This window comes from Stenotrophomonas maltophilia (assembly GCF_001676385.1).
In the GTDB taxonomy this organism is placed as follows: domain Bacteria; phylum Pseudomonadota; class Gammaproteobacteria; order Xanthomonadales; family Xanthomonadaceae; genus Stenotrophomonas; species Stenotrophomonas maltophilia_J.
The window spans coordinates 57,672-114,745 of the sequence record NZ_LYVJ01000006.1; the positions used below are offsets into that span (position 1 = coordinate 57,672).

Genomic DNA, 57,074 nt, shown 5'->3' on the forward strand with positions numbered 1-57,074 from the left:
TGCTGCCGGCGCTGTTCGTCTGGGTCTGGCCGACCGGCATGGCCTGGCTGTGGCTGCTGGCCACCGGCGTACTGGGCACAGTCGGCCAGTTGCTGTGGACGCGCGCGCTGCGCCTGGGAGAAGTCTCGGCACTCACTCCGATCAGCTTCCTGCAGTTGCCGCTGGTGACGCTGTTCGGCTGGCTGCTGTTCAACGAAAGCGTGGACCGCTGGACGGTCATCGGTGCCGGCATCATCCTTGCCGCCAACGCCTACATCGCCCATCGCGAAGCCGTGCTGTCGCGGCGCGCTGCGAGCGCGGCGGCGTCCGCAGCGGCCAAGCCCGCCGAGTAGATCCGCGCCATGCGCAGGCACCGGGGAACCCTGTAGAGTCGAGCCGTGCTCGACTCATCGCGCAGCGTGAGGGTTCATCGCAGGAAATGCCATCCACGCGTGGCGTGGGTCTACAGCGCGCGGTACGCACGCTCTGCGGCATCGAGCACATTGCCCGGTGCGAACTGCTCGGCCAGATAGTGCAGTTCCTGCCGGCGCAGCTGCGGTGAGCGCTCCCCGGCGTCGCTCCCCAGCAGGACCTGCTGGAACTCGGTCAGGTCCTGCAGGATGCGCCAGTGCCGGTACCAGGCGATCCAGCGCGGGTCGCCCAGGTCCCTGCCATAGCCGCCGCCAAAATCGAGCGGATTCTCGCGGCCCCAGCGCCCGCCTACGGCACCACCGATGAACATCAGGTCGCGCTCGCGCGGGGCGAGCGAGAGGCCATCCCAGTCGATCAGGTGCAGGCCACCGTCGCTGCCCATCAGCAGGTTGCCGGCATGCAGGTCGGTGTGGCACAGGTGCACGTCGGCCGCCGCATCCTTCAATGCGGCGCACAGCTCCAACGCGCGCGCATGCAGCGCGCCGATGCGCGCCTGTTGCTGGTCCCATACGGAAACGAAGGCACGGCCCAGCCCATCCCTTGCCGCCGCCAGGCCCTCGCCGGCCAGCCATTGCCCGACCGTTTCCAGCGCGGCAGTCTCCAGCCGCACGCTGGGCAGGGCCAGTCGCAACCGGGGCGGCAGCTGCGCCTCATGCAGGCGTCGCAGCACCTCGCCCAATCGCCGCCATTGCGCGTGGCTCAACGCCGCTTCGAATCCGGACTGCCCTTCAATGTAGGGGAACAGGGTGAACTGCAGGCCCCAGCGCTGGACCGAAGCGCCCCCGGTCAGCGCCGGCCACGGTGCAACGATCTCTTCGATGCCCAGCGTGTCGCGCAGCCAGTGCAGGCTGTCCCACACCGCCGGATCCACCTGGTAGGTGCGGCATTTCAACCACCACTGCCCGCGCCGCGCGTCAATGCGGTACACGCTGGCCCTGGCGTCGGCACCCACCGGGCGCGGCACCACTGCGGTGGCCGTGATGCCATAGGACTGTTGCAGGACTTCGCCGAGATGCTGCGCCGAAGCGAATGGCATGGATGCAAGCGGTAAGTGTTGCCTGCCGCCACTATCGCAGATGCGCTCGGCACGACACAGACATGTCCGTCACAACATCGCATCGACGTAACCTCGGACGCGGCCGCGATACGCCGCCTCAGCCATTGCCCTCGACCACGCGCGGGCGGCCACCACCACGACCGCGCCGCGCAGGCCCGTCGACATCCGCCCGCAACGGCATCGCCGGCCCACCGCAGCGGGCAGCGGCCTGCATCAGTGGCCGCGCAGGCGGCCGTGGTTTACCCTGCACATACTGGCCGTCGGTCACAGGCGGGAACCTGCTATGGATGCGCTTTCACGGGTCGCGGCCCAGGTCCTGGACAGCGCCCAGCCCAGCCTGCCGCTGTACCTGCTGCAGGCCACGGCGGTGATCGGCATGATCGGCGTGCTGCTGATCGCCACCCGTCGCGCCGGCCATGCCGTCGAAGGACGCCGTTTGTATGTCGGCGCGGCAATGGGCCTGATCTACCTGTTCAACGCCTGGTTCGTGGCCCGCCATACCCAGGGCGTAGTCAAGCTCAATCTGGGCATCGACATCCTGCTGGTCGGCGGCCTGCTCGGCGGCTGGCGCGGCGGCATGGCCTGCCTCGCAGCGAGCCTGCTGGCCCGCTACCAGTTCAGCGGCACCCACTTCTTCCTGCCCGCGGCCCTCGAATCGATGCTGCAGGTGCTGGCCGGAATCTGGCTGCGCAGGCGCCTGCACCCGAACATGCTCAACGAGCTTTCGCCGCGCATGATCCTGCAGGCGTGGTCGGTGCGCATCGCGGTAACCGTACTGGGCCTGGCACTGGCCGTGGCGATCATTGGCGCAGACCGGCTGCCGCTGGGTGAACTGGTGATCCTGCGCGCGCTGGCATTGCCGGTCTCCCTGCTGGTGCTCGGCGCGGTGTTCGCACTGGTCTACAACGATGCACAGATCGACGTGCAGCGCCAGCGCGAGCAGGCCTGGCTGCGTGTCGACCCGATCAGTGGGCTGCCCAACACGCGCGCGCTTGGCGAACGCCTTCAGCGCTACTGGCACGACAACGACGGCACCGGCAAGGCGTGCCTGATCGTGGCCGAGATGGGCAACCTGCGCGACCTGCGCCTGCGCTATGGACCGCTTCAGGACAATGGCCTGTGGCAGCACGACAGCATCGCTGAAGTGCATCGCCTGCTGCCCTCGCTGCCACCCGCACAACTGGAGATCTACCAGTTCGGCGACGCGGCGCTGGCGATCCTGGTGCGCGGCATGACGCTGGCCCAGCTACGCACCCAGGAGCAGATCACCGAGCTGGCCGGCAACCTGGCCGATCGGGTCGGGCGTGACTGGCCCGGCTTCCGCGCGCGGTTCCGCTGCGCAGTGGTTGAGCTGGCTCCTCCCGGTGCTGGCGACGACAGCCATCTGCCATTCCGCGCGATCACCCTGGCACTGAGTGCCGTGGAATCGGGCGTGGTGTTCTTCGATGACCCGGTCCAGCGTGACAGTGAAATCGACGCATTGATCGAGAGCGCAGTCGAACGCTGGCTGCGGAACGGGGATGCCCCCCTGTGCTACCAGCCCAAGCACCGCCTGCGGGACCGCCAGTTGGTCGGCGCCGAGGCACTGCTGCGCATGCGTGATGGCCAGGGCCGGCCCATCGCGCCGATGCGGGTCATCTCGCTGCTGCGCCGGCAGGGCCGCCTGGCCGACCTGGAATGGGCCACGCTGCAGTCGGCCGTCCGCTTCCTGCAGCAGTGCCTGCACGAGCATCCGCAGCTCAAGGTCGCGGTCAACATCTCGGCCGAATCATTGCGACTGCCGGGCTTCGGCCTGCGCCTGCAGGAACTGCTGCAGCTGCACGCTGTGCCTGGCGCCATGCTGCGGCTGGAGATCGTCGAGTGGACCGAGATCGTCGAGCGCGACGTGGTCGACGCCAACATCGCAGAGCTGCTGGCTGCCGATGTATCACTGTCGCTGGACGATTTCGGTGCGGGCTACTCAACCCTGATCCTGCTCTCGCAGCTGGCCATCGCCGAGGTCAAGATCGAGCAGGCGCTGATCGCCACCCTGTCCGACGCCAAGTCGCAGTCCATTGTCCGTTTCATCGTTGAAGTCGCTCACCGCTGCGGCGCAATCGTGGTGGCCGAGGGTACCGAGACCCTGGCGCAGGAGCAGCAGCTGCGGGCGCTCGGCGTGGATGTCGGCCAGGGCTATCTGTATTCGGCGGCGCTGCCGGCCGAAGACTTCCTCCGTTTCGCGGCCAGCTAGCGTCAGGCCGCGTAGTAACCCAGGAACATCGCCACCGCCGATTCAGCCACGCGCGCGCGCTCCTGTGCGTTCAATGGCGCCTGTCCCATCGTCACCTGCGGCCAGAACGCAAAGCTCTTCACCAGCCCGTGCAGCTGGTGGCCGGCAAATTCCGGATCGACCTCGCGCAGGCGGCCGTCAGCCACCGCCGCGCGGATCCAGGCGCTCTCGCCACTTTCCTTCTCGCCCATGCGGCAGACGATGGCCTGCGCACGTTCCGGCGAATGGATGATCTCAGCCATCGCCACCCGTGCCAGGTCGATGAAGTTGGCATCGCTGAGCAGTTCCAGCTTCTGCTGCAGCAGCTGCAGCAGTTGGGCCTGCAGCGGCTGGTCGGCGCGGTATGGCACCGCATCGCTGGCCACGCTGCGCTCCCACAGCTCCTCCAGGATCATCGAAAACAGCGCTTCCTTGCTCGGGAAGTGGTTGTAGACGGTGCGCTTGGAGACCCCGGCCACCTCGGCGATGCGGTCCATGCTGGTCGCCTCGTAACCAGACGCACGGAACTCCTCCACCGCGGCGCGCACGATGGCGTCGCGTTTGCGGTCGGTGAGGCGTTGCGGGGCACGGGACATACGGGGGCCGGAAAACTGAACGGACGACTCCATTTTACACCCGACAGTGTACTTTTGAAAAACAGGAAACTACACTGTGCAGTGTACTCAGCCGACGTCACCCATGAAGCGCCTGCTCCTCGTCCTCCTGCTTGGAATCCTCGCCGTGACCGCCTACACCTTCTGCAAGTCCTGGTCCCTCCCCGACTTCCCCGATTCGCCGCAGTACCGTGACGGCAAGTTCCGCAACGCCCTGCCAAGGCCGGCGATGGGCCTGCGCGACGGCCTGGAGATCTGGTGGACGTTCCTGTTCAACAAGCCCAGGGACACCGTACCCACCCACCCCATCCCGGTGCAGCCACTGGACCGCGCCATGCTCGATGCCGCGCCCGACCGCAGCCTGTTCCGGCTCGGTCATTCCGCGGTCCTGTTGAAGCTGCGGGGCCGGTACTGGCTGACCGACCCGGTGTTCTCCGAGCGCGCCTCGCCAGTGCAGTGGATGGGGCCCGCGCGCTTCCACGCGCCGCCGATCAGCATCGATGAGCTGCCGCCGATTGCCGGCGTGATCCTCTCGCACAACCACTATGACCACCTCGACCACGCGGCGGTAATGCAACTGGCCGGCAAGACCGCGCGCTTCATCGCTCCCCTCGGTGTAGGCGACCAGCTGATCGCGTGGGGGGTGGACGCGCGCAAGGTCGAACAGCTGGACTGGTGGCAATCCACCGAAGCGCACGGGCTGCGCCTCACCGCCACCCCCGGCCAGCATTTCTCCGGCCGCGGCCTGGGCGACAGCGACCGCAGCCTGTGGGCCTCATGGGTGATCCAGGACGGCGACTTCCGCGTCTTCTTCAGCGGCGACAGCGGCTACTTCGACGGGTTCAAGGCCATCGGCGAGAAATTCGGCCCATTCGACCTGACCATGATCGAAACCGGTGCCTACGACCCACGCTGGGCGTTCGTGCACATGCAGCCCGAACAGACCTTGCAGGCGCACCTGGACCTTCGCGGCAAATGGCTGCTGCCGATCCACAACGGCACCTTCGACCTGGCCCTGCACGCCTGGCAGCAGCCATTCGAGCGCATCACCGCACTGGCCGCCGCAAAGGGCATTCCGGTGGCCACGCCGGTGATGGGCGAAGCGCTGGACATGCAGGCACCACAGCCGGGCACGCGCTGGTGGGAGACGGTGGAGCGGTAACAGGGGGGCGCTTGACCTGCCGGAAACCATGTAGAGCCGAGCCATGCTCGGCTGCGTCGACCACGGAAACGGTCTACGGCGCTGCAGTGCGTCATGTAACCGATTACATCCTTTGCTAGCGTAGCGCTCGCCCGATTCCGGCCGAACCTGTGAGGCAGTCCGTAATGACGTTGTGCGCCGAACGCTCCAAGGTCTCCCGCCCAGCTGCCCCATGGCGATCTGCCGCCGCCCTGCTGCTCGCCGCGCTGGCCGCCTCTGCACAGGCACAGACTCTCCCCCCGCGCAGCCAATGGCGGGCCAGCGCTTCCTCGCAGCAGGTGCCGGCGATGGCGATCGGGCACCTGATCGACGGCGACCCCAGGACCGTCACCGGCGGCGCGTTCAGCCCCGGCCACTGGTTCCAGATCGACCTGGGCGCGCCCGCCCTGCTGGCCGGCGCGCGCCTGACCTGGGATGTCTCCAACCCGGAAGGCTATTCGCTGCAGACCTCGCTGGATGGCACGCAGTGGCAGACCGCGTACACCATGGCCGATTCGCTAGGCGATGTGGAAACGCTGTACTTCGCACCACGCCACGCGCGCTACCTGCGGCTGGCCAGTCCCCAACGCACTTCCGACTGGGGCGTGTCGATCTTCGAAATGGAGCCGCTGGACAGCGCGCTGAGCGCACGCATCGACGGCCTGGATGCGGTGCAGTCGGCAGCGCTCTGGCAAGGAGGGAGCGCCGTTGCCATTCCGGCCACCAAGGACGGCACGCACACCCTTCAGATCACCCTGCCGCATGCACAGGCCAGTGCCGGCCTGGCCATCGACTGGGCCGATGGCGCGCGCGGACCCGCCCGACTGCTGGGGCAGAATGCCCAGGGCCACTGGCAGGAGGTCGCGCACGATGCGCAGGCGGCCGAGCACCGGCAGAGCTGGCTCGCCGCTGGCACCGCGCAATCACTGCGCGCCTTTCGGCTGAGCGTGGACGGCAGCGCACCGCAGGTGGCGCGCCTGCGCCTGCTTGGCCCGAAGGCGGTGATGACGCCGATGAGGCAGTACCAGATCGCCGCCAGCGGCGCGCAGCGCGCGTTGTTCCCGGCCTCGCTGCAGATGCAGCAGACCTACTGGACCGCTGTCGGCGTGCACGCGGGGCGGCAGAAATCGATCTTCGATGAGTACGGCAACCTTGAAGCGTTCAAGGGTGCGCCGCTGGTACAACCGATCTGGCGCAATGCCGACGGACACGCCGCGGGTGCCGCCGGGAAGCCGGTGCAGCATGCGCTGCGCGATGGCTGGAAACCCATGCCATCGGCCACCTGGGCACCACAGCCCGGCCTGGAACTGCGCAGCGAAGTATTCACCATCGAACGCGATGGCCAGCCGGTGAGCTTCCTGCGCCACCGGCTGCGCAATACCGGCAACGCCAGGATCGACGGCACGCTCAGCTTGGTCGTACGCCCCATGCAGATGAATCCGCCCTGGCAGAACGGTGGCCTGTCGCCGATCCGCGAGGTGGCCATCGAGGGCCAGGCGGTGCGCGTCAATCACCGCACGCTGCTGCATTCGCTCACCTCGGTGGCCGCATCCGGCGCGGCGCCCTTCGGCACGGACGGTGCAACGGAAATCAGCGCGGCCGTTGCCGCTGGGCAGCTCCCGTCCACGCAGCAGGCGCGGGATGACCAGGGCCTTGCGGCCGCCGCGCTCAACTACCGCGTGTCGCTGGCACCGGGTGCCACCGATGCTGTCGTGGTCGCATTCCCGCTGGGCACCGCCGCCGCAGACGCCAATGGCGCGTTACCGGAGCCACCCACGCTTGACCTGGCCGGCCTGCCGCGCGATGCCAATGCAGCGTTCGATGCCCTGGCCGCGCAGGTGTCTGCGGACTGGCAGGCACGCCTGGGCCAGGTCGGCCTGCGCCTGCCCGATCCCTCGCTGGTCGACATGCTGCGCGCGCAGGCCGCCTACATGCTGATCAACCAGACCGGTCCGGCCATGCAGCCGGGTCCGCGCAACTACAACCGGTCCTTCATCCGCGATGGCATGGCCACCTCGGCGGTGCTGCTGCGCATGGGTGAAGCCCAGGTCGCGCGTGACTACCTGGCCTGGTACAGCGCGCACGGCGTGCATGCCAATGGCCTGGTTTCGCCGATTCTCAACGACGACGGCAGCGTCAATACCGGCTTCGGTTCGGACATCGAGTACGACAGCCAGGGGCAGTACGTCGCGCTGGTCGCCGATGTCGCACGCCTCGATGGCGGGCCGGAGTCCGTGCGCGCCTACCTGCCCAAGGTGAAGGCCGCGCTGCGCTTCCTGCAGCAACTTCGCGAACGCACGCTGGTACCCGGCTACAAGGCCGACCAACCGGCGCCGGAGCGGTTCGCCGGCATCCTTGCGCCATCGATCAGCCACGAGGGCTATCCGTCGCCCACCCATAGCTACTGGGACGACTACTGGGGGCTGAAAGGCTGGCACGACGGCGCCTGGCTGGCCGAGTCCCTGGGGGACCACGAAACTGCGGCGTGGGCACGCGCGCAGTACAGGGCGCTGTACGACGCGCTGCATGCTTCGATCCGGGCGACGATGGCGTGGAAGGGCATCGACTTCATCCCGTCGTCGGCCGATCTTGGCGATGGTGATCCGACCGGCGTGTCCATCGCATTGGACCCCACCGGCGCGCAGAGCGTGCTGCCCGAACAGGCGCTGCGCACCACGTTCGCCCGTTACCTGGAAGACGTGCGCAAGCGCAGCCAGCCCGGTGCGCTGTACGCCTACACGCCCTATGAGATCCGCAACGTGCTGAGCTATGTGCATCTGGGCCAGCCGGCAGTGGCCGATGAGCTGCTGCAGGGCCTGCTGCGCGATCGCCGGCCGCTGCAATGGCAGGTACTGGCCGAGGTCGTGCATTCGCGCCTGCGCTTCCCACGCTACCTGGGCGACATGCCGCACACCTGGATCGGCGCCGAGTACGGCCGCACGCTGTTCGGCATGCTGATGCGCGAGGACGATGACGCATTGTCGCTGCTGCCGGGCACGCCCCCTGCATGGGTTGCGGGTGACGGCCTGGCCGTGGAGCGGCTGCCGACGGCCTTTGGCACGTTGCAGATGCAGGCTCGGCAGCATGATGGGGTGCTGACGGTTGCGCTGGGCGAAGGCCTGCGCAGCAGCACGGCGCTGAAGGTCTGGTGGCCGGATCGCACCAAGCCGAAGGCGGTGCGCGTCGACGGGCGCCCGATCACCACGTTCGATGCCGAGGGAGTGCGGCTGGCGAAGCCGTTCCGCACGCTTGAGGCCCGTTGGTGAACGGCGCCGCGCCCGGCTCGGCTCTGCGGCCGCAGGTCCCGCGTCAGCATGCCGGCAAGCCCGGCAGGTGGGTCTGCGGCGTCCTCGGCCGCGTTCCAGTGCGCCTCTCCGCATGACCCACCCCTGAACCGGCACCCCGCACACGCGGGCAATGCAGGCCGTGCGTGACGTGCAACCGGCATCATTGAAGGCACCCATGCCATGGCCTGAAACCGTACCTCCCTGCATGCCCGTATCTGCTTGTCCCCCATCGGACGCACGCCCGTCACCGGCGAGCCTGTTCGAGATCATCATCGTGCGCGCGGGCACTGAACTGTTCGCCGTCGACGTCCAGGCGGCCGTGGAAATCCGCGGCCCGGAGACGTTCGGCCACCCGGATCATCGCGGCGGGCCGACCGTGGAGATACGCGGGCAGCCCCTGCGGGTGGCCGACCTGCGCAGGATGAGCGGCCAACCGGCATTCGATGGCGGCAGCCCGGCCATGCTCTTGATCAACGCCGGTACCACTCCCCTGGCGCTGGCTGTGGATGAGGTGCTGGAGATCGAGACCCCCGGCCCGGACCCGGACACGCCCGAGCCTGCAACGGGTCGCCCGTTCGACTTCTGCAACGGGCGCGTATGGCTCGGTCCGGCTCGATCCGCCGCGCTGATCAAACCGGACGCACTGCTGGCTGCACTCGCACTGCAGTCCTGACAGGCGTCGCCTCAGGCGCGCCGGGTCCGCACGCTGGACCGGATCCGCCAGCACTGCGCGGCGAACCCGATCACGAAGATCACCAGGCCGCCCAGCAGCGTCTGCAGCACCACCGGTGCCATCGGCGCCGCAGCGATCGGGTGCGCCACCGGCAAGCGGGTCAGCGTTTCGTTGACGGCCGGTACCAGCGACAGCAGGAAGCTGAAGGACAACGCGAAGGTCGACAGATAGCGCGATGCACGGCCCAGCCAGCGCAGCCGAGCGACCAGCACGCCGCCGAACGCCACCAGCAGCACGATGACCCCGAACGCGTGGCCCGGATTGAGCCCGCCCGTACTGGATACCGTGAACGAGGTCGCCACCGACATCACCAGGCCCCATAGATAAAGCTTGCCCGAGCCGGTGGCAGGATCGATCGCGCGGTGGCGGATGAAACCGTACAGGCCGGCAAGAACCGGGACCAGACTTACCGCCGTATGGATTACGCCGAGGGCTGAGAGAGGATGCGCCATGGGGAAACTCCGTTTGAGGTATAAACCTACTAGTAGGTAGGCGATGAGGACAAAAACAAGGCCCGCGTTGCCGCAGGCCACCACGCAACACATCAGGCCGTAGCACTTACCCGCGCGATCGCCAGCCGCGCCAGCGCCGCGAACATCGCCCCATCACCGAACCCGCGCGCCGCCAGCATCGCGCCGTGTACGGATGACATGAACGCCCTGGCCTCGTCCGTCGCTGGGCCCTGCAGCTTCAACTGGCCCTGGGCAGCCCCTTTCTCAAGCGTGACGGTCAACCAGCCGCTCAGGTCCTCGAAATGCCCGCGCACTTCCCGCGCGATGTCGGCTGGGATCATCGGTGCCTCCGCTGCCAGCATGGCGCAGATGCAGAACGACGATGTACCGCCCGTGATGCAGGCCGACCAGTAGTCAACATAGGCGTTGAGTGCCTTCAGCGGATCGCCCAGCTGGCGATCCAGCAACGCCAGGCCCTCGCGCGCCTCGGCCCGATACAGCTCCACCACCGTGCGCACCAGGTCCGTCTTGCTGGGGAAATGGTGATGGATACTGGCCTTGCTGATGTTCACCCGCGCCGAGATATCGGCATAGCTGAAACCGTTGTAGCCGCCGGCTTCCAGCAGCGAACGGGCGTGGACCAGGATTTCCTGGGCCTTGGGCGAGAGTGACTCTTTCATGTCGTCAACCTACTAGTAGGTTGACGCTCTGTCAACTGCCTGCTGCTGGGTCAGTAGCACGTGGTAGCGCCGGCCATTGGCCGGCATGCTGGCATGTCAGTGTGAAGACACGTACAGCGCATCCGCTGGCGGGGGTGGCAGCGCGAAACTGCGCCGCATCCGCGCGACCTCGGCCGCCGGTGGCAACGCGAACAGGCGCTTGAACTCACGGTTGAACTGGGACGGGCTGGCGTACCCCACCGCCAGCGATGCCGCTTCGGCGGTCATCCCCTGCCGCAACATCAGCAGCCGTGCCTGGTGCAGGCGGGTCGACTTGACGTACTGCATCGGCGACGTGCCGGTAATCGCGCGAAAGTGGTCGTGGAAGGTCGCCACACTCATGCCCGCTTCGCTGGCCAGTTGCCCCACGTCCAGGGCAGTGGCATATCCCGCATGGATTGTCCGCAGCACACGGCCGATGCTGCCGAAGCGCCCACGCATGGCCAGTGCCTCGCGCATTGCGCCGCCCTGTGCACCGGTCAGCACGCGGAAGTACAACTCGCGCACCAGCGCCGGACCCAGCACGGCAGCGTCCAGCGGTTCAGCCAGTGCCTCCAGCAGGCGCAGCACCGTGGCCTGCATCGGCGCCTGCATCGGGCTGGACATCATGCTCTGCGCCGGTGCCTGCGAGGGACCCACCGTTTCGCCCAGCTCGATCAGCAGATCCGCTGCCAGCTGCAGATCCAGGTGCAGGTAGATCGCCAGCAGCGGCGCCTCCGCCGATGCATCGGTTTCCATCGTGAACGGCACCGGCACCGACACTGCCAGATAGTGCTGCGCGTCGTACTGATAGACCTGCCCGCCCAGATAGCCCCGCTTCACGCCCTGGCAGACGATCACGATACCGGGGTCGTACAACACCGGCGTACGCGCCAGTGGCCGGTCGGATCGCAGCAACCGTACCCCCGGCAAGGCCGTGAGCGTGTAGCCCTCCTCCGCCGCCAATGCCTGCAGCAGGCAGACCATGCGTGCCTGCACCTGCCGTTGCAGGGAATCGACTACCGGCACAAGCGCTCCAGAGGAATAGGCAAGAATGGCCGAATCCTAGGCCTGTGGAGCGGGTGGTTCAACACCTATCGTGCAAGCCCCACCCATCACGAACGCCCCGTCATGACCCCTTCCCGCCTTCTCCTCATCACCGGCGTCAGCAGCGGCTTCGGCCGCGCCCTTGCCCAGCAGGCACTACTGGCCGGCCATCGCGTGGTCGGCACGGTACGCAACGAAACCGACCGCCAGGCGTTCGAAACGCTGGCTCCCGGACAGGCGTCCGGCCGCCTGCTGGACGTAACCGATACCGCCGCCATCAATGCGCTCGTCGCCGATATCGAAGCGAACATCGGCAGCATCGACGTGCTGGTCAACAACGCTGGCTACGGCCACGAAGGCATCCTCGAGGAATCCACGCTCGCCGAGCTGCGGCAGCAATTCGAAGTGAACGTGTTCGGTCCGGCCGCGCTGATCAAAGCGGTACTGCCGCACATGCGCGCGCGGTGCCGCGGCCACATCCTCAACATCACGTCCATGGGTGGCTTCATCACGATGCCGGGCATTGCCTGGTACTGCGGCAGCAAGTTCGCGCTGGAGGGCATCAGTGAAGTGCTTGGCAAGGAAGTGACGCCGTTTGGTATCCACGTCACGGCCGTCGCACCGGGATCATTCCGCACCGACTGGGCAGGCCGCTCGATGGCGCGGGCGCCGCGCAGCATTGAAGACTACGACGCGCTGTTCGATCCCATCCGCAGCGCGCGCGAGGCGAAGAGTGGCCACCAGCCCGGTGATCCGGTAAAGGCAGCGCAGGCCATGCTGAAGGTCATCGACAGCGACGCACCGCCCAGCCATCTGCTGCTGGGCAGCGATGCACTGCAGCTGGTGCGGGCGAAACTGGCGTCGATGACCGGCAGCATCGACGCCTGGGAACACCTCAGCCGCTCGACCGACGGTGCCGCCTGAGGTCAATGGGCCGGAGGTGCGGTAGCGCCGGGCATGGCCCGGCACTGCACACGCCTCCGCTCAGTCCTCCTGCACCAACCCGAACTCGCGCAGCAGCCCACCGATCTGGGTCTTGTCCAGCCTGCTCATCAGCAGGTTGCGCAGGAACGCAGGCCCGGGAATGTCCAGTTCCTTGCCATCGCGCAAGCGACCGGTGGCGGCCAGCAGCGCGCGCACGTCGTAGGTCGAGTTGAACACCTCCGGCACGCCGCGTTCGATATCCAGCAGCGTGTACACCGCCTCCATCGGCGTGCGTACCGAGTACTCGGTGGTGAAGATGCAGTCGCGCTGCTTCGATTCGGCGAACTGGCCGATGAAGGCGAAGTTCACCGCACCCTCCGGCACCACGTCCGGGCGGTCACCGGCCTGGCGCGGCATGAAGAACGCGGTGATGTACGGCATCATCACCGGCACCGTCTTCGCGCCAGTCGCGGCCAGCTCATCGATCTCGTCTAACGGCACACCCAGGTGGTACAGCCACTCGCGGGTGATCTCCTCGCCGGTGCACTCCTGCATCGGCTTTTTCACGTAGTCGCCCGGCGTATCCACAAACAGCGAATACACCCAGACCACGATCTGGTCCTTCGGCTGGTTCTTGAAATGCGGCTGGCGGTTTACCGTCCAGCTCATCAGCCAGCGCGAGTCGCGCACACTGACGATGCCGCCGGTCACCACCTTGCCGCTGAACGGATCACGCTTGGCGATCTTCTGGATGTAGGCCGGAATACGTGCGTCCAGCGTGGTCACCGTGGCCGATTCCCACTTGGTTTCCGGTATGTGCGCGCCGAACACGTCCGGGCGCCCGAATGCCGCATCCTTCGCGGCGATGCGGCGCCACAGGTCCCAGGCCGGCGCCGGGCCCTCATTCAAGCGTGCCGCCGTGTGGTGATCGCCATTGTCCGAGTTCTCGGTGAGCGAACCGATGGTCATGAACAGCAGATCATCCGCGCCCAGATCCACGCCACCGGCCACACCGTCGCGTGTCCAGTGGATGCGCGTGGCCTGCTTGCGGCCCGGCTGCAGATCAAAGTCGACATCGGTCACTTCGGTGCCGTACTGGAACACCACGCCATGGTCCTGCAGCCACTTCACCAGTGGCAGCACCAGCGACTCGTACTGGTTGTAGCGGGTGAACTTCAGCGCCGAGAAGTCCGGCAGCCCACCGATGTGGTGGATGAAACGGTGCAGGTACAGCTTCATCTCCAGCGCCGAGTGCCATTCCTCGAACGCGAACATCGTGCGCCAGTACAGCCAGAAGTTGCTGTCCAGGAAATCACGGCCCAGCACCTCGTCGATGCGCTTGTTCTCCATCTCCTGCCGGGTGGCCAGGAACAGCGCGATGATGTCCTTCTGCGCCTGTTCGCTCAGGGTAAAGAGGCCATCGGTGTGCGCATCCTCGCCGCGATTGATCGTGGCGCGCTGCAAGGAATAGTTCGGGTCGTCCTTGTTCAACCAGTAGAACTCGTCCAGCACGCTGGCGTCGGCGATCTCCAGTGACGGGATCGAGCGGAACAGATCCCACAGGCACTCGAAGTGGTCCTCCATCTCGCGGCCCCCGCGGATTACAAAGCCCTTCTCCGGCACCTTCAGGCCATCCAGCGCGCCGCCAGGAATCTGCTGCTGCTCAAGAATGGTGATGCGCTTTCCGGCCATGCGCCCGTCACGTATCAGGAACGCGGCGCCGGCCAGCGAGGCCAGGCCCGAACCGACGAACCATGCGCGCTTGTCATCGACACCGGCGGGCTTGCGCGGACGCGCGAAGGCTTCGTAGTTGCCACTGCTGTAATACATGTGCTGCTCCTTCCTGGAGGGGTCGTCTCCACTCTAGCGCCGTACCGGTGTACCGCATGCTTCAGCCCGCCTGCGACCCAGTGACGCAGGCGGACTCCCCCTGCCCGGCAAACCGCCTGCATAGCCACCATTGACATGCAGGTATTTACCTGCATATAGTCCATCCCGAGGGCGGCACCTGCCTGCCTATCGCGAGGAACCCGCAATGGTGGATATCGCACATCGGGTCGGCATCAGAGCCCCCGCACCCCAGGTGTACCGAGCCCTGGTCACCCCCGAAGGCGTGGCCGCCTGGTGGGCCGAAGACAGCCATGGCGACCGCGAGACCGGCGGCACGGTCAAGGTCCGTTTCACCCACGACGGCCAGGAGATCGGCGCTATGGAAATGCAGCTGGAACAGCTCATTCCCGGCGAGTTGGTGCTCTGGCAGTTCCTGGCCGGCCCCGCCGAATGGATCGGCACCCACGCGCGTTTCGCACTGAAACAGGAAGGCGACTACTGCATCGTCCTGTTCACCCATGAAGGCTGGAAAGAGCGCGTCGAGTTCACCTCCCACTGCAGCACCAAGTGGGCAGTGTTCCTGATGAGCCTGAAAGCCCTGCTGGAAACCGGCAAGGGCCAGCCCAACCCCCGCGACGTCAGGATCGACAACTGGAACTGAAGACGCCCCGCATGAATGCAGACAAGGTGTTCAAGGCCCTGGCCGACCCCACGCGCCGGACGCTGCTGGACCTGCTCTGCGAAGACAACGGCCAGACGCTGGGCCAGCTGTGCGAGCACCTGGACATGGCCCGGCAATCGGTCACCCAGCACCTGGGCCTGCTGGAAGACGCCAATTTGATCAGCACCGTGCGCCGTGGCCGCGAGAAGCTGCACTTCATCAACCCGGTACCGCTGCACGAAGTCTACGAACGCTGGGTACGCAAGTTCGAGCAGCAGCGCCTGAGCCTGCTGCATGACCTGAAACGAGAACTGGAAGGAGAATGACGATGTCCGCAGAGTCCACTCGCTTCATCCACGTGATCTACATCGCCTCCACGCCACAGAAGGTGTTCGAGGCCATCACGCGCCCCGAGATCGCCCGCCGTTACTGGGGCCACGAGAACGTCTCGGACTGGAAGCCCGGCTCGCGCTGGCAGCATGTGCGCGCCAACGAAACGCGCTCGGTCGAGCTGGTCGGCGAGGTGGTGGAAAGTAGCCCGCCCTCGCGGCTGGTCATCACCTGGGCCGCCGCCTCGCAGGCCGACAACCCCGATGCCTACAGCCGGGTCACCTTCGACATCGTGCCCTACCAGGACATGGTGCGGCTGACGGTTACCCATGACGAGCTGGAACCCGGCAGCGGCATGGATACCGGCATCCGCCAGGGCTGGCCGATCGTGCTGTCGAGCCTGAAGTCGCTGCTGGAAACGGGCAAGGGGCTGGATGTGTTTGCGAAGCCGATGTGAGTCGCGCCGCAATCGGCGGCGGAGCGCCATCCGCCGCCAGCGCTCCCTATCCGCTCAATCGCTCACTCTGCGCGCGCGCCCGTATTGCCCATGCACGTCCTGCTTGATCCAATCGGCCAGCAGGCGCAGATAACCGTCGGTGATCCGCGTCGACACCCGGTTGCCTTCGGCATCGGTGCGGAACTCGACCATGCCATGGTCGGTGTCGGGGAACAGGTAGGTCTCGATCGGCTGTCCTGACGTGCGCAGGCGCGACAGGATCGAACGCGTGGCGGCAATCGGCGCGGCGCGGTCCTGCTCGGCCAGCACCCACAGCAACGGCACCTTCAAACGGCGCAGCGCAGCCTCGGCATCGTGGTCCCAGATCAGCTCCAGGTTGTCGAAGCGCGCGCGACCGATCCGGCGCAGGTCAGCATCACTCATGCGCAGCATGTCGCCGCTGTATTCACCACCGATCGTCCTGGCCCACGGCGCGTCACCGATCTGCGCACGCACCCTGGCCAGCGCCTCGAAACCATCACTGAAATGCGTGCGCATCAGCTGCGCCGTGGCGTCCGACAGCTGGCCGACCTGCTTCATGGCCGCCGCATCCAGTTGCAGGCGGTGCGCCTCGTCGAACAACTGCTCGCGGTCCTCCTCGATGGGCGAGACCACCAGCCCGAAACCGATCGCCACAAAATCCGCCTGCGAGCGTGTCGCCGCCAATGGCGCGATCCAACCGCCCTGGCTGCCGCCGAAGTAGCCGGCACGGCCGAAGCGGCCTTTGGCCAGTTCACGCGCCTTCGCCAGCGCCGCCGCCGCGTCGTCAGCCAGCAGCTCGAAGTTCTGCGTGTACTCGCCTTCCGAATCGCCGGTACCGCGCTTGTGGTAGGCGAACACCGAAATGCCCTGCGCCACCAGCATGCGCTGGTAGATCGCCGCCACTGCCATGGTGCGTTCCGAGCCATGCACCAGCACCACCAGCGGCCGCTTCGGGTCGGCCGGACCGGCCGGCTCGATCAGCTGCCCGACCAGTTTCGTTCCGGCACTGGTGAAGGTCGTCCCGGTATCGCGGGTCGGCAGCCGCTGCCAGCGCTGCGTCGCCCCGGCGGATGTCCTGAAGCGGACCACATCGTCGACACAGCTCACCGGTGCACCGGCATCGCCGGTGGCACCGCGTCGCCCATCCAGCATCAGATAGCGTTGGCCCGTGGCCGGCGCCACGGCCGGCGCACCCAGCACCACGATGTTGCCTTGCCCATCACCGTAGGCGCTGGCCGTGCACACCTCGGCAGCTGCAACCGGCAAGCTCGAACACACCAGCACCGCCATCAACAACGAACGTCCTTTCCACCCTGCCATGCCCTTCCCCGGTATCGTGAACCCGCCTCGTGCGGGCGCCCGGCGCAGCCTAGCGCGTTCATCCACCAGATTCATGCTGCACCCGCTCGCTGTGGCGCCGCGCGCGACCATACTGCGCGAGCGAGACGTACATCAGGACCGCCCCATGCACCCCCACCTCGAACGGATCGGCTGTTTCGTGGCCGAGTGGGAGACCCTGCAGGCACGCCTGCCGGTGTCGGCCAGCTAACGGGCGGTCCAGCCCCCATCCACCGGCATCGCCGTGCCGGTGATCTGCGCCGCAGCGTCCGATGCCAGGAACACCACCATCCCGCCCAGCTGCTCGGGAGTGACGAACTGCAACGAAGGCTGCTTCTCGGCCAGCAGCGCGCGGGCGGCGGACTCCTGATCCGTGCCTTCCTTCTCCGCCAACGCGGTGATCTGCTGCTCGACCAGCGCCGTCCGCACCCAGCCTGGGCAGATCGCGTTGGCGGTGATGCCGGTGCCCGCATTCTCCAGCGCGGTCACCTTGGTGAAGCCCACCACACCGTGCTTGGCCGCCACATAGGCCGATTTGTTCACCGAGCCGACCAGCCCGTGCACCGACGCGATGTTGATGATGCGGCCAGCGCCCTGCTGCTTCATATGGGGCAAGACCGCTGCCGTGGCATGGAACACCGCTGACAGGTTCAGCGCCAGGATTGCATCCCACTTCTCAACCGGAAATTCCTCGATCGATGCGGTGTGCTGGATACCCGCGTTGTTCACCAGGATATCGATGCGCCCCATCGTCGCGACGGCGCGGTCGATCATCTCGCGCACTGCCTCGCCCCGCGACAGATCGGCGCCATCGTGCGCTACCCGTACGCCGAACTCAGCTTCCAGGCCGGTACGGATGCGTTCGATCTCTGCCGCATCGCCAAAGCCATTCAACACGATGTCCGCGCCCTGCCGCGCCAGTGCCGTGGCAATGCCAAGACCGATACCACTGGTGGAGCCGGTGACTACCGCAACCTTTCCAGAGAACATGGGCGAGCTTCCATTGGGCGTAGGCCGCCAGTGTAGCTCCACGCGCCAACCCCCTTTTGAATTGGAACGACCGATGTCGGCCCACGGTTAGAAGATAACGCTCGCCCGATCAACGTTCGCCAGCGGATTGGCCTTCCGCACCGCCTCCAGAAAGAGCAGGAAGTCGCGGTTGAACAGCGTCAGGTTGTTGGTGAACGTCACGCACTTTCTACCCGATGCTTTGCTGAAGCATACCTGCCAGACGTAGCGCGCATAGATGACGTCGGACGTTCGTGTGACTGAGGTGATCTGCGAGAGCGGAACCGCCGTGGGCACCGGGCCCCGCCGCAGGTAGAAGGATTCTGTATCAAAGAAGTAGTGCTCGCGATCCTCTTTGCCATCCACCATCGCCAAGGTCATGGACGTGCGGGAAATCCGGCGAGGCGGACTCAAACGCAGCCCTGATCCCAACGCAGAACGGGCTCTCAGTGTCCTTCGCCGCTGGATGAACCACATGGTCAACAACGGAAGCGCTGCAAGGACAATGAAACCTACGGTCTTCAAAACAGTTTCCAGCGTGCTTGGCACACAGATCTCCTGGATGATCGTTCAGGATGGGCGACGCCCTGCTTGCAGGGCCCGGTAGATCCACGCCACGCGTTGGTGCTCTCGCCTTATCACCCCCCACTTCCAATGATGATGAGCTTCCATCGGGTGCAGGAAGCCATTGTAGCTACTGTCTTCAGCCCTACTGACGGTGTTGCGGCGCCCGCCCTTCACCGACCGGGGCTGTTTCATATCCCAGTCGATTCTCCGGACATCAACGCGTGTGTGTCGCTTACGCCCTGCCGGGATGGGTAGAATTGGCCATATCGTGTCGCATAAGGCCATGCCATGGATCACCCTCTTGTTGAGGTTCGGGGCGCTGCCCAAGCGCTCAGGGAGTTCGCCGAAGCCCGTGACTGGGCTCAGTTCCACTCCCCCAAGAACCTTGTCATGGCGCTCTCTGGTGAAGTTGGAGAGCTGAACGAAATCTTCCAGTGGATGACGGAGGCTGACTCCTTCAAGGCAGCGTCCTCTGAAGCCACCGCCAAGGCCGTGCGCGACGAGATCGCCGACGTAGCCTTGTACCTCATCCGACTGTCTGACGTGCTCGGCATCGACTTGAATGAAGCCGTCAGCAGCAAGCTGGCCACGAACGCCGCCAAGTACCCGGTGGACCTCTCCCGTGGCGTCAGCACCAAGTACAACAAGCTGGCGCAGCCATGATCGTCTATCAGGCGGACAAGGACGCGTTCCTTCGTGACTGCAACAATGAGGAGATCGAGGAGGTCATCCTCGCCAGCTACAAGGCAGCCACGAACACCAGGGTCAGCAGCTCCGAAGTCGTTTCCTGGCGTGATTCGCTGAGATATGTCGCTCGCGCGCTGAATCACCCCTCCATTCCCGGGGACATCGGCGTGGCAGTGGAGTTCATTCTTCCGCAATCGCGAAAGCGCATCGATGTTGTCCTGACCGGCCACGCCGCGGACGGGTCGCCCCACGTCATCATTGTCGAACTCAAGCAGTGGTCGGTGATCAAGCCTTCCGCTCGTGACGCGATGATCGAGCTACGCCCGGGAGACCTACGCGTCCACCCCAGTTATCAGGCATGGTCCTATTCCACCTTCCTGGAGGGCTTCAATGAAGCCGTCTACGAAGGCAAGCTCCAGCTTCACCCCTGTGCCTACCTGCACAACTATGTGCGGGACGGCGTGATCGACTCGCCGCACTACCAGCCTTACATCCAGCGTGCCCCGCTCTTTCTGAAGGGCTCGTCCGACCTTCAGGATCTGCGCACCTTCATTGGTCAGTATACCAGTAGGGGTAACGGCCTCCCGGTGTTGGCCGAACTGGACAGCGGGCGTATCCGCCCCTCCAAGGTACTCGCCGACGAAGTGTATCGGCTCCTGTCAGGGAATGGTGCGTTCACCTTGCTGGACGAGCAGAAGCATGTATTCGAAGCAGCCAAGGCGGCATGTGCTCAGGCCCACGCAGACAGGAAACCCCGTGTCGTCATCGTTGAAGGCGGCCCAGGTACGGGCAAATCAGTCGTCGCTGTGAATCTTCTGGCCACGCTACGCGATGGCCTGAACGTAAAGTACATCTCGAAGAATGCCGCACCGCGTGCGGTCTACAGCAATGCGCTTGGAAAATCGAAGGACAATGCGCGCCTGCACCATTTCTTTGGCGGTTCCGGAGCCTTTATTGATTCCCCTGAGAACGAATTCGACGCGCTGATTGTCGACGAAGCACACCGGCTTACCGAGCAAGGCGGATTCTACGGAAACGAGGGCAAGAACCAGATCATGGAGCTGATCAACGCTGCCCTGTGCAGCGTGTTCTTCATTGATGAGGATCAACGAGTCACGCTCAAGGATATCGGCACCAAGGAAGCCATCCGGGAATTTGCGATTGCCCGCGGCGCTACCGTGGAAGAGTACGCCCTGTCATCGCAGTTCCGCTGCGCGGGCTCGGACGGCTACCTGGCATGGCTGGATGACGTGCTGCAGATCCGCCCAACCGCGAACCCCACACTGGACGGGATCAATTACGACTTCCAGATATTCGACGACCCGACCGCGCTGCATGCTGCCATTGAATCAAAGAACACCGGCAACCGCGCACGCGTAGTAGCAGGTTACTGCTGGCCCTGGAACAGCAAGAAGAACAGCAAGGAGATGGACATTGTCATCGGCAATTACCGGCGGCAATGGAACCTGGACAAGGACGGAAGCCTCTGGATCGTCTCCGCAGACTCGATTGACCAGGTGGGCTGCATCCATACCTGCCAAGGGCTGGAAGTCGACTACATTGGGGTGATCATCGGGCCGGACCTGGTCGTGGAAGACGGCGAGCTCAAGACCGTACCTCGCGCGCGGGACCGGCACGACAAGACCATGAAGGGGTTCGTAAAGCTGTCAAAGTCCCATCCCGCCCATGCCGCCGAGCTTGCAGACACCATCATCAGGAACACCTACCGCACCTTGATGACCCGAGGGATGAAGGGCTGCTACGTCTACGCAACCGACCCGCAGGTTGCCGCCTACTTCAGGGCCCGGCTGCAGCGACAGGCAGCCGCAGAACAGTCGGTTGAGGTGGAGGCCTAAGCGCTCCACCTGACGGCCATCCCCGATAGGTCCACGCCACACGGCTGGCTCTCGCCTCAACGCCTCATCACTTCCAATGATCCGGCCCCAGGAACGGCAGGCTCAACACAAACACCGGAACGGCCACTGGAATCAACGCCGCGCCCAGCACCTTACCGGCCGCCGAACCCACACCCGGCTTGTCCTCCCTCTCCGGCAGGATCCGCTGCGCCCGCGCATTGATCGGCTGTGCCAGCTTCCCCTTCTCCGCCAGTGCCGCAGCATCCGGCAACTGCACCTGCTCGCCGTCGCCCTCGAACAGCGCGCTGTAATAGCTGCCGCCCTTCCTTGAAAGATTGCAGGCGTGATCAAACGCCAGCGCGTAGCGGGTCCGGTCCATCGGCAGGTAGTAGCGCGCCCGCTCCTCCACGGCCTTGGCCTCACGCGGGGCGACCTCAATCCGCTCCAGCTTGAACTGCGCGGCCTGCTCCGCCGTCACCTGCTCCGGCCGCAGCAGCAGCGCATAGCTGCCGTGCACCTTGGCCTTGTTCGCCGGGTCGCGCCAGTCTTCATGGAAGTACATCTGCGCGCAGGCCACCGCCTCGCGCAGCGGGCTGTCCATCAGCGCCCGGTACTCGCGGAACGGCGCGGCATTGAAACGCATCGGCTCGTCATAGCGCGGCAACAGGTACAGCTGGCCGTCGTCGGCCACGAACGCACTGGTGATCTCGCGGCTTGAGGCGTGCTCCTCCGGGCCACTGGCACAGCCGGACAGCAGGCCAAGGCACAGGGCGGAGAGAATGAAGAAGGACGTTCGCATGTTGTGTTCGAGGGCTTGCTTGGGGAAACGGCCCCGCCCAAGGAGCGAGGCCAGTTCGTCATGGTGCCACGCGCTACAGCACGCGCCAAACCGGCCCAACCGCAGCGTCACAGGATGGATCGGTAGGTCCCGCCCTCTACGCGCACTGCTGCACCATTGGAGGCCGCGCCCAACGGGCTTGCCAGCAGCGCCACCATCGCCGCGATCTCGTCGGCCTCGATCATCCGCGCGATCAGCGAACTGGGCCGGTAGGTCTGGAAGAAGTGCGCTTCAATCTCTGCATCGGTCATGCCCGGTCGCGGCGCGGTCTGGCGCAGGTATTCCACAATGCCCTCCGAGCGTGTAGCCGACGGCAGCACGCTGTTGACCGTCACCCCGGTGCCGCGGGTCAGCTCAGCCAGGCCACGCGACACCGCCAGCTGCGCCGACTTGCTCACCCCGTAATGCACCATGTCCGGCGGCGTGAACGCACCTACCTCGCTGGACATGAAGATCACCCTGCCCCAATTACGTTCCAGCATGCGCGGGAAGTAGTGCCGCGATAGGCGCACGCCGGACAGTACGTTGACCTCCAGCATGCGCATCCAGTCATCGTCGCTGATGTCGGCAAAGGCCTTCGCTTCGTAGTAGCCCAGGTTGTTGATCAGGATATCGGTATCGGGCTGTGCCGCGATCACGGCGGCCGCGCCGTCGGCGCTGGCCAGATCAGCCACCACCGTAGCCAGTTGCGCGCCCGGCGCCCCAGCGCTGACCTCGGCCATGGCTGCCTGCAGCTTTCCCGGGTCACGCCCGGTGAGGGTCACGCTTACGCCTTCGCGTGCCAACGTGCGCGCGATAGCCAGGCCAATACCGGCGGTCGCGCCGGTGACGAGTGCGGTCTTGCCCGCCAGTTGAAGATCCACGAGGTTTATCCTTCGAGTAGGAAGTGGGCGTCCCGCGCGCCGAGCGCAGGACTCACCGAAAAAACAGATGTGCTGTCTGGCTTACTTCAACCGCTCCACCAACCGCTGCCCCACCTCCAGCGCCGACGCCGGGTTCTGCCCGGTAATCAGCTCGCGGTCCACCACCACATGCCCGGTCCACGGCGTGGTGTTGCTGCTGAACTTCGCACCTGCCCGCTGCAGCGCGGTCTGCGGGTAGAACTTCATCTCACCACCGCCCAGCAGCGGCTTGGCCTGCTCTTCTTCCTGGTTGCTGATCACCGTCATCTGGTAGCCGCTGTAGATCCATTTCGGCGTAGCCGGCATCGCACCGGCTTCCAGCTTTGCCACGAAACCCGCCGCATTCGGCAGCGTGGACAGCAGCGCGATCGGCCCGTGGCAGACCAGCGCGGTGGTCTTGTTGCGCTGGTGGAAGTCGGCCAGCAGCCGGCCCAGCGCCGGGCTCTTCAGCAGGTCCTGCATCGGCGCGTGGCCACCGGGGATATAGACCGCATCGAAACGCGCGTAGCCTTGCTGCTCAATGCGCGCCAGGCTGACCACCGGCGATGCCGTCGGCGAGGTCAGCGCCAGCTTCTCCAGCAATTCCTTGTGCAGTTTCAGCTGCGCGGCATCGTTGCCGAAGTACGCCGGCGTCACCGAGGACGCATCCACCGTCGGCGCCCGCCCCTGCGGCGTGGCGAAGGTCACCTCGTGGCCCGCGTCCAGCAGCAGCTTGACCGGCTGCATCAGCTCGTTGAGATAGAAGCCGGTGGACAGCGCCTTGCCGTCCTTCAGGTCCAGGTGGTTTTCGTCGGACAGCACCACCAGCACGTTGGCGGCCTGCGCGCCGCTCGCGGCCAGGGTCAGGGCCAGCGCTGCCGCCAGCCGGGTCATCAGGTTCATGGGGAACTCCTATCGGGGAATGGGAGCCACTTTATTCATCGCCGCAGCGGCGATAAATTGGCCCCATCGCAAAACATCTGTTCCCCGGAGAGCCAAATGAGCCGCAAGTTCGACTATCTGGGCGATGTGGAGGTGTTCCTGGCGGTGGTCGAGCATGGCTCGTTCACTGCCGGCGCGGTGGCGCTGTCCACCACGCCCTCGGTGCTGAGCCGCGCGGTCACCCGCCTGGAAGCGCGGCTGGGCCGGCAGCTGCTGCAGCGGACCACCCGCCGCGTGGGCCTGACCGACGCCGGGCGGCTCTATCTGGAACAGGTGCGCACCGCCTTCGGCCTGCTGGACGACGCCGAGCGCGACGTACTGGCCCAGGACGGTGCGCTGGCTGGCCGCGTACGCCTGAGCGTGCCCACCACCTATGGCCACTACCGGCTGCCGCCCGTGCTGGCGCGCTTTGCGCAGCAGTACCCGCAGGTGCAGGTGGAACTGAACATCACCAACCGCAACGTGGACCTGGTGGCCGAAGGCTTCGACCTGGCCATCCGCCTGGGCCAGCTGCCGGACAGCGGGCTGGTGGGGCGAAAGCTGGAAGACGCGCCGCTGCTGCTGGTGGCCGCGCCGGACTATCTGCAGCGCCACGGCACGCCGCAGACGCTGGACGACCTGCAGCAGCACCTGTGCCTGCCGTTTGTGATGCCGCGCACCGGGCGGCTGGCCCCGTGGATCTTCCGAGACGACGGGCGCGATGTGGACTGGCTGCCGCGTTCGTCCATCGAGACCTCCGACGATGTGCTGGGCGTGGTGTCGCTGGCCGAACAGGGCATCGGCATCTGCCAGAGTTACGAATTCATCGTGCGCGCGCGGTTGCAGCGTGGGGAGTTGGTGGAAGTGCTGCCGCAGCTGCGTGGGCGGTCGCGGCCGTTCTCGGTGATCTATGCGCCGCATCGGCGACAGTCTGCGGCGGCGCGGGCGATGATTGAGTTGCTGGTGGGGAATGCGGGTGAGAATCGCGCTGGTTGAAGCTGCGAGCTTGTTAACGGTGTCGGGTTTGAACCGATTTTCGAGGTGTGCAGCTGATCGCGCGCCGTTGCTTGGCGAGGCGGACTAAGAACTATTGCAAAGAAGGCTGTCGCGCTATTTGCTTGTGGCATAGGCGATTGCGCCACATTGGTTCGCCATCAACAGAGCGGCTGCGCTAATGCGTCTGCTGGCGTCGCGTGCTGCACGAATGGCGCATGCAACAATAGTTCTTCGCTCTCGGATTCGACGATTCCTTCGCGAATTTCTATTGGCATTCGGAGAGGCGGCGTAAACACCATGGCGCGCCACCGACAACGGGTGGCTCGGGTCTGCAAACCCGAAGAAAGCGATGTCTGTAGTTTGCGCTTGCCCGTCGGCACCGTGCTTAACCGGTGCCGGCGGGCAATCCGTCGGCCTTTCTGGCGGGCGGTGCGTGGGGGCTTTCGGGCCCACCGGTTTATGACATCGCTTCTTCCGGTTTGCAGCCACGCATCGTCCGCCACCTCTTCACGGTGGCGCTGTTAAGCACAGCCACGGAAGCCGACGCCATGAACGAATCCGACACCTTCTCCTCGTACACCGTTGTTGAACCCATCAACGACGACACTCCCCTGCCCGACCTGAACTCCCTGCTCGGCATTCTCAAGCGCATGCGCGGCTGCGAGGGTGCAGATGGGCATCCTTGGCCAGAAACCGATGTCTCACCCGGCCGCCGCATGAGCCTGGCTAGAAGTGAGCGCGCGATGGTTGGCGCACTGACGGTGCTGGAGCTGCTACACGCGGCAGACCGCTGCCGGGTGGCAGCGGAGCCGGAGCGGCATCTGGATGAGGGGGTGGTGGATGGGTTGTTTCTGGCTTGCCGCGGGCTGGTTGAGTGGGCTTGCCACGAGGTTAGGCCAGAGTGACCTGCTCGATCGGAGCACACTTACGGGAGGGTTGGTCGAGCCTCACTTCGACCAGTGCCGCTCCGAGCCAGTAGCTAACCTTCAACGCCTGATTGGCTAGAGGTATGCCCAGCTTGCGGTGCGTATGGCATCGTTGGCGGCGAAGAGGCTTACGAGGAACTGGCCGACGACCAGTCAGGGGCCGAACCCGGCTTCGAGATTGTCGAAACCGGGTACTACTCGCTGGAATTTCATTGCCCCACCTGCGGCTTGGCACTTGAAGGCAGCGATGAAGTGGCCTTGGCTGGCCTGGACGTTGACACGCATTACGACCTCGAAGAGCGCGAAATCGAGTACGAACCGGATTACGGCAACGACTAAGACCGTTCGGTGCTCATATGTCAAGCGAGGCGACGTCTCTGCGCCTGATGCTCTCGCTCGACCTGCCGGCACGCCTCGTCGTGAAACAGGTCCGCCGTCATAACGATTGAGTATGCGTCGTACTCGTTCACCAGCTTATCCGCGTTCAAACGGACGTCATCTTCCGGTCGGAAAAAAGGCTCATCCGTGTCAGCAATGAAGGCCAAATCCGTGCGTTGGATGGTCTGATCCACAAGATACCCGGCGCTCTCTTCCTCCGTCGTGATCTCCAGCCAGACACGGCCAGGTACTTGAACGATCCTGACGGAGGCGATATTCGAGCGCAGGTACGCCGGATATCTTTCCCGAAGCCGTTGTGTCACGTCTTCCGCCACGTACTGTGCTGCCGGACTCTGGGAAGGCTCGGCCAAATCGAGTAGCAATGCAATGGCTTTGTCGAGCGGATACCGAAAGAACTCGCGCGCCGCATCGACACGAAAATCGGTCAGCGCAAGATGTGCTTTCGCTTCCAGCGCCTCATGTTGTTCAGCAAACAATTCGAAGGCCACTTGGAACGGCGTTGGCACACTCGTGGACGAAAGTTCGCGCGCACGCGTACGGGCGTCGCGTAGTGTTCGCCCGATCTTGATCAAGCCCGGCATACTCGGGTTGACCAAAATATAGACATACCCTGGGACCATGGGCTGCCCTCCTCTCCCTAAATGCTCCAGCACGCCGACAAGCGTGCCGGAACTCTGTTGTAAAAGACACCATGATGCCGCATGCCGACTACTTGTCCGACTTACTACCCGAGAACCAGGCAACGACGGAAGACCACCAGTTGCCAGAGCGACGCGACGCTGGCGTAGCCTCGAAGACCACTCGACCGGTGTCTCCATCCTCGGCTCGCTCGTGCTCGTCTTGCCGCCCATAGAAGCGTGCCTTGGCTGCCTGGTCGCGCCGGTGTTCAGCCGCAACCTGAGCCGCACTCCAAGGTCCGGCCTCGATAACCCGGCCCTGGCGAATCACGTAATGCGAGCGGCACGGCAGTTGCCAGTTGCCGATCGAGGGTGACAGGGAGACCGATGCGCCGTCGTAGGTCATCTTCCAGTCGGTCGGAGACAACGGCGTCACCACCTGTTCGCCGCAGCCGCAGCAACAGCTATGCACTACCGTCGCGTAGTCCATCGACACATACAAGATGCCCGGGACGAGTTCCCTCGGCACGTTGCGTACGAAGCGATGCTCGAGCGTCGTGATGCGCGTCATGCCTGATCCCCGTTAAGCAATAGGTTGCCATCGGTGGTGTACGTACAGTGGTGCTCGCGTTCCAGATCGCGATAGAAGCCACGGAGCTTCTTCCACTTGATGACGGCGAGCACCGCGTTGAACGCGTTCAGATCGGCGACTTGAATGTTCGAGGCATAGATGTCGCGCTCGCCGCCCCCCGCAAACGAGATGCGTCCGGCATGGACATGCTCGCGCTTCTCGGGCGTGCTGGTGGTCACGCGCAAGATCCCACCCAGGCTACCGTCGACCAGCTCCAGACCCATGCCAACATCGATGAAGGGCACACCAAAGGCTTCGAGCTTCTGTACCACCACGCGTTTGTCTTCCCCGGCGTCCATACAGAGAAATGCGAAGGTGGTGCCATTCAGCAGCTCGACGTTGGTGTGATCGAGCTTGACCGGATGCGCGACAATACCGCGGTGCATCCTGCCGTAGATGCCCTTGAGGTAATCGACCTTTTTCGGCGCGTCGCGCAACTCTTCAAGCGACGGAGCCCCTGGGGCGCGAAAGGCATTGTGCTGCAGGAACTCGTCGGCATCGAACAGGCGAATTTCGCGCACTGGCGTTTTGGCTACGAGATCCACTATATAGCTCCCGGTGCCGCCCGTGCCAATCACCGAAATGATCTCGCCCTCCAGCTTTTCGGACAGGTTACCGATGCCCACGCGGTCCGAGGCGGTATCAATATAGTTGAACATCGTGTCGGTCTTCGTGTCGTCAGGCGCACGGAAGATGCGCGGGCTGAGGCCCGGTTGCAGCACCGCCGCAGGGCCCGCGAGGATGGACGCATAGGTAGCCATCTTCTCGTAGAAGTTCGGATAGCCGTCGGGCCCCGGCTTACTCGAAAAGGCGTGCTGGGCCGTCACACCGTGGCCCAGATTGAAGAGCTGGGACTGGTGCGCGATTTCGCGCAGCGGCGTGCCATCGGCACGGCACGGAAAATCGCCATCCCAATGCATAACGTGAGTCGAAGGCTTACAGGTCATATCCCCGGCCAAGTCCAGGGGGCACACAAGCGTTCCCGCGCGCAACCGCTTCTGGGCATCGACGTAGGGCACTTCGCGCATCACCAGCAAACCGCCCACGGCTTGCACGAAGTAGCCCTCCTCGCGCAACTGGCGCAGGTCCGCATTAAGACTGAACAGTTTTCGTGACATTGAAGATCGTCCCGTGATGTTGAACTTCGACCGAACCGCCTTCGGCAAGCTCACCTGCGTGCGGCTTGGAGGCCGCATGACGATAGGTCATGGAGTAGCGGACGTTGGGCTCGACCTGTGAGCCGGGGAACGCCAACTGCACCACCTGCTCGAACGTGACACGCTTCTCCGGTACCGGCTCCTCGCGCGAGTTCACGACGATGACGTATCCCTTCACCGGGCGGCGCGCCGTGACGAAGTGCTCCACGCCCGGCTCGGTGAGATCGATGCGGTCTTCGGGCTCGATCATGCGGTCCGTACCACCGCGGACTTCGAGGAAAACCGCCTGATCCGCACCGATGCCCGACAAGACGTAAAGCGCCTCACCCGAGATCGACGACTGCCCCCAGATCAGTTGACGGCCATCGAGCGTGAGCTTGAAGTCGCGGTCCGTACGAAACGCGATGAAGCGTTCAGCGCCCTGCCCGCGCAGGTCAAACGTTTCGTTGAGGGAGACGTCCTCGAAGTCTCCCGAAGCCAGGATGGCGCACAACGTGACGTCGTCACGATCATCCAGCCCGGCCGCCGCCAGAATTTGGCGGCCAGTCGGTACGGGATCGGTCACCATGACAGGGCGGAAATCCACGCCATCAAGGGCAAAGTGAATCCGGTAGGCGCGGGCCACCCTCAGCGGGCGGTTCTCCCGCAACGCCTGGCCCACGTCATCGATATCGTCGTAATGGGTACTCATTGTCAAATCCTCTTAAGGTATGTGCCAGGTCGCACCTGGCTACAGTTGCTTAATCGGACTGACGGAAGGCCGCCGGTAAATTATTTTCAGAACGTCTTGTGGAGCGTTCCAGTCGGCGTCGGGCCACACACGAAGAAGGCGGGACATCCGGGACAGGTGTATTCGGAACGTTCGGCCGCAAACTGGCCAGCTCGAATGCTGGTCAGGATGTCCGCGAGCTTGCCGTGGCTATTGGTCAACTGCTTCGGTGTAAGGCTGAGCGGCCTGATCTCGCCATCAGCCAGGTAGATCACTTCGACCGTGGCGCCCGGGAATGCCCGCTGGGTAGCCAAAAGCACGGCTGCCGAGCCCACGTCTTTCGATTCCTTGCGCGGGGCATGGCCGGTGCGGACGGTTCGCAGCGTCCGAATTCCGTCCTTGAGCAGGATCTCGTCCGGGCGAACGACAATTTGCTGGTCGCCGAAGGCCACACTCAAGGCTTGCATAGGTTCGACAATGGCGCCCTCGCGCGACGCTAAGAAGAACTGGATCATGGCCATCGCCATGGCACGATATTCTGTAGCGTAGCCATGTTCATGCAACTCATGCTCCACCAAAGCCTCTTCCAGGCGGCTCTCCCAGTCGGGCGTCTGGCCGGTCTCGATGACGGCCTGGCAGACCGAACGCACCGCCTCATGCATCTTCATGAAGGCAGTGGCCTGTCGCCGTCCCCCGACCTGCAACAAATGGGTATAGAGGAAGCGTCGGGGGCAGGATTCGTAGAGCGCGGCAGCTTGAGCGCTAAAGCTCACTGGCCCGGAAAACACAATAGGCAATGGCACGGTGTCCGGCGCGGGCGTCAGGCGAAGCACGGGGGTAACCGATATCTGCTGCAGCGCGCCGAGCCGATCGACAAACTCGGACAGGGGTCGCCGATGTCCGTTTCCTTTGGCATGCGCCGCATACAGGAAGAGCCGGTCACGCGCGCGAGACATCGCCACATAGAAAAGGCATTCCTGCTCCTGCGCCTGCGCGTCACGCTCCGCCCCCTCCGATGAGGTCGCCGCGCCAGCAATCATCCCTTCTGGCGGCGGGCATTTGGGCGGTCGATACGCACCCGGCATGCTGTCCTGGTTCGCGCCGGCCAGATGCACCGCCGGGAATTCCAACCCTTTGGCGCCATGAATGGTCATGAGCCGGACGGCATCGATCCCCTGCGCTGCGGCCGGGAGTTGCCGCAGATCCCGATCATCACGCAATCTAAGCAGCCGGCGAATGCGCTCCATCAGCCGCGCGATCGGCAAACCTTGGCCAGCCGGCTGCGCACGGACGAAATTCATAAACTGCCAGACGGCAATACCTTGGGCTTGCTCGGCCACACTGCTTGACGCGGCGATGCGCGCCGCCGAACGCGTTCGATCGAGTAAAACCGTGGCCAGAACGGTCCAGGGATGAGACAAGGCGTCGAATCCGGCCACAGCCGTTGCGAGCGCACCGAGCGCGGTTTGCCCTGCCGGCGAGAGATGAGTGAAAACTGATGTCCAGTCGCCCGGCGCCGCCTCAGTCGTGCGCAAGTGCTCAAACACCTGCACCACATCCTCAAGCGACATCGCGAACTCCGGCCAGCACGCAATGCGCACTAGCCCCATAGCGCGGCGGTCGGTCAGTAGCGACAGGAAGGCCACAAGGTCCTTGACCTCCTGACGCTCGAAAAGACTCCCCAGAAATAGTACCGGAATCCCCAACCGCTCCAGTTCCTGCCCCAATTCTGAGAGTTTGTCGTTGCCTCGACAGAGCACTGCCTGGTCCCGGTATTGATAGCCGGCCTGACGCAGCTGATCGATGTTCTCGGCCAACGCTGCACTGGTGAGTTCGCCTGTCGCGACAAGACGCAATTCCGGCGAGATACCGCATGACGCGCGATCAGCCTCGAGCCGACTGTGCGTACCACCAGCGCGCATACCTGCAGCAAACGTGGAGAAGGTATCAGTGATCTCCCGAACAGAACGATAGTTGTGCGTCAGGTAACCGACGACACCACCAGGAAAGTCTTCGTGACCGAAACGGGAAATGTTGAACGACGAAGCACCTCGGAAACGATAGATAGACTGCTTCCCGTCTCCAACAACCCAAAGATGCGTACCATCGGGCTTGAGTGCGTTTAGCAAGCGAACACTGGAGCGATTGACGTCTTGATATTCATCAACCAGCACATGATCGTAGGTCTGCTGCAATTGCAAACGCAGCGCTTCATTCGACTCCAGCAACTGCACGGGCCGCAGAACCAAATCCCCGAAATCCACGCAACCTGCCTGACGTTTCAGTTCTTCGTACGTCTCGTAGACCGTCGCCACCTCCAGTGCACGCTCGGCCGCCTGGATCTCCTCTGGACTTGTCGCTGTGTCATGCATGCAGCGTGCGAGGTCGCGGTACCGCGCGGCGTCGACCACTTCGTCTTTTGCGCGCGATATCGCGCTCAGCATGTCAGCGATAACTTGCGAGGGGTCGTAGACATCGCGATAGTGCGTGAGGCCCAGCCGAGGAAATGCGGACTCCAGCAACTCGACCGCCTCGGTGCGATCCATGAGTCGCGGATCGGGCGGCAACTCAACTTGGTCATGAAAGCGCCGAAGCACGTCCAGACCAAACCGATGGAAGGTACCAACCCACAACGCGGCCGCAGCAGCGGGTCGTGTACGCGCGAGCCTCTCGACCATCTCGGCAGCCGCGCGATTGGAGAACGTCAACAACAGGATACGGCGGGGGTCCACGCCTTCGTCTAGCAGGCTCTCCACCCGCGCGACGAGCGTACGTGTCTTGCCAGTACCGGGGCCGGCCTGGAGCAGGTAGGCTGCTCCTCGATGCATCGCAGCTTGTCGCTGCGCGTCGTTCATCGGGATATCCGGCGTTTGACGGGGAGGCGTGAGGGTCAGGCTAGGCAGCAGTAATGCGTCAAGCATCTGCTGCGCCACCACATCAAACGGTGCGCCAAGCCGGGTGGCAATGGCGCTACACGTCATTCCCTGTCCCAAATGCAGTTCCCTGACTACCGGGCGCGGCAGCAAGAACTCGCGCGCAAAGAGGTCCATTTGGACCTCACGGCGCTGGCGATGACTGTAGTCAACCACCCGATCCAGCCCCACGGGCGCCGCCTCGCTAGTGCGGGCTAGGTCGATCGCGTAGGAACCCTCGTTCTCTTCGTCGTCACCCAGCTCGACGTGACCGATTTCATGCGCTACGAGGAACGCCTGCTCAAAAGGCGACCCGCTGTCCTCGTGGATGATGAGCCGAGCTTCGCGATCGAAGAACGCCCGACCACCATCCAGCGCATCGGTGCCCGGCGCGCATTTTTCGACCGTTAGTCCCCGAGATTGTGCTTCGGCAACCGCGAAGGCGTACGGCGTCCCGGGATTGCGCCCCTGGCGAACGGCTTCCAAATGCAGTTCGGTGGCTCGCTGTCGCGCAAGCTCGACCGCGTCCACTTATTCGCCCCGATCGATCAACGCTTGCACGCGCTCGGCCTCCACGCCGGCGTCACGCAAGATTTTTTCAAACGACACTTTGGTCGCTGCGGCTGGTTTGATGCGCGACTTACTCTGCCGCGCGGCAGAAACCAGGGGGGGCTGTGATAGGAAAGTACGCAGTTGATCTAAAGTGCTCTCCAGCGCTCCAGCCAAGCGCTCAAGGAAACGCGCAGGCACTGAGGCGAGATCGACCCGGCGCTCCCGAAACGAGATCAACACCAGTCTGGGGAGGTGCAGGCGTTCAGCCGCCACATTGAAGGCTTGCGCCGTGAAACTCGCAGGTTCACGGCGTCCAGCACCGGCACGGAAGCGGGCTACCGCGGCATCCACACGCTGCGCATCCGCGGCGGACAGCGGCTCATGAGATACAGGACGGGAAAGCTCCCGGGATAGATCGATCAGTTCGTGTGCGTATTGCGGATACATGGCAAGGTAACGCATCAATGCGTCGTTATTCCCTGCATCTTCTACGGCAAAGGCGTAGAGCACTTCGTCGCGGGTCATTGCTTGCGATTGGTTCATCACAGCCCCTCCTTTCGCTCAAGGCGTCGCCGCAACGTCGCGAAAGCACGGTCGCGCTGGTTGCGGATAGTTTTTTCCGCCTTGCCCAACACCTTACTGATCGTGGGAACGCTCGGGTCATTCGACATGATGGGAATATCTCGGCGCAACATCTCAATAATTTGTTTCTGCAGAAGCGGCAACGTATCAATCGCGCCGTTCAGCAGCCGCCGGTAATCTTTTTTGTCGAGTTCATCGGGATCAAACGGGTCATAGTGCTCCACCGCCTGCTCGACCTCAGCAGTGATTTCGTCATCTTCGTTCAGCAACTCTGCCGAACGGTTCTGTTCGACCCGGATCTGAGCACCGGCGTCCAAGCGATCCTTCGCCATCGCGCCATTGAAATTGATCTCGAAGTAATCAAGCTTGTCATCGTATTCGGATTGATCGCCTAGGAGGCGATCCACAAACGTGTCCATCACACGGTCGCGGATGCTTAGTTCAGCGAGATCGGTCGTTGTGCCATCAACATTGTCAGGTTTCGGCAGCCGGTGTAGTACGCTGCGCATCAAAGCACGAAGCAACGGTTCGTGATGCGGACTCGCCGCATCGGTCGTTCGCACAAAGTAAAGGAGGGCCTCAGGACTCACAGCCCCGGGAGCGGACTCTGGCCACTGTTGGCAGCGCGCCACGAGTTCGTTCGGCTCAAGCTTTTCCAACTCCCCGATCTCCGCCTCAACAATAGTGCGGCGCACATAGAGAACTCCTTCTCGCGTTACCTTCCGTAATGGCCGCGCCATGCCTCCCCCTATCGCTCATTCAAGTTACGAAACGCTGCATACCGCAGGTGCTGCCTCGTCGCTTATTCTCATGTAAGTTCAACCCAGAGCGCTGTTCACGCAGCTACAGATATACCCGCTGCGTCTGTCCGCCTCGCAGGATGCACAACAATCTCTATACATTGGTCGAATGAAACCAACGCTTGCATCAGTCGCTCCAGCGAAATGTTCTGGAGCTTGTAGCGTCGTACTTGCGACACCTTGGGTTGAGTCATGCCGGTAATCGTTGCGGCTTCCATCTGACTCAAGCCGCGCTGATCAATCAGTTCGTTGAGCTTGAGCGCAAGCGCCGCCTTCGCTGACAGTTCCTCTGCATCATCGAAACCGAGGTCGTGCAGCACGTTGTCGGTACCTTGAGGATTGTCTTTGCGAGCCATCACGTTCTCCCACTCGCCCCATAGCGGGCGAGCACTGCTTTCAGCCGCTTCTCGATCAATTCAACATCCGTCTGCGGCGTGGCGATACCGCACTTGGACTTCTTCTGAAATGCATGGAGCACATGCACTGCGTCGGCAGCCCGCACGGTATAGACCGCGCCAAAGGTATCGCCCCGGTGGTCTTCCAGCAATTCGTACACACCGGAGCCCAGCCCCTTCCAAGGTTTGTCCGAGTCCGGCGTGCCACCCAACTGGACAATGAACAGCGCCACGCCCATGTTCTTCCGCGCGTCGATCGGGAATTCCTTGAAGTCTTTCTTCGACGCCCCCTCCCAGTTCGAGAGCTTGCGTTTCCGTGTAATAATTATACCCGTCCGGATATAGATCACAAGCACACCCGAATCGGGCAACATGACACGACAATTCGGGCGCCACGGCTCAGGGGATGGCGGCGTCCATGGCTTCGGAAGCTTGCTTTGTCTCGGCCCGCTTCGTGCCAGGCGGCACGGCACGCGACGGACTCTTGCGATGCCGGTACGGGCGGGAGTTGCCTTGACTGGTGCGGGTCTTGTCACCGTCCATACGACAGCGGGAATCCTTACTGGCTGTCGATGGTGTCCCGCCGCTGGCTGGCGACCTTCTTAGCGGCAGCCCGAATCGGGTCAACTCCTTGACCGTAGCCGCGACTCGATACGAATCGAAAATCTGAGACACCATTTCGGATTTTCGGCATAGCAATTGAGATCAAGATTGCACCAAGTTCGCCGCACTACGCCGCAGCAAGTTGTCCCGATAGGTACTGAACTTCACCATGTCTCCATGCAGCGTACTCATGGAGGCCGAAGTGGAACAGCCATCACAAACATCCGGTGCGCTTCCGCTGCCGGGCACGAAAGCCTACGAAGAGTTGCCGCACTTCCCGAAGCAGCAGCGCAGTGCCCTTCCCTTTCGGCGCACCATCCGCCGCCAGGAATTGCGGCTGATCGTCCCCCTAGCTGAAACGACGATCTACGAAATGGAGCGGCGCGGCGAGTTCCCTCACCGCTTCAACCTGACGCCGCGCTGCGTCGTGTGGGACTTGGCCGAAGTGGAAGCGTGGATCGAGCAACGCAAGCAAGCTCGTCGCGGCAGCGTCTCGAAACCGAATGTCCACTTACGAAAAACCCGCCCTGTTCGGGCGGGTTCGAGTGAGGAATGAAGCCGCGCAGCGGCCTTTCATCCGATCAGGCCACCGCGCTCAACGCCGGCACGACGACGTTCTTCGGCAACAACGTTGGCACGTAGGTCTGCCCGCCGCCCCAGGCATCGACCAGGTTGGCCCACTCTTGCAGCATGTGACGCCGCTGCTCGGCGTACTCAGCCTTGTTGTAGACCGAGCGCGAGGAACGCCCGTCCTCGTGCGCTAGGCACTTCTCGATCCAGTCGCGGTTGAAGCCGATCTCGTTCAGCAACGTCGAGCCGGTACGGCGCAGGTCATGGACAGTGAACGGTTGTAGCGGCAGCCCTTTGGTCTTTGCAGCCTCCGCCACGAGCTGCGTGACCCGATTCAAGGTCGCATTGGACATGAACCGCTCGGCATCGTAACGAGAAGGAAAAACGAACTTTGAGCCGGCCGCGCAAGCGTGCAGCGTCACGAAGATGTCGAGCGCCTGGCGTGACAGATAAACCACGTGCGGGTTGCGCCCCTTCATCCGCTGCTTCGGGATCGTCCAGGTCTTGCTCTCGAAATCGCCCTCATCCCAAGTAGCCTGTATCAGTTCGCTCTTGCGCACCAGCGTCAGCAGGATCAAGCGCAACGCCAGCTTGATGGTCGGATAGCGCCACCGATTCCATCTGCTGCACGAACAGCCGGATCTCCAGCGGCGACAAGGCGCGGTCCTTCGGCACGAAGGTAGCGATCGAGGCCGCCCCCACGCTGTCGGCTGGGTTGTCCACCTTCTCGCCGTGGGCGATGGCATAGACGTAAACCTGCTTCACGATGTCCCGAATCTGGACAGCCGTGGCCGGCGCCCCACGCTCCTTGACCTTGTGGCACAAGGCCCGCAGGTCTTCGGCCTGGATTTCGGTAAGCAGGCGGTTCTGGAAGACCGGCAGGATGTCCCGGTCGATGATGTGCTTGCGCATGGCGCGGGTACTGTCGGCCAACCGTGCATTGGCCAGCCAGGTGTCCATCGCCGTGCCGAAGGTCTTGATGGCGACCACCCGGCGTTTCTCGCGCTGCTTTTCGAGCGCAGGCGAGGTGCCCTTGAGCACGGCTTTGCGCGCGTCCAGGAGCAGTTCGCGCGCCATCGCCAGTGAGATGCCCCCAGGGCCGTAGCGCCCGAGGGTCAGCGTCTCACGGCGTCCGTTGAGGCGGTAGTCGTAGCGGAAGGTGACAGTACCGCTGGGCGATACCGTCACGTACATCCCGTCCCGGTCAAAAGCCTTATAAATCTTGGACTTAGGCTTCAGATTTCGTAGTGCGGCGTCAGTAAGCATCGAGGTTTCCTCCGGCTTGTGACGGCTTTACCGTCAGGCTTTACCGTCAAGGACCTGGAGACCTGCTGATGCCCGGAAAGCCGCATAAAACAAGCATTCCCGAGAAGACTTTTACCGTCAAAGACGGTAAAAGTCTGAATAGTGAACGAGAGCGTCTTAATCCGGCCTCGATTTTTACCGTCAGCTCTACCGCCAACTTTTTCTGCTGGCCGGCGATAGCCACCGATAGCTGCCGCGACGTATTTCTTTCTAAATCAATACGTTACGTCAGTTTTTCGATAGCTGGCGATAGTCCTCGAAGGACGTAAATTCACTCCCACTCAATAGTAGCCGGCGGCTTCCCCGAGATGTCATAAACAACCCTTGAAACCCCCCGCAACTCATTGATGATCCGGTTGCTCACCGTCCCCAGGAACTCATACGGCAGATGCGCCCAGTGCGCGGTCATGAAGTCGATGGTCTCGACAGCCCGCAGCGCAATCACCCACTCATAAGCCCGCGCATCACCCACCACGCCCACCGACTTCACCGGCAGGAACACGGCAAATGCCTGGCTGGTCTTGTCGTACAGGTCCGCCTTGCGCAGCTCGTCAATGAAGATGGCATCAGCCTTGGCCAGCAGTTCGGCGTATTCGCGCTTCACTTCGCCCAGGATACGCACGCCCAGGCCCGGGCCCGGGAACGGATGGCGGTAGACCATGGTGCGCGGCAGGCCGAGCTCGACGCCCAGGCGGCGCACTTCGTCCTTGAACAGCTCGCGCAGCGGCTCCACCAGGCCCAGCTTCATGTGCTCCGGCAGGCCGCCCACGTTGTGGTGACTCTTGATCACATGCGCCTTGCCGGTCTTGCTGCCCGCCGACTCGATCACGTCCGGGTAGATGGTGCCCTGCGCCAGCCACTTGGCGTTCTTCAGCTTGCTCGACTCTTCGTCGAAGATCTCAACGAACAGGTTGCCGATGATCTTGCGCTTGGCCTCCGGGTCGCTCACGCCTTCCAGCGCGGCGAAGTAACGGTCGGCGGCGTTCACGCGCACCACCTTCACGCCCATGTGCTCGGCGAACATCGCCATCACCTGGTCGCCTTCCTGCCAGCGCAGCAGGCCGGTATCCACGAACACGCAGGTCAGCTTCTCGCCGATGGCCTTGTGCAGCAGTGCGGCCACCACGGACGAATCGACGCCGCCGGACAGGCCCAGGATCACTTCGTCATCGCCCACCTGTTCGCGCACGCGGGCGATCTGGTCGTCGATGATGTTGGCGGCGGTCCACAGGGTCTGGCAGCCACACACATCCACCACGAAGCGGCGCAGCAGCGCCTGGCCCTGCAGGGTGTGGGTCACTTCCGGGTGGAACTGCACGCCGTACCAGCGCTTTTCTTCGTTGGCCATGGCGGCCACCGGAATGCGGTCGGTGGTGGCGGTGATGGTGAAGCCCGGCGGCGCAACGGAGACGTGGTCGCCGTGGCTCATCCAGACATTCAGCTTCGGCTCGCCGCCGTGGTCGCTCAGGCCCTTGAACAGCGCATCGGGGTTGATGACGTTCACTTCGGCGTGGCCGAATTCGCGCTGGTCCGCCGCTTCGGTGGCACCGCCCAGCTGGGCAGCCAGGGTCTGCATGCCATAGCAGATGCCGAAGATCGGCAGGCCGCTGTCGAACACTTCCTGCGGCGCGGCCGGCGCGCCCGGCAGCGTGGTCGATTCCGGGCCACCGGACAGGATGATGCCCTTGGCGCCAAACGCGGCGATCTCGGCCGGGTTGTGGTCCCAAGCCCAGATTTCGCAGTAGACGCCCAGCTCGCGGATGCGGCGGGCGATCAGCTGCGTGTACTGCGCGCCGAAATCGAGGATGAGGATCTTGTCGTTATGGATGTTGGTCATGGTGCCGTTCCAGTGGTGTTTTTCGCAGCGCCCGGCGCTTCAAGGCTCTGCGTCAGCGTGGCGATGAACGCCTCGCGTTGTTGAATATGTGAGGGGTCTTCCTCGTCCCAGTGCAGCATCAGCAGGCTGTGCGGTGAGTTGGGGTTGGCCCGGTCGGCGCGCGGCAGTTCGGCGATTTCCTGCACTTCGGTGCCGGGCACGATGCGCCGTTGAAAGGCGTGCATCGGGTAACCAGAATCCACGGCGTTGCCCCAGAACGCGGACTGCACGCTCATCCGTTTCGGCTCCAGCGGCCCCAGCTCGGCGGTGACCACAGGATCTTCAAGCCTGTCACCCAGATCGGTAACGCACCGCAGGATGACCTGCAGCGGGCGCTCGCCGGTACCTTTCAGCAGCCAGCGCTGTTCGCCTGCGGGCTGCACCTGCCAGCCCTTCGGCAGCGAGAACGCGTTCTGGCAGGCCTGTACGTCCTGCAATTGCGAAACCGCCGCGCCCGGAGACCCGGAGCGCGGCGGCGGTTCGGACAACGAACAGCCTGCCATCAGCAGGCTGCCCGTAATCGCAAGAGCAGTTCGCAAGCGCATCAGGCGCGGTAGTTCGGCGGCTCTTTGGTGATCGTCACGTCGTGGACGTGGCTCTCACGCTGGCCGGCGCCGCTGATCTTCACGAACTTGGGCTTGCTGCGCATCTCGTCGATGGTGGCGCAACCCACGTAGCCCATGGTGGCGCGCAGGCCGCCCATCAGCTGGTGGATGATGCCGCCCACCGGGCCGCGGTACGGCACGCGGCCTTCGATGCCTTCCGGCACCAGCTTGTCGGCGGTGGCGGCGTCCTGGAAGTAGCGGTCCTTCGACCCCTTCTCCATGGCAGCCAGCGAGCCCATGCCGCGGTAGCTCTTGTAGGAACGGCCCTGGTACAGCTCGGTCTCGCCCGGCGATTCCTCGGTACCGGCCAGCAGGCCGCCGACCATGATGGTCGAGGCACCGGCGGCCAGCGCCTTGCCGATGTCGCCCGAGTAGCGGATGCCACCGTCGGCGATCAGCGGGATGCGGTCCTGCAGCGCTTCGGCCACCAGATCAATGGCGGTGACCTGCGGCACGCCGACGCCGGCGACGACGCGGGTGGTGCAGATCGAGCCCGGGCCGATGCCGACCTTCACGGCGTCCGCGCCGCTGTCCAGCAGCGCCAGTGCGGCTTCGCCGGTGCAGATGTTGCCACCGATGACCTGCACGTTCGGGAAGTTCTTCTTGACCCAGCTGACGCGGTCCAGCACGCCCTGCGAGTGGCCGTGCGCGGTATCGACCACGATCACGTCCACGCCGGCGGCGACCAGCGCTTCCACGCGGCGATCGGTATCGCCACCCACGCCGACGGCAGCGCCGACCAGCAGGCGGGTCGACAGATCCTTGGCAGCGTTGGGGAAGTCGGTGTTCTTCTGGATGTCCTTGACGGTGATCAGGCCACGCAGTTCGAACGAATCATTGACCACCAGCACCTTCTCGATGCGGTTGCGGTGCAGCAGCTGCAGCACTTCGTCAGACGCGGCGCCTTCCTTGACCGTGATCAGGCGATCCTTCTTGGTCATGATGTGGCGGACCGGATCGTCCAGCTCGGTTTCGAAGCGCATGTCGCGGTGGGTCACGATGCCGGCCAGCTGGCCGTCGCTGCCCACCACCGGCACGCCGGAGATGTTGTGCGCCTGGGTCAGGGCCAGCACGTCGCGGATGGTGGTTTCCGGGCCGACGGTGATCGGGTCGCGGATGACGCCGGCCTCGAACTTCTTGACCTTGGCCACTTCCGCGGCCTGCTGTTCCAGGCTCAGATTCTTGTGGATGATGCCCATGCCGCCGAGCTGGGCCATGGCGATGGCCAGGCGGGCTTCGGTGACGGTATCCATCGCGGCGGACAGGATCGGAAGCTTCAGCTTCAGGTCTCGGGTCAACCGCGTTTCGAGGTTGACGTCCTTGGGCAGGATGGTCGAGTGGGCGGGGACGAGCGAGACGTCGTCGTAAGTGAGTGCTTCAGCCTGGATGCGCAGCATCGGCATACCCGAGATGTGGGGAAGCGCGACATTTTACCCTGTTTTCGCGCCGCGTGGCAGGGGGTAGATGCGACGCAGTGTCGCGCCGGCGGCGATTGGTTCAGGGGGCCGCCTACCGCTTTGGTGGGTGCCAACCTTGGTTGGCACCTACCAGGAGCGAGTCATCGGCCTGCCTTTGGTGGGTGCGGACCGTTGGTCCGCACTACCCTTCAGACACCTGTGTCCCAGCATTGTGCCGACCAACGGTCGGCACCCACCTTAAGAGGATCATCCGGGCCAGCCCTGGAGCACCTTTGGTAGGTGCCAACCTTGGTTGGCACCTACCAGGAGCGAGTCATCAGCCTGCCTTTGGTGGGTGCGGACCGTTGGTCCGCACTACCCTTCAGACACCTGTGCCCCAGCATTGCGCCGACCAACGGTCGGCACCCACCTTAAGAGGATCATCCGGGCCAGCCCTGGAGCACCTTTGGTAGGTGCCAACCTTGGTTGGCACCCACCAGGAGCGAGTCATCAGCCTGCCTTTGGTGGGTGCGGACCGTTGGTCCGCACTACCCTTCAGACACCTGTGCCCCAGCATTGCGCCGACCAACGGTCGGCACCCACCAACAGCAGATCTCCCCAATCGCAGGTCAGCTCAGCGCTTCCGCCGCTTCCAGGGTGTTCTGCATCAACGTGGCCACGGTCATCGGGCCCACGCCCCCCGGCACCGGGGTGATCCAGCTGGCCCGCTGGGCCGCAGCCTCAAACCCGACGTCACCCACCAGCCGGCCGTCGTCCAAGCGGTTGATACCGACGTCGATCACCACCGCGCCCGGCTTCACCCACTCGCCCGGCACGATGCCCGGACGGCCCACCGCCACCACCAGGATGTCGGCGTTGCGCACGGCCTGCTCCAGCACGTCCTTGGGGGTGAACTTGTGGCAGCTGGTCACGGTGCAGCCGGCGATCAGCAGCTCCAGGCCCATCGGGCGGCCAACGTGGTTGCTCACGCCCACGATGGTGGCGTTGCGGCCGCGCACCGGCTGGTCGGTATGGCCCAGCAGCGTGGTGATGCCGCGCGGGGTGCACGGGCGCAGGCCGAACTCGCGCAGGGCCAGGTGGCCGACGTTTTCCGGGTGGAAGCCGTCCACGTCCTTGCGCGGGTCGATGCGCTGGATCAGCCGGCGCGCGTCGGGGATGCCCGGCAGCGGCAGCTGGATCAGGATGCCGTGGATCTTCGGGTCGGCATTGAGCTGGTCGATCAGCTCGAGCAGTTCGGCTTCGGTGGTGCCGGCCGGCAGGTCGTAGTCATGGGCCTCGATGCCGACCTTCTCGGCGGCACGGCGCTTGTTGCGCACGTACACGGTCGAGGCCGGGTCGCCCCCCACCAGCACCACGGCCAGGCCCGGGCGGCTGCCGCCGACGGCCACGCGGGCGTCGACGCGCACCTTCAGGCTGTCGAGCAGGTCCTCGGCGATGCGGCGGCCATCAAGGATGCGGGCAGGATGCGGGGCGGCGGAATCAGTCATCGGGGCAGGCGTGGGGCGGCGGGGACGCTATTGTCCCTGATTCAGGCCCCCTCGCCCACCGCCACGGCACCGATCCACCTGCCCTTGTAGAGCCGAGCCTACGCTCGGCTCACGCGCGTAGCGCGGCTTTATCGCAACCTGACCGAAGCGCAAGCCGAGCATGGGCTCGGCTCTACAGCCGACCGGCCCGCCCTTGTAGAGCCGAGCCTACGCTCGGCTCACGCGCGCAGCGCGGCTTTATCGCAACCTGACCGAAGAGAAGCCGAGCATGGGCTCGGCTCTACTCTTCCTCTTCCGGCACGTCCTGCGGGTTCAACGTCTTGCTTGCCCGCTTCGGCGCGGTGAACGGCGTCGGCGTCGGCACGCCCTGGCCGGAGTTGCCGAACACCATCTTGGCCCCGGCATTCAAGCCACCACCGGCAATCTCCAGCTCGAAACGCTCGGCATCGCGGCGGCGGATCTGCTCGGCAATCTCCACCGCGTCATCCTCATCCGCACCCAGTTCCACCAGCGCGGCCTGGCCGAACAGCACCGCCGACTCAAACGTCTCGCGGATCTGGAAATCGACGCCGGCATGGATCAGCCGCAGCGAATGCTCGCGGTCGAACGAGCGCACCATCAGCTTGGCCTGCGGGAACTCGTGCGACACCAGCTCGACGATGCGGTCGGCGGCCTCGGCCTTGTCCACGCACACAGCAATCGCACGCGCGGTCGCGGCGCCGGAGGCATGCAGCACGTCCAGTCGCGTACCGTCGCCGTAGTAGATCTTGAAACCGAAACGCGCCGCGCTCTGGATCATCTCCACATCGTTGTCGATGATGGTCACGTCCACGTCGCGCGCCAGCAGCGACTGGCTGGCGACCTGGCCGAAGCGGCCGAAGCCGATCAGCAGCACGCTGCCGGACAGGCCGTCAGCCTCGTCCACGCCGTCCAGGTTCACTTCCGGCTTCGGCGCGATGCGCTTGTAGACCAGCACGACCAGCGGGGTCAGCGCCATCGACAGCACCACCACGGCGGTGAAGTTGGCATTGATCTCCAGGTTGATCACGCCCGCCGATGCCGCAGCGGAGAACAGCACGAAGGCGAACTCGCCGCCCTGCGCCATCAGCACGCCCCGGTCCAGCGCCTGTGCGTGGTCGCTGCCCATGATGCGCGCCACGACGTAAATACACAGCGCCTTGGCCGCCATCAGGGCCAGCACCAAGCCGAGGATCAGCTGCCAGTTACCAGCCACCACGCCCAGGTCCAGCGCCATGCCCACGCTAAGGAAGAACAGGCCCAGCAGGATGCCGCGGAACGGTTCGATATCCGCTTCGATCTGGTGGCGGAAGGTCGATTCACTCAACAGCACGCCGGCCAGGAACGCGCCCATCGCCATCGACAGGCCGGACAGCTGCATCAGCAGCGCAGCGCCAAGCACCACCAGCAGCGCGGCGGCAGTCATCACCTCGCGCGCCTTCGATTCGGCCAGCACGCGGAACAGCGGATTGAGCAGGAAGCGGCCGACCAGCACCAGGCCGACGATGGCGCCGACCCCGATCGCCACTGACAGCCAGCGCGAACCCTCGCCATCGGCACTGCCCGCGCTCGGCGCCATCCAGGCCACCAGCGCCAGCAACGGCACGATCAGCAGGTCTTCGAACAGCAGGATCGAAACGATCTTCTGCCCCGACGGCAGCGCGATGTCACCGCGCTCGGCCAGCAGCTGCATCACCACTGCGGTCGAGGTCAGCACGAAGCCTGTGGCACCGATGAAGGCGACCTGCCAGGGGAAGCCGAACAGCTTGGCGATGCTGGTCAGCACCAACGCACAGGTGACGATCTGCAGCGTCCCCAGCCCGAAGATTTCCTTGCGCAGGCTCCACAGGTGCGAAGGCCGCATTTCCAGCCCGATCACGAACAGGAACATCACCACGCCGAGCTCGGCGGTATGCAGGATCGCCTGCGGGTCGGAGAACCAGCCCAGTCCGAACGGTCCGATCGCCAGGCCGGCGGCGAAGTAGCCCAGCACCGAGCCCAGGCCGGCCCGGCGGAACAGGGGCACCATCACCACCGCCGCGCCCAGCAGGGCCACGACCTTGACCAGCTCGCTGGTCGCTGCTTCTACCGCCATGCGGTGCTTTCCCCAAGATCCAGAATCGGGTTCAACAATAGAGCAATGCCGATGACGGCAATAGCACGCGCGTTGCGCCGGATTGTCTTGGAGGTGGAACGATGCCGGGAGTTGCCCCCAACATCATCCCGAATCCATGCGCGTCGCTGTAGAGCCGAGCCCACGCTCGGCTGCTTCTGCTGTGCGCGGGAAGCATCAGCCGAGCACGGGCTCGGCTCTACAGAGAGCCACCCCGGCAGAACGCGGCGTAATCGATATACCCCGGGAACGGCACGCCCGGCGCGCACACCGGGCACCGCGGGTCCGGCCGGATGCCGGTCTCACGAAATTGCATGCCCAGCGCATCAAAGCGCAGCAGCCGGCCGACCAATGGCTCGCCGATGCCCAACAGCAGCTTCAGCACCTCGGTGGCCTGCAGCACGCCGGCCAGGCCGGGCAGCACGCCCAGCACACCGGCCTCGGAACAGTTCGGCGCAAACTCCGGCGGCGGCGGCTCGGGGAACAGGCAGCGGTAGCACGGCGCCACGCCACGCTGGCGGCCAGCGTCAAACACGCTTACCTGGCCGTCAAAGCGCTCGATGGCGGCATAGACCAGGGGCTTGGCGTGCTTGATGCAGGCGTCGTTGAGCAGGTAGCGCAGCGGGAAGTTGTCCGAGCCATCCAGCACCACGTCCACGCCCTCGAGCAGCGCATCCACGTTCTCAGAGGTCACCCGCTCCGGCACCGCCTCGACCTCGATCGACGGATTCAACGCCAGCAGCCGCTCGCGCGCGGAATCGACCTTGAGCTGGCCGACGCTGGCTTCGGTATGCACGATCTGCCGATGCAGGTTGCTGCGCTCCACGCGGTCGTGGTCGGCGAAGCGCAGGTGCCCTACCCCGGCGGCGGCCAGATAGAAGCCGGCCGGTGCGCCCAGCCCACCCGCGCCCAGTACCAGCACGCGCGCTTGCTGCAGCCGGCGCTGGCCGGCTTCGCCCACCTGCGGCAGCAGCAGGTGGCGCGAATAGCGATCGTAGAAATCACGGTCGGCGGCGCTGGCCAGCAGCTGCACCAGCGGCAGCGACTGCTCGCGCCAGGCCACGGTACCGCCCGTCACGGAAGCGACATGGGTGTAGCCGGCCTCCAGCAGGAACTGCGCGGCATCGGCCGAGCGCTTGCCGCTCTGGCAGATCAGCAGGATCTCCTGGTCGCGCCGCGGCAGATGCGCGGCCGGGTCGGCCTGCAGCTCGCCCTTGGCCACGCCGCGAGCGCCCTCGGCCATGCCGCCGGCCCGCTCGTGCGCCTCGCGCACATCGATCAGCACGGCGCCATGGGCCAGGCGCTCGCGTGCCTGCGCGGGGGAAAGCTCTTGGATGCTCATGGCCGCATTATCACGCACGTGGCGGCAGGCCGCCTTGACCAGAATCTGTAGAGCCGAGCCCATGCTCGGCTGGCGCGCGTAGCGCGCCTGCGGCAATGCGCGAAAAGCAGCCGAGCGCAGGCTCGGCTCTACAGGTCCACCGCAAGCCTACGGTAGCGCCAGCCCTGCGCCCGGGATCAAATCCCATTTCCCCACAACGAAAAAGGCGGCCCTGCGGCCGCCTTCCCGTGAATCACTTGCCCTTGACGTGCTTCATCAAGCGCCGCTTGGACTTGATCTGCCGCTCGGTGAGCACGTTCTTCTTGCCTTCGTACGGGTTGGCACCCTCGCGGAAGATGAAGCTCACCGGCGTGCCGATCAGCTTGAAGCGCTTGCGGAAGAAGTTCTCCAGGTAGCGCTTGTACGAATCCGGCAGCTCCTTCAGGCGCGTGCCGTGCACGATGAAGGTCGGCGGATTGGCACCGCCCGGATGCACGTAACGCAGCTTGGAAACGTGGCCACGGATGCTCGGCGGCGGATTGGTCTCATAGGCCACTTCCAGCGCCTTGTTCACTTCACTGGTGGTGAATTCCTTGTTCGCCGACTCATGCGCGCGGTGCACCGCGCGGAACAGCTCGCGCAGGCCCGACCCATGCTTGGCGGAAATGCGCACCGATTCGGCCCACGGCACGAAGCCCAACTTCAGCGACAGCTGGGTTTCCGCCTGTTCGCGCTGGTACTCGGTCAGGCCGTCCCACTTGTTGATCGCGATCACCAGCGCGCGGCCAGCGTCGAGCACGGCACCGAGCACGGTGGCATCCTGGTCGGTCACGCCTTCGGTGGCGTCAAGCATCAGCACGGCCACTTGGCACTGCTCGATCGACTGCATGGTCTTGACCACCGAGAACTTCTCGACGACCTCGTCCACGCGCGAACGGCGGCGCAGGCCGGCGGTATCGATCAGGCGGTACTCGCGGCCATCGCGCTCCAGGTCCACCGCGATCGAATCGCGGGTGGTGCCCGGCACGTCGGAGGCGATCATGCGCTCCTCGCCGAGAATGCGGTTGACCAGCGTCGACTTGCCAACGTTCGGGCGGCCGACGAAGGCGATGCGGATGCGGTTCGGATCGTTGTCCAGCTCTTCGCCGCTGCCCTCTTCGGGCAGGCGCTGGATCACCTCGTCCAGCAGGTCGTCCAGGCCCTGGCGATGCGCGGCCGAGACGGTCAGCATTTCGCTGAAACCGTAGCGCGCGAACTCGGAGCGGACGCTGTCCTCGTCGGTACCGTCGATCTTGTTGATCAGCAGCAGCGTCGGGCGCGACAGCTTGCGCAGCCACGCCAGGATCTCGTCATCCAGCGCCGAGGTACCCTCGCGGGCATCGACGACGAACAGGATCAGATCGGCTTCGGCAGCCGCAGCACGTGCCTGGCGCGTGGTGGCGCCAGCCAGGCCTTCATCTTCCCCGGCAATACCGCCGGTATCCACGACCAGGAAGTGGTTGTCCTCGTCGAGGCGGCAGACGCCGTAGTTGCGGTCACGGGTGACGCCGGGCTGGTCATGGACCAGGGCGTCACGCGTGCGGGTCAGTGCATTGAAGATGGTCGACTTGCCGACATTCGGCCGTCCAACCAGGGCGACCAAAGGCAGCATCGCGAGTACTCCGTATTAATTGGCCAACCGGAAGGCGGTCAGCTTGCCATCCACGTTCTGCACCAGCAGCACCCCGTCTGCGACGACCGGCTGGGCCAGCAGCGCGTCACCGCCACTTTTTGCCCGTGCCGCCATCGCACCGTCGGAGGCCTGCAACCAGTGCACGTATCCCTTGTAGTCGCCGACGACCACGTAGTCGCCGTGCAGTGCCGGACCGGTCAGCGAACGGCGGGCCAGCGCGGTCTGCGACCACATTGCCGCGCCGCTGGCCTTGTCCAGGCCGAACACGCCACCCTTGTTGTCAGTGACGAACACATTGCCGGACGACACCGCCACGCCACCGGCGCCACCATGGTCGCGCGCCCACAGCGGGCGACCGGTCGGGCCTTCGATGGCCATGGTCTGGTTCTTGAAGCTGCTCACGTACAGGGTGTTGCCATCCAGCACCGGAGCGCCGTCGACGTCGGCCATGCGTTCCAGCTCGGTACGGCCTTCGCCGTTGCCCACGTTCTGTTCCCACAGGGTGCGGCCATCCTGCTGGGCCAGGGCGGCGACCGCGCCCTCGTCCTTGCCGATGAACAGCACGCCCGGACCGGTGACCACCGGCGCATTGCCGCGCACGGTCAGTGCCGGCAGTTCACTCGGGTTGAACCACTTCTGGGTGCCATTGCCGGCGTCGAACGCGGTAACGCGACCGTCGTTGCTGCGCACGTAGACCAGGCCCTGGGCGATGGCCGGCGCGGCAATGACTTCACCCGGGACGCGGGCACGCCACTTCTCGCTGCCGTCGTTGATGTCCAGCGCGATGACCTGGCCGTCCAGCGTGCCGATCACGACGAGGTTCTCGCCGACGCCCGGACCACCGGACAGGCGCAGCCTGGCCTTCTTCTTTTCCTTCTTGGGTTCCCAGGCCCAGACCTTCTTGCCGGTCTGCAGGTCGAGGGCCTGCACGCCACCGGTGATCGCCGCGGCGAACACGTGGCCATTGGCCACCGCCGGGCCCTGGCGCACGCCGATGCGGCGCTCGCCCTTGCCGAGGTTGACCGACCAGGCCTTGTTGACCTTCACGGTGGGCTCGAACTTCACCAGTTCGGCCGGTTCCTGCGCCTTCTTCGCCTCTGCGTCCTTGCCGGCGAACCAGCCCTTCATGGTGCTGCAGCCGGCCAGGGCCATGCCCATCAGGAGCACGCTGGCGACGCGGGTGATCATGACCTTCTGACTCATCAAACCGACTCCGCAGGGGCGGCGACGGTGCCGCCGGCGTCCATAACCTTGGTTTCCAGCAGGCGCCGCTGCGGCGCTGCCACGTCCAGCGACTTGAGCGCCTTCTCGTACTGTGCACGGGCTTCATCGCGCTTGCCCTGCGCCATCAGCGCATCGCCATGGATTTCCAGGCTGCTGCTGTCGGTGGCGCTGCCCAGCAGCTTGATTGCCTCGTCGCTCTTGCCGGTGGCCACCAACAGGCGGGCCACGCGCTGGTCGACCACGCGCTGCAGGTCGCCTTCAACCTTGACACCGCGCAGGGTAGCCAGGGCCTCTTCATTCTTGCCGGCATCGACCTGGGCCTTGGCCAGCTGCAGCGCCGCGAGGTCGCCGTAGATGCTGGAAGGGCCCGCTTCGAGGGCCTTGACCGCCTTGGCGGCGTCGTCGAGCTTGTTCTGCTCCAGGCCAACCAGTGCCTTCTGGTACTCGGCATTGGCCGTGGCCAGCTTGCCGCCCTGCTGCTGCTGCCACCACTGCCAGCCGGCGATGGCGCCGATGGCGATGGCCACGCCACCGATGATGCTGGCACCATTCTTCCGCAGCCAGCTGCGGACGCGTTCACTTTGTTCGTGCTCGTCGAGCAGATCGTCGATCGCCATGCGTACTCTCGCCCCGCCCATCGGGAGGGACCATTGGGTTGAATCGAAGGTGGTGAAACCGCGCCTCAGTGCGAAACCGGGACTACGGAGCCTTCAGAGGATACCTGAAAGCGTGCCACGTTGGCTCGCTGGTAGGGTGCCAGATCGACGATAGCGCCGTTCTGCTGAACCTGGACCGCCGAAGCATTGCCCAGGGTGACCCGGGCCACCTGGCCGGGCGTGAAGCGGCGGCTTTCGCCGGACTTGATCAGGGCCTTCTCGACGGTACTGCCATCCGGGCCACCGATATCGACCCAGCTGTCGCCGTTGAACTGCATGTCCAGCGTGTTGGCGGCCGCAGCCGGCGCCGGGGCCGGACGCGGCACCGGGGCCAGTGACGCCACGTACGGGGTCGCCGCCGGCTTGCCGGCCGGGGCCGTCGCCACTTCGACCGGGGCCGCCACCTCAACGCCCGCAGCGGACGGGGTGACCGGTACCGCCGCCGGAATTGCATCCAGCGACGCGGTGTTCGGCGAAGGCAACGCCGTGCCATCGAAGTGGCCACGGGTAGCGAACCAGACCGGCACCGCCAGCACTGCGGTAATGCCGACATAAAGCACCCGGCGGCCGAGGTTCTCGGCAATGCGGCGGGCGCGCGGGGTATGGGTATGGCTGACCAGGGTGGGCGGGACCACCGGGCCGACCTGGGCCTGTTCCAGCAGCTGGCTCACGTCCACGTTGAGCAGGCGCGCATAGCTGCGCAGCTGGCCGCGCACGAACACCGGCGCGCCGAGCCTCTGCCACTGCTCCTCTTCCAGCGACCGGACGACCTGGACCGGCATGCGCAGGCGCGAGCCGACCTCTTCGATAGTCAGCCCGGCGGCCTCGCGGGCCTGGCGAAGGCGGGTTCCGCAGCCGGCCGCCGTCTCGAGAGTGCTCACAGTCTGGTCTTCAATCACAGTGCATCAACCCCGGAGTTAGGAGCCCGCGTCCTGCGGAAATTCCTGTCGAATCCGCTGCAGATAGCGATCAGATGCCCCCTGATCGCCCAGCCGTGCTTCGATTTCAGACGCAAGTTGTAACACGGAACGCGTTGCGGGTGCAGCCGCAATCCTACGTTCGGCGAAGGCCCGGGCCTCCATGTAGCGGCCCTGGCGGAAGCTCAGCTGTGCCATGGCCTCCAGCGCGACCGGGTTGCCCGGCAAGGTGGCCAGCGCCGCGCGCAGGTCGCGCTCGGCCCGCTCGAACTGGCCGGCATCCAGAGCACAGCTTCCCGCATTGGCCTGCGCTTCGGCCGCTGCGGCATGGCCCGGAGCCTGCAATGCACGGTCGAACCAGACCAGCGACTCGGCCGCCCAGCCCTGCTGGCACAGCCAGGCACCATAGTTATTGAGGATATCGCCCCGTTGCGGCGCCAGTTCGGCGGCCCTGCGGAAGTTCTCGCCGGCCTGCGTGCTGCGCCCGCGGCGCTCGTCGATGCCGGCCATCAGTACCAGCGCGTCCGGGGCATCTGGAGCCAGCTTCCGCGCCTCCCGCACCTTGCGCTCGGCGGCATCGAGGTTGCCGACCTGCATGTCGCGCGCGGCCAGCACCAGCAGGTCCTGCCAGCGCACCTGGCGACGCACGCTGTCCGGGTCGCGGACGGAATACACCGGGGCCATGCTGGGCCCCAGCTTGGCCTTGGGATGGGATTTGCAGCCGCTGGCCGAGATGGCCAGCACGCCTGCTAGCAGGGCCAGCCAGCGCCGGTCAAGCCGCGGCATCGCTCCCCTTCCCTGCCTGCAGCGTCTTGTTGAACTCCGCCTGGCGGCGGGTGCGGTCCATCACCTGGCCCTTGAGCTGGCCACAGGCGGCGTCGATGTCGTCGCCCCGGGTGCGGCGCACCATGGTCAGCACGTTGCTGTCGAGCAGGATCTTCTGGAAGGCACGGATATCGGCCTCCTCGGAGCGCTCGTAACGGGTGCCCGGGAACGGATTGAACGGAATCAGGTTGACCTTGCCCGAATCCTTGGCCTGCACCGCGTTGTCGAACTGGCGCATCAGCCGCGCCAACTGCCGGGCATGCTCGGGCTGGTCGTTGATGCCCTTCATCAGGGTGTATTCGAAGGTGACCGATTCGCGGCGCTTGTTGGCACGCAGATAGCGTGCGCAGGAGGCCATCAGCTCGGCGATCGGATACTTCTTGTTGAGCGGCACCAGCGTCTCGCGCAGCTCATCATTCGGCGCATGCAGCGACACCGCCAGCGACACGTCGCTCTCGCTCGACAGGCGGTCGATCTGCGGCACCAGGCCGGAGGTCGACAGGGTCACGCGCTTGTTGGCCAGGCCGTAGCCCAGGTCGTCGCGCATCACGCTCATGGCGCGCACGACGTTGTCGAAGTTCATCAGCGGCTCGCCCATGCCCATCATCACCACGTTGGTGAGGCGGCGCATCTGGTGCGGCACGTTGCCCAGGTGGCGTGCGGCAACCCACACCTGGCCGATGATCTCGGCGGTGGTCAGGTTGCGGTTGAAGCCCTGGGTGGCGGTGGAGCAGAACGTGCAGTTCAGGCCGCAACCGACCTGCGAGGACACGCACAGCGTGCCGCGGGTCTTGTCCGGGATGTACACGGTCTCGATGGCATTCTTGCCATCCACGCCCATCGCCAGCAGCCACTTGTGGGTGCCGTCGGCGGAGGGCTTGTCGAACACGATGTTGGGGACAACGACCTCGGCATGGGACTGCAGCTTGGCGCGCAGGACCTTGCCGAGGTCGGTCATTTCATCGAAGTCGGTGACGTAGCGATGATGGATCCACTTCATCACCTGATGGGCCCGGAACTTCTTTTCGCCGAGAACGTCGACGAAGAACTTCTCCAGGCCCGCGCGATCGAGGTCGAGCAGGTTCTGCTTGCCAGCCGTGGGTGCCGGCTTCGGCAACGGCTGGATGGCGGGGGACTGTACGACCTCGTTCACGGCATTACTCTCAGCGCGAAACGACTTCGGTAGCGGCGAAGAAGTAGGCGATTTCGATCGCGGCGTTCTCGACCGAGTCCGAGCCGTGGGCGGCGTTGGCATCGATGGATTCGGCGAAGTCGGCGCGGATGGTGCCCGGCGCGGCTTCCTTCGGGTTGGTGGCGCCCAGCAGGTCGCGGTGGGCCAGCACGGCGTTCTCGCCTTCCAGGGCCTGGATCATCACCGGGCCGGAGATCATGAACTCGACCAGCGCGTTGAAGAACGGACGCTCGCGGTGCACGGCGTAGAAGCCTTCGGCTTCACGGCGCGACAGCTGCTTGTACTTGGCGGCGACGACCTTCAGGCCGGCCTTCTCGAAGCGGGCGTAGATTTCGCCGATGACGTTCTTGGCAACGGCGTCCGGCTTGATGATCGAAAGGGTGCGCTCCAGCGCCATGGGATGTCTCCAATGGAATCGGGCCGCAGATGGCCCGAAGGGTAACATGAAAAAAACCCGCGTCGGGACGCGGGCTTAGCCTGATAAACGTAGGCGAATTGTAAGAGATAACGCGGCTGGGTGGTAGAGGGCCCACAGCCCTCCTGTAGAGCCGAGCCCATGCTCGGCTGGCCTTTGAGCCGAAGAGCAGCCGAGCGTGGGCTCGGCTCTACACGCCCCACCCTGCCCATTCACCCACCTGAGTGGATTCTGACCGGTCTGGGCATTTTGCTGCACTGCAAAATGCCATACGCCACCGTCTGGTTCTAGTATCAAACAATCGTTTGATTAAGGTCGCCCCCCGATGGCCAAACCCGCCCACTTCTCGACCAAGGACCGGATCCTCGGTGCCGCCGAGGAGCTGTTCGCACAGCATGGCTTTGCCGGCACTTCGCTGCGCCAGGTGACCAGCCAGGCCGACGTCAACATCGCGGCGGTCAACTACCACTTCGGCTCGAAGGAGAACTTGGTCAACGAGGTGTTCCGCCGCCGCATGGACGAGATGACCAGTGCCCGCCTGTCGCAGCTTGAACGCGCTCGCAGCGAACATCCCGGGCAACTGCGCCCGGTGCTGGCCGCGTTCGTCGAACCGGCGCTGGCCCTGGCCCAGGACCGCCACAACGGCGGTGCCTTCGTACGCGTCATCGCCCGCGCCTACGCCGAGAAGAATGACAACCTGCGCAAGTTCCTGTCCGACCATTACGGCCATGTGCTGCGCGCGTTCGGCAAGGCCATCGCCGAATGCGTGCCCGGCCTGAGCAAGGAAGAGCTGTACTGGCGGCTGGACTTCCTGGCCGGTTCGCTCACCTACGCCATGGCCGACTTCGGGCTGATCAAGCGACCCGCCGGTGTCACCGAAGCGGCGCATCGTGCCCATGCCGCCCACGAACTGATCCATTTCGCCGAAGCCGGGTTCCGCGCCGCCGCACGCGGCGGTGCCCTGCCCGCTTCCCCCTGATCCCATCGGGCGAGTCCCGCCCGGCAACTGCTGACCAAGAAGGCCTTACACCATGTCCAATTCCCTGCTAGTCCGCCGCGCCGCCGTGCTGGGTGCCGGCGTCATGGGTGCCCAGATCGCCGCCCACCTCACCAATGCCGGCGTCGACACCGTGCTGTTCGACCTGCCCGCCAAGGAAGGTCCGGCCGATGGCATCGTGCTGAAGGCGATCGCCAACCTGGGCAAGCTCAGCCCCGCGCCGCTGGCCAGCAAGTCCCTGGCCGAGGCGATCACCCCGGCCAACTACGAGTCCGGCCTGGAGCAGCTGAAGGACTGCGACCTGATCATCGAGGCCATTGCCGAGCGCATGGACTGGAAGCAGGACCTGTACAGGAAGATCGCCCCGTTCGTGGCCGACCACGCGGTGCTGGCCTCCAACACCTCGGGCCTGGGCATCAACAAGCTGGCCGACGTGCTGCCCGAGCAGCTGCGCCACCGCTTCTGCGGCGTGCACTTCTTCAACCCGCCGCGCTACATGCACCTGGCCGAACTGATCCCGGCCAGCACCACCGATGCCGCCGTGCTGGAAGGCCTGGAAGAATTCCTGGTCACCACCCTGGGCAAGGGTGTGGTGTACGCCAAGGACACTCCGAACTTCATCGGCAACCGCATCGGCGTGTTCTCGATCCTGTCCACCATCCATCACACCCAGCAGTTCGGCCTGGGCTTCGATGAAGTGGACGGCCTGACCGGCCCGCTGGTCGGCCGCCCGAAGTCGGCCACCTACCGCACCTCTGACGTGGTCGGCCTGGACACCATGGCCCACGTCATCAAGACCATGGGCGACACCCTGCCCAACGACCCGTGGCATGAATTCTTCAAGTCCCCGAAGTGGCTGGACGCGCTGATCGCCAAGGGCGCGCTGGGCCAGAAGACCGGTGCCGGCATCTTCCGCAAGGTCGGCAAGGACATCGTCGTGCTGGACCTGGAAAAGCAGGACTACCGCCCGGCCGACCGCACCGCCGCCCCGGAACTGGTCGAGATCCTGAAGATCAAGAACCCGGCCGAGAAGTTCGCCAAGCTGCGCGAGAGCCAGCACCCGCAGGCGCAGTTCCTGTGGGCGACCTTCCGCGATCTGTTCCACTACAGCGCCTACCACCTGGCCGATATCGCCGAGACCGCGCGCGACGTCGACCTGGCCATCCGCTGGGGCTACGGCTGGTCGCTGGGCCCGTTCGAGACCTGGCAGGCCGCCGGCTGGAAGCAGGTCGCGCAGTGGATCGCCGATGACATCGTCGCCGGCAAGAGCATGAGCAACGCCCCGCTGCCGGATTGGGTCTTCGATGGCCGCGACGGCGTGCATGCCGCCGAAGGCAGCTACAGCCCGTCGCGCAACGCCAAGCTGCCGCGCTCGTCGCTGCCGGTGTACCAGCGCCAGCGCTTCCCCGATCCGCTGCTGGGCGAGACGTTCGCGCCGGGCGAGACCGTGTTCGAGAACGACGGCCTGCGCATGTGGCACGACGGTGATGGCATCGCCGTGGTCAGCTTCAAGACCAAGATGAACACCGTGTCCGACCAGGTGCTGGACGGCCTGCAGGAATGCGTGAGCCGCGCCGAGAAGGACTTCCAGGGCCTGGTGATCTGGCAGCAGAAGGAACCCTTCTCCGCCGGTGCCGACCTGGCCGGCGCGCTGGGCCTGCTGCAGGCCGGCAAGGTCGACCAGTTCGAGGAAATGGTCGCCAACTTCCAGCGCACCAGCCAGCGCATCAAGTACTCGCTGGTGCCGGTGGTGGCAGCGGTGCGTGGCCTGGCTCTGGGCGGCGGCTGTGAGTTCCAGATGCACAGCGCCAAGACCGTGGCCTTCCTGGAAAGCTACATCGGCCTGGTCGAGGCCGGTGTCGGCCTGCTGCCGGCCGGTGGCGGCCTGAAGGAACTGGCCGTGCGCGCCTCGCAGGCGGCGGGCCCGGGCGGTGACGTGTTCGCCGAACTGAAGAAGACCTTCGAGACCGTGGCGATGGCCAAGGTGTCCAACTCGGCGGTCAACGCCAAGGAACTGGGCCTGCTGCGCAGCACCGACAAGGTGGTGTTCAACAGCTACGAGGCCCTGCACATCGCCAAGGCCGAAGCGCGCGCCCTGGCCGAGGCAGGCTACCGTCCGCCGCTGCCGGCACACCGCATCCAGGTCGCCGGTGACGTGGGCATCGCCACCTTCAAGATGATGCTGGTCAACATGCTGGAGGGCCGTTTCATCAGCCCGTACGACTACGAGATCGCCGAACGCATCGCCACCGTGCTGTGCGGCGGCAAGGTCGACCGCGGCACCCTGGTGGACGAGGAGTGGTTGCTGACCCTGGAGCGCAAGCACTTCGTCGAACTGGCCCAACAGGAAAAGACCCAGGCCCGCATCGCGCACATGCTGAAGACCGGCAAGCCGCTGCGTAACTGATTGATGGCGGGTGCCGACCGCTGGCCGGCACTCCTCTGCCTCTGGTGGGTGCCGACCGTTGGTCGGCACCCCGGCTAAAAAATTCGAGAGATCACTGCAATGACCAAGCAAATCCAGGACGCCTATATCGTCGCCGCTACCCGTACCCCGGTTGGCAAGGCGCCCAAGGGCATGTTCCGCAACACCCGCCCCGACGACATGCTTGCGCACGTACTGCGCAGCGTCGTGGCGCAGGCCCCGGGCGTGGACGTCAACCGCATCGATGACGCGATCATCGGCTGCGCCATGCCGGAGGCCGAGCAGGGCATGAACGTGGCGCGCATCGGCGTGCTGCTGGCCGGCCTGCCGAACACCATCGCCGCGCAGACCGTGAATCGTTTCTGTTCGTCCGGCCTGCAGGCCGTAGCCCAGGCCGCCGACGCAATCCGCCTGGGCAACGCCGACCTGATGCTCGCCGGCGGCACCGAGTCGATGTCGATGGTGCCGATGATGGGCAACAAGATCGCGATGGCACCGAGCGTGTTCGACAACGACCATGTCGCCATTGCCTACGGCATGGGCATCACCGCCGAGAAGGTCGCCGAAGAGTGGAAGGTCTCGCGCGAAGACCAGGACGCCTTCGCCCTGGCCTCGCACCAGAAGGCCATGGCCGCGATCCAGAACGGCGAGTTCAAGGACGAAATCAGCCCGTACGAGATCGTCTCGCACCTGCCGGACCTGGCTGACGGCCA

The 57,074-nt window shown here is 64.9% G+C and carries 51 protein-coding genes and 1 pseudogene (2 of these 52 cut by a window edge); 17 read left to right on the top strand and 35 right to left on the bottom strand.

What is annotated here, in order from left to right:
• Window positions 1-332, top strand: the 3' portion of a protein-coding gene (locus A9K58_RS09060; protein WP_065199074.1) for a DMT family transporter. Its footprint begins 556 nt before the window's first position; only the last 332 of its 888 coding nucleotides appear in the window; the start codon falls outside the window, past its left edge; its stop codon occupies window positions 330-332.
• A gap of 110 nt (window positions 333-442) precedes the next feature.
• On the opposite strand, the gene A9K58_RS09065 is transcribed toward A9K58_RS09060, so the two are convergent.
• A complete protein-coding gene (locus A9K58_RS09065) occupies window positions 443-1,447 on the bottom strand; it encodes an aminoglycoside phosphotransferase family protein (RefSeq protein ID WP_065199075.1) in 1,005 nt (334 codons plus the stop codon).
• Window positions 1,448-1,751: 304 nt separating this feature from the next.
• Between A9K58_RS09065 and A9K58_RS09070 the strand changes: the two genes are divergently transcribed.
• Entirely contained in the window at window positions 1,752-3,698 is a 1,947-nt protein-coding gene (locus tag A9K58_RS09070; protein WP_065199076.1) for an EAL domain-containing protein, read from the top strand.
• A 2-nt stretch (window positions 3,699-3,700) separates the two neighbouring features.
• Here A9K58_RS09070 and A9K58_RS09075 read toward each other — a convergent pair whose 3' ends face one another.
• A complete protein-coding gene (locus A9K58_RS09075; protein ID WP_065199077.1) occupies window positions 3,701-4,312 on the bottom strand; it encodes a TetR/AcrR family transcriptional regulator in 612 nt (203 codons plus the stop codon).
• Between the two features lie 103 nt (window positions 4,313-4,415).
• Here A9K58_RS09075 and A9K58_RS09080 point away from each other — a divergent pair, with 103 nt between their 5' ends.
• From A9K58_RS09080 to A9K58_RS09090, 3 genes are all read left to right on the top strand, one after another.
• Window positions 4,416-5,492, top strand: a complete 1,077-nt coding sequence (locus A9K58_RS09080; protein WP_065199078.1) for an MBL fold metallo-hydrolase — start codon at window positions 4,416-4,418, stop codon at window positions 5,490-5,492.
• Window positions 5,493-5,656: 164 nt separating this feature from the next.
• On the top strand, window positions 5,657-8,776 hold the full coding sequence (locus A9K58_RS09085) for a discoidin domain-containing protein (RefSeq protein ID WP_065199079.1): 3,120 nt from the start codon (window positions 5,657-5,659) through the stop codon (window positions 8,774-8,776).
• A gap of 226 nt (window positions 8,777-9,002) precedes the next feature.
• Entirely contained in the window at window positions 9,003-9,470 is a 468-nt protein-coding gene (locus A9K58_RS09090; protein ID WP_065199080.1) for a chemotaxis protein CheW, read from the top strand.
• Window positions 9,471-9,481: 11 nt separating this feature from the next.
• On the opposite strand, the gene A9K58_RS09095 is transcribed toward A9K58_RS09090, so the two are convergent.
• From A9K58_RS09095 to A9K58_RS09105, 3 genes are all read right to left on the bottom strand, one after another.
• Window positions 9,482-9,982 (bottom strand): hypothetical protein, encoded by a 501-nt coding sequence (locus A9K58_RS09095; RefSeq protein ID WP_065199081.1) that lies wholly within the window; start codon window positions 9,980-9,982, stop codon window positions 9,482-9,484.
• Between the two features lie 92 nt (window positions 9,983-10,074).
• Window positions 10,075-10,662, bottom strand: a complete 588-nt coding sequence (locus A9K58_RS09100) for a TetR/AcrR family transcriptional regulator (RefSeq protein WP_065199082.1) — start codon at window positions 10,660-10,662, stop codon at window positions 10,075-10,077.
• A 96-nt stretch (window positions 10,663-10,758) separates the two neighbouring features.
• Entirely contained in the window at window positions 10,759-11,709 is a 951-nt protein-coding gene (locus tag A9K58_RS09105) for an AraC family transcriptional regulator (protein ID WP_231109275.1), read from the bottom strand.
• Window positions 11,710-11,811: 102 nt separating this feature from the next.
• Between A9K58_RS09105 and A9K58_RS09110 the strand changes: the two genes are divergently transcribed.
• The gene (locus A9K58_RS09110) at window positions 11,812-12,651 is read left to right on the top strand and encodes an oxidoreductase (protein ID WP_065199083.1); all 840 of its coding nucleotides are present in this window, start codon (window positions 11,812-11,814) and stop codon (window positions 12,649-12,651) included.
• A 60-nt stretch (window positions 12,652-12,711) separates the two neighbouring features.
• Here the strand turns inward: A9K58_RS09110 and A9K58_RS09115 are convergent, their stop codons facing one another.
• Window positions 12,712-14,481, bottom strand: a complete 1,770-nt coding sequence (locus A9K58_RS09115) for an oleate hydratase (RefSeq protein ID WP_065199084.1) — start codon at window positions 14,479-14,481, stop codon at window positions 12,712-12,714.
• Between the two features lie 205 nt (window positions 14,482-14,686).
• Here A9K58_RS09115 and A9K58_RS09120 point away from each other — a divergent pair, with 205 nt between their 5' ends.
• The 3 genes from A9K58_RS09120 to A9K58_RS09130 are packed head-to-tail and all read left to right on the top strand — an operon-like array spanning window position 14,687 to window position 15,929.
• Window positions 14,687-15,142: an SRPBCC family protein gene (locus A9K58_RS09120; protein WP_065199085.1), complete on the top strand. Its 456-nt coding sequence runs from the start codon at window positions 14,687-14,689 to the stop codon at window positions 15,140-15,142.
• 11 nt (window positions 15,143-15,153) lie between these two features.
• A complete protein-coding gene (locus tag A9K58_RS09125) occupies window positions 15,154-15,468 on the top strand; it encodes an ArsR/SmtB family transcription factor (protein WP_005416268.1) in 315 nt (104 codons plus the stop codon).
• A gap of 2 nt (window positions 15,469-15,470) precedes the next feature.
• Window positions 15,471-15,929 (top strand): SRPBCC family protein, encoded by a 459-nt coding sequence (locus A9K58_RS09130; RefSeq protein ID WP_065199086.1) that lies wholly within the window; start codon window positions 15,471-15,473, stop codon window positions 15,927-15,929.
• 54 nt (window positions 15,930-15,983) lie between these two features.
• Here A9K58_RS09130 and A9K58_RS09135 read toward each other — a convergent pair whose 3' ends face one another.
• The 3 genes from A9K58_RS09135 to A9K58_RS09145 form a co-directional block, all read right to left on the bottom strand.
• The gene (locus tag A9K58_RS09135) at window positions 15,984-17,270 is read right to left on the bottom strand and encodes an alpha/beta hydrolase family protein (protein WP_065199087.1); all 1,287 of its coding nucleotides are present in this window, start codon (window positions 17,268-17,270) and stop codon (window positions 15,984-15,986) included.
• A 225-nt stretch (window positions 17,271-17,495) separates the two neighbouring features.
• Window positions 17,496-18,278: a 3-hydroxybutyrate dehydrogenase gene (locus tag A9K58_RS09140; protein ID WP_065199088.1), complete on the bottom strand. Its 783-nt coding sequence runs from the start codon at window positions 18,276-18,278 to the stop codon at window positions 17,496-17,498.
• A gap of 87 nt (window positions 18,279-18,365) precedes the next feature.
• The gene (locus A9K58_RS09145; protein WP_231109277.1) at window positions 18,366-18,845 is read right to left on the bottom strand and encodes a hypothetical protein; all 480 of its coding nucleotides are present in this window, start codon (window positions 18,843-18,845) and stop codon (window positions 18,366-18,368) included.
• Between the two features lie 306 nt (window positions 18,846-19,151).
• Between A9K58_RS09145 and A9K58_RS09150 the strand changes: the two genes are divergently transcribed.
• On the top strand, window positions 19,152-19,526 hold the full coding sequence (locus A9K58_RS09150; protein WP_065199090.1) for a nucleotide pyrophosphohydrolase: 375 nt from the start codon (window positions 19,152-19,154) through the stop codon (window positions 19,524-19,526).
• Complete coding sequence (locus A9K58_RS09155) at window positions 19,523-21,406, top strand: DUF2075 domain-containing protein (RefSeq protein WP_065199091.1); 1,884 nt, start codon at window positions 19,523-19,525, stop codon at window positions 21,404-21,406. Before A9K58_RS09150 ends, A9K58_RS09155 begins: the two co-directional genes overlap by 4 nt.
• Window positions 21,407-21,473: 67 nt before the next feature.
• Here A9K58_RS09155 and A9K58_RS09160 read toward each other — a convergent pair whose 3' ends face one another.
• The 3 genes from A9K58_RS09160 to A9K58_RS09170 form a co-directional block, all read right to left on the bottom strand.
• Entirely contained in the window at window positions 21,474-22,205 is a 732-nt protein-coding gene (locus A9K58_RS09160; RefSeq protein ID WP_065199092.1) for a hypothetical protein, read from the bottom strand.
• Window positions 22,206-22,312: 107 nt separating this feature from the next.
• The gene (locus A9K58_RS09165) at window positions 22,313-23,107 is read right to left on the bottom strand and encodes an SDR family NAD(P)-dependent oxidoreductase (protein ID WP_065199093.1); all 795 of its coding nucleotides are present in this window, start codon (window positions 23,105-23,107) and stop codon (window positions 22,313-22,315) included.
• An 81-nt stretch (window positions 23,108-23,188) separates the two neighbouring features.
• Window positions 23,189-24,028 carry a type 1 glutamine amidotransferase domain-containing protein gene (locus A9K58_RS09170; protein ID WP_065199094.1) on the bottom strand — a complete coding sequence of 280 codons (840 nt, stop codon included), beginning with the start codon at window positions 24,026-24,028 and terminating at the stop codon, window positions 23,189-23,191.
• 96 nt (window positions 24,029-24,124) lie between these two features.
• Here A9K58_RS09170 and A9K58_RS09175 point away from each other — a divergent pair, with 96 nt between their 5' ends.
• Together A9K58_RS09175 and A9K58_RS09180 are read left to right on the top strand one after the other, a co-directional pair.
• Window positions 24,125-25,042 (top strand): LysR family transcriptional regulator, encoded by a 918-nt coding sequence (locus A9K58_RS09175; RefSeq protein WP_065199095.1) that lies wholly within the window; start codon window positions 24,125-24,127, stop codon window positions 25,040-25,042.
• A 548-nt stretch (window positions 25,043-25,590) separates the two neighbouring features.
• The gene (locus A9K58_RS09180; protein ID WP_065199096.1) at window positions 25,591-25,947 is read left to right on the top strand and encodes a hypothetical protein; all 357 of its coding nucleotides are present in this window, start codon (window positions 25,591-25,593) and stop codon (window positions 25,945-25,947) included.
• Between the two features lie 380 nt (window positions 25,948-26,327).
• Here A9K58_RS09180 and A9K58_RS09185 read toward each other — a convergent pair whose 3' ends face one another.
• From A9K58_RS09185 to A9K58_RS09225, 9 genes are all read right to left on the bottom strand, one after another.
• The gene (locus A9K58_RS09185; protein ID WP_065199097.1) at window positions 26,328-26,987 is read right to left on the bottom strand and encodes a GIY-YIG nuclease family protein; all 660 of its coding nucleotides are present in this window, start codon (window positions 26,985-26,987) and stop codon (window positions 26,328-26,330) included.
• Between the two features lie 88 nt (window positions 26,988-27,075).
• On the bottom strand, window positions 27,076-27,555 hold the full coding sequence (locus A9K58_RS09190) for a ubiquitination-like system serine protease family protein (RefSeq protein ID WP_065199098.1): 480 nt from the start codon (window positions 27,553-27,555) through the stop codon (window positions 27,076-27,078).
• Window positions 27,552-28,733 carry a ThiF family adenylyltransferase gene (locus A9K58_RS09195; protein ID WP_065199099.1) on the bottom strand — a complete coding sequence of 394 codons (1,182 nt, stop codon included), beginning with the start codon at window positions 28,731-28,733 and terminating at the stop codon, window positions 27,552-27,554. Before A9K58_RS09195 ends, A9K58_RS09190 begins: the two co-directional genes overlap by 4 nt.
• Window positions 28,708-29,463 carry a multiubiquitin domain-containing protein gene (locus tag A9K58_RS09200; RefSeq protein ID WP_065199100.1) on the bottom strand — a complete coding sequence of 252 codons (756 nt, stop codon included), beginning with the start codon at window positions 29,461-29,463 and terminating at the stop codon, window positions 28,708-28,710. The genes A9K58_RS09195 and A9K58_RS09200 overlap by 26 nt, the downstream gene beginning before the upstream one ends.
• Before the next feature lie 86 nt (window positions 29,464-29,549).
• Window positions 29,550-32,924 (bottom strand): UvrD-helicase domain-containing protein, encoded by a 3,375-nt coding sequence (locus tag A9K58_RS09205; protein WP_065199101.1) that lies wholly within the window; start codon window positions 32,922-32,924, stop codon window positions 29,550-29,552.
• A complete protein-coding gene (locus A9K58_RS09210; protein ID WP_065199102.1) occupies window positions 32,925-33,488 on the bottom strand; it encodes a hypothetical protein in 564 nt (187 codons plus the stop codon).
• Complete coding sequence (locus tag A9K58_RS09215; protein WP_196769183.1) at window positions 33,488-34,222, bottom strand: RNA polymerase sigma factor; 735 nt, start codon at window positions 34,220-34,222, stop codon at window positions 33,488-33,490. Before A9K58_RS09215 ends, A9K58_RS09210 begins: the two co-directional genes overlap by 1 nt.
• A 140-nt stretch (window positions 34,223-34,362) precedes the next feature.
• Window positions 34,363-34,683 carry a helix-turn-helix domain-containing protein gene (locus A9K58_RS09220; protein WP_065199104.1) on the bottom strand — a complete coding sequence of 107 codons (321 nt, stop codon included), beginning with the start codon at window positions 34,681-34,683 and terminating at the stop codon, window positions 34,363-34,365.
• On the bottom strand, window positions 34,683-35,096 hold the full coding sequence (locus A9K58_RS09225) for a type II toxin-antitoxin system RelE/ParE family toxin (RefSeq protein WP_231109278.1): 414 nt from the start codon (window positions 35,094-35,096) through the stop codon (window positions 34,683-34,685). The genes A9K58_RS09220 and A9K58_RS09225 overlap by 1 nt, the downstream gene beginning before the upstream one ends.
• A gap of 419 nt (window positions 35,097-35,515) precedes the next feature.
• Between A9K58_RS09225 and A9K58_RS09230 the strand changes: the two genes are divergently transcribed.
• A complete protein-coding gene (locus tag A9K58_RS09230; protein WP_065199105.1) occupies window positions 35,516-35,881 on the top strand; it encodes a helix-turn-helix transcriptional regulator in 366 nt (121 codons plus the stop codon).
• A gap of 25 nt (window positions 35,882-35,906) precedes the next feature.
• Here A9K58_RS09230 and A9K58_RS09235 read toward each other — a convergent pair.
• The 14 genes and pseudogenes from A9K58_RS09235 to ndk all read right to left on the bottom strand — a co-directional run bounded on the left by A9K58_RS09235 (window position 35,907) and on the right by ndk (window position 52,921).
• Window positions 35,907-37,161: pseudogene (locus tag A9K58_RS09235) on the bottom strand (tyrosine-type recombinase/integrase).
• 310 nt (window positions 37,162-37,471) lie between these two features.
• Window positions 37,472-39,037 carry a glutamine-hydrolyzing GMP synthase gene (guaA, locus tag A9K58_RS09240; protein WP_019661318.1) on the bottom strand — a complete coding sequence of 522 codons (1,566 nt, stop codon included), beginning with the start codon at window positions 39,035-39,037 and terminating at the stop codon, window positions 37,472-37,474.
• The gene (locus tag A9K58_RS09245) at window positions 39,034-39,513 is read right to left on the bottom strand and encodes a hypothetical protein (protein WP_065199245.1); all 480 of its coding nucleotides are present in this window, start codon (window positions 39,511-39,513) and stop codon (window positions 39,034-39,036) included. Before A9K58_RS09245 ends, guaA begins: the two co-directional genes overlap by 4 nt.
• A 107-nt stretch (window positions 39,514-39,620) precedes the next feature.
• Entirely contained in the window at window positions 39,621-41,078 is a 1,458-nt protein-coding gene (guaB, locus tag A9K58_RS09250; protein WP_032958143.1) for an IMP dehydrogenase, read from the bottom strand.
• Window positions 41,079-41,707: 629 nt separating this feature from the next.
• Window positions 41,708-42,586 (bottom strand): bifunctional methylenetetrahydrofolate dehydrogenase/methenyltetrahydrofolate cyclohydrolase FolD, encoded by an 879-nt coding sequence (gene folD / locus A9K58_RS09255; protein WP_065199106.1) that lies wholly within the window; start codon window positions 42,584-42,586, stop codon window positions 41,708-41,710.
• A gap of 280 nt (window positions 42,587-42,866) precedes the next feature.
• Window positions 42,867-44,699, bottom strand: coding sequence for a monovalent cation:proton antiporter-2 (CPA2) family protein (locus A9K58_RS09260; protein ID WP_065199107.1), 1,833 nt, complete (start codon window positions 44,697-44,699; stop codon window positions 42,867-42,869).
• 217 nt (window positions 44,700-44,916) lie between these two features.
• Complete coding sequence (moeB, locus tag A9K58_RS09265; protein ID WP_065199108.1) at window positions 44,917-46,059, bottom strand: molybdopterin-synthase adenylyltransferase MoeB; 1,143 nt, start codon at window positions 46,057-46,059, stop codon at window positions 44,917-44,919.
• Between the two features lie 232 nt (window positions 46,060-46,291).
• Window positions 46,292-47,689 carry a ribosome biogenesis GTPase Der gene (der, locus tag A9K58_RS09270; protein ID WP_065199109.1) on the bottom strand — a complete coding sequence of 466 codons (1,398 nt, stop codon included), beginning with the start codon at window positions 47,687-47,689 and terminating at the stop codon, window positions 46,292-46,294.
• 15 nt (window positions 47,690-47,704) lie between these two features.
• Window positions 47,705-48,913 (bottom strand): outer membrane protein assembly factor BamB, encoded by a 1,209-nt coding sequence (bamB, locus tag A9K58_RS09275; RefSeq protein WP_065199110.1) that lies wholly within the window; start codon window positions 48,911-48,913, stop codon window positions 47,705-47,707.
• The gene (locus A9K58_RS09280; RefSeq protein ID WP_065199111.1) at window positions 48,913-49,551 is read right to left on the bottom strand and encodes a YfgM family protein; all 639 of its coding nucleotides are present in this window, start codon (window positions 49,549-49,551) and stop codon (window positions 48,913-48,915) included. Before A9K58_RS09280 ends, bamB begins: the two co-directional genes overlap by 1 nt.
• Window positions 49,552-49,616: 65 nt before the next feature.
• Complete coding sequence (locus A9K58_RS09285) at window positions 49,617-50,489, bottom strand: RodZ domain-containing protein (RefSeq protein ID WP_065199112.1); 873 nt, start codon at window positions 50,487-50,489, stop codon at window positions 49,617-49,619.
• An 18-nt stretch (window positions 50,490-50,507) separates the two neighbouring features.
• Window positions 50,508-51,293, bottom strand: a complete 786-nt coding sequence (locus A9K58_RS09290; RefSeq protein ID WP_065199113.1) for a tetratricopeptide repeat protein — start codon at window positions 51,291-51,293, stop codon at window positions 50,508-50,510.
• Window positions 51,280-52,485: a dual-specificity RNA methyltransferase RlmN gene (gene rlmN / locus A9K58_RS09295; RefSeq protein WP_065199114.1), complete on the bottom strand. Its 1,206-nt coding sequence runs from the start codon at window positions 52,483-52,485 to the stop codon at window positions 51,280-51,282. The genes A9K58_RS09290 and rlmN overlap by 14 nt, the downstream gene beginning before the upstream one ends.
• 10 nt (window positions 52,486-52,495) lie before the next feature.
• Entirely contained in the window at window positions 52,496-52,921 is a 426-nt protein-coding gene (ndk, locus tag A9K58_RS09300; RefSeq protein ID WP_005409295.1) for a nucleoside-diphosphate kinase, read from the bottom strand.
• Between the two features lie 343 nt (window positions 52,922-53,264).
• On the opposite strand from ndk, the gene A9K58_RS09305 reads away from it, so the two are divergent.
• The 3 genes from A9K58_RS09305 to A9K58_RS09315 form a co-directional block, all read left to right on the top strand.
• A complete protein-coding gene (locus tag A9K58_RS09305) occupies window positions 53,265-53,918 on the top strand; it encodes a TetR/AcrR family transcriptional regulator (protein ID WP_065199115.1) in 654 nt (217 codons plus the stop codon).
• A 52-nt stretch (window positions 53,919-53,970) separates the two neighbouring features.
• Window positions 53,971-56,343 (top strand): 3-hydroxyacyl-CoA dehydrogenase/enoyl-CoA hydratase family protein, encoded by a 2,373-nt coding sequence (locus A9K58_RS09310; RefSeq protein ID WP_065199116.1) that lies wholly within the window; start codon window positions 53,971-53,973, stop codon window positions 56,341-56,343.
• A gap of 99 nt (window positions 56,344-56,442) precedes the next feature.
• A protein-coding gene (locus A9K58_RS09315) for an acetyl-CoA C-acyltransferase (RefSeq protein ID WP_005409292.1) crosses the window boundary here: on the top strand, window positions 56,443-57,074 show its 5' portion. The gene runs 577 nt beyond the window's last position; 632 of the gene's 1,209 nt are visible here — the first part of the coding sequence; it begins with the start codon at window positions 56,443-56,445; the stop codon falls past the right edge of the window.

Excerpts from the sequence above, each read along its gene's own strand:
- A9K58_RS09065 (WP_065199075.1), bottom strand. The coding sequence starts at position 1,447 with ATGCCATTCGCTTCGGCGCAGCATCTCGGCGAAGTCCTGCAACAGTCC.
- A9K58_RS09070 (WP_065199076.1), top strand. The coding sequence starts at position 1,752 with ATGGATGCGCTTTCACGGGTCGCGGCCCAGGTCCTGGACAGCGCCCAG.
- A9K58_RS09075 (WP_065199077.1), bottom strand. The coding sequence starts at position 4,312 with ATGTCCCGTGCCCCGCAACGCCTCACCGACCGCAAACGCGACGCCATC.
- A9K58_RS09080 (WP_065199078.1), top strand. The coding sequence starts at position 4,416 with ATGAAGCGCCTGCTCCTCGTCCTCCTGCTTGGAATCCTCGCCGTGACC.
- A9K58_RS09085 (WP_065199079.1), top strand. The coding sequence starts at position 5,657 with ATGACGTTGTGCGCCGAACGCTCCAAGGTCTCCCGCCCAGCTGCCCCA.
- A9K58_RS09090 (WP_065199080.1), top strand. The coding sequence starts at position 9,003 with ATGCCCGTATCTGCTTGTCCCCCATCGGACGCACGCCCGTCACCGGCG.
- A9K58_RS09095 (WP_065199081.1), bottom strand. The coding sequence starts at position 9,982 with ATGGCGCATCCTCTCTCAGCCCTCGGCGTAATCCATACGGCGGTAAGT.
- A9K58_RS09100 (WP_065199082.1), bottom strand. The coding sequence starts at position 10,662 with ATGAAAGAGTCACTCTCGCCCAAGGCCCAGGAAATCCTGGTCCACGCC.
- A9K58_RS09110 (WP_065199083.1), top strand. The coding sequence starts at position 11,812 with ATGACCCCTTCCCGCCTTCTCCTCATCACCGGCGTCAGCAGCGGCTTC.
- A9K58_RS09115 (WP_065199084.1), bottom strand. The coding sequence starts at position 14,481 with ATGTATTACAGCAGTGGCAACTACGAAGCCTTCGCGCGTCCGCGCAAG.
- A9K58_RS09120 (WP_065199085.1), top strand. The coding sequence starts at position 14,687 with ATGGTGGATATCGCACATCGGGTCGGCATCAGAGCCCCCGCACCCCAG.
- A9K58_RS09125 (WP_005416268.1), top strand. The coding sequence starts at position 15,154 with ATGAATGCAGACAAGGTGTTCAAGGCCCTGGCCGACCCCACGCGCCGG.
- A9K58_RS09130 (WP_065199086.1), top strand. The coding sequence starts at position 15,471 with ATGTCCGCAGAGTCCACTCGCTTCATCCACGTGATCTACATCGCCTCC.
- A9K58_RS09135 (WP_065199087.1), bottom strand. The coding sequence starts at position 17,270 with ATGGCAGGGTGGAAAGGACGTTCGTTGTTGATGGCGGTGCTGGTGTGT.
- A9K58_RS09140 (WP_065199088.1), bottom strand. The coding sequence starts at position 18,278 with ATGTTCTCTGGAAAGGTTGCGGTAGTCACCGGCTCCACCAGTGGTATC.
- A9K58_RS09150 (WP_065199090.1), top strand. The coding sequence starts at position 19,152 with ATGGATCACCCTCTTGTTGAGGTTCGGGGCGCTGCCCAAGCGCTCAGG.
- A9K58_RS09155 (WP_065199091.1), top strand. The coding sequence starts at position 19,523 with ATGATCGTCTATCAGGCGGACAAGGACGCGTTCCTTCGTGACTGCAAC.
- A9K58_RS09160 (WP_065199092.1), bottom strand. The coding sequence starts at position 22,205 with ATGCGAACGTCCTTCTTCATTCTCTCCGCCCTGTGCCTTGGCCTGCTG.
- A9K58_RS09170 (WP_065199094.1), bottom strand. The coding sequence starts at position 24,028 with ATGAACCTGATGACCCGGCTGGCGGCAGCGCTGGCCCTGACCCTGGCC.
- A9K58_RS09175 (WP_065199095.1), top strand. The coding sequence starts at position 24,125 with ATGAGCCGCAAGTTCGACTATCTGGGCGATGTGGAGGTGTTCCTGGCG.
- A9K58_RS09180 (WP_065199096.1), top strand. The coding sequence starts at position 25,591 with ATGAACGAATCCGACACCTTCTCCTCGTACACCGTTGTTGAACCCATC.
- A9K58_RS09185 (WP_065199097.1), bottom strand. The coding sequence starts at position 26,987 with ATGGTCCCAGGGTATGTCTATATTTTGGTCAACCCGAGTATGCCGGGC.
- A9K58_RS09190 (WP_065199098.1), bottom strand. The coding sequence starts at position 27,555 with ATGACGCGCATCACGACGCTCGAGCATCGCTTCGTACGCAACGTGCCG.
- A9K58_RS09195 (WP_065199099.1), bottom strand. The coding sequence starts at position 28,733 with ATGTCACGAAAACTGTTCAGTCTTAATGCGGACCTGCGCCAGTTGCGC.
- A9K58_RS09200 (WP_065199100.1), bottom strand. The coding sequence starts at position 29,463 with ATGAGTACCCATTACGACGATATCGATGACGTGGGCCAGGCGTTGCGG.
- A9K58_RS09210 (WP_065199102.1), bottom strand. The coding sequence starts at position 33,488 with ATGAACCAATCGCAAGCAATGACCCGCGACGAAGTGCTCTACGCCTTT.
- A9K58_RS09220 (WP_065199104.1), bottom strand. The coding sequence starts at position 34,683 with ATGGCTCGCAAAGACAATCCTCAAGGTACCGACAACGTGCTGCACGAC.
- A9K58_RS09225 (WP_231109278.1), bottom strand. The coding sequence starts at position 35,096 with ATGTTGCCCGATTCGGGTGTGCTTGTGATCTATATCCGGACGGGTATA.
- A9K58_RS09230 (WP_065199105.1), top strand. The coding sequence starts at position 35,516 with ATGGAGGCCGAAGTGGAACAGCCATCACAAACATCCGGTGCGCTTCCG.
- guaA (WP_019661318.1), bottom strand. The coding sequence starts at position 39,037 with ATGACCAACATCCATAACGACAAGATCCTCATCCTCGATTTCGGCGCG.
- guaB (WP_032958143.1), bottom strand. The coding sequence starts at position 41,078 with ATGCTGCGCATCCAGGCTGAAGCACTCACTTACGACGACGTCTCGCTC.
- folD (WP_065199106.1), bottom strand. The coding sequence starts at position 42,586 with ATGACTGATTCCGCCGCCCCGCATCCTGCCCGCATCCTTGATGGCCGC.
- A9K58_RS09260 (WP_065199107.1), bottom strand. The coding sequence starts at position 44,699 with ATGGCGGTAGAAGCAGCGACCAGCGAGCTGGTCAAGGTCGTGGCCCTG.
- moeB (WP_065199108.1), bottom strand. The coding sequence starts at position 46,059 with ATGAGCATCCAAGAGCTTTCCCCCGCGCAGGCACGCGAGCGCCTGGCC.
- der (WP_065199109.1), bottom strand. The coding sequence starts at position 47,689 with ATGCTGCCTTTGGTCGCCCTGGTTGGACGGCCGAATGTCGGCAAGTCG.
- bamB (WP_065199110.1), bottom strand. The coding sequence starts at position 48,913 with ATGAGTCAGAAGGTCATGATCACCCGCGTCGCCAGCGTGCTCCTGATG.
- A9K58_RS09280 (WP_065199111.1), bottom strand. The coding sequence starts at position 49,551 with ATGGCGATCGACGATCTGCTCGACGAGCACGAACAAAGTGAACGCGTC.
- A9K58_RS09290 (WP_065199113.1), bottom strand. The coding sequence starts at position 51,293 with ATGCCGCGGCTTGACCGGCGCTGGCTGGCCCTGCTAGCAGGCGTGCTG.
- ndk (WP_005409295.1), bottom strand. The coding sequence starts at position 52,921 with ATGGCGCTGGAGCGCACCCTTTCGATCATCAAGCCGGACGCCGTTGCC.
- A9K58_RS09305 (WP_065199115.1), top strand. The coding sequence starts at position 53,265 with ATGGCCAAACCCGCCCACTTCTCGACCAAGGACCGGATCCTCGGTGCC.
- A9K58_RS09310 (WP_065199116.1), top strand. The coding sequence starts at position 53,971 with ATGTCCAATTCCCTGCTAGTCCGCCGCGCCGCCGTGCTGGGTGCCGGC.